The following is a 57,671-nucleotide window of genomic DNA, read 5'->3' as shown; positions in this document are numbered from 1 at the left end:
GGGGTCCTGGGTGCGGGCGGCGGGGCCCCGGGCCCCGGTCCCGCCCTGGGCCCGGGCGGAGGGGTGGCTGGAGGGGGCGGAGGCGGCGGCGCGGGTGGCTTCGGGGCGGCGGGGGCTCATGGGGACCTCGGAGAAGGGTGGGGGGAAAAGGAAAAAGCCCCGCGACCTGGAGGGGTGCGGGGCGGGTGGGTTCCTGTCGGATCCGGCTAGGAGGCCCCCGCCCCGGTGCCAATCAGCAGCACGCCGAGGAACAGGCTCGCGCATACGAGGGCCGCCGCGGCCGCCCAGAGCGCCGCCTCGCCGGGGTTGCCGGCGGCGGAGGCGGAGGTGGCGGCCAGGGTTCTCATGTCTGGCCATGGTCGGCCCCGCCTCCGCGCCCGTCAATGGATCCGGCCGCGATGTTCAGGATCCTAATGGACCTATTCGCCGGGGTTCAGGATCGCGCGGGCCGCGGCCTCGCCCGCGAGCCACCCGGTGGAGAAGGCGATCTGCAGGTTGTAGCCGCCGGTGTTGGCGTCCAGGTCCAGCACCTCGCCGGCGAAATGGAGCCCGGCCACCCGGCGCGAGGCCAGCGTGCGCGGATCCACGTCCTTCAGGGAGACGCCGCCGGCGGTCACGATGGCCTCCTCCCAGCCGCCGTGGCCCACCACCTCCAGGCGGAAGTCCTTGAGGAGGGCCAGGAGGCGCCGGCGGAGGCCCTCCTGGAGCCGCGCGGCGGGCGCGGCCGCGTCGAGCCCGAGGCGCGCCAGGAAGACGGGCACCAGGAGCGGCGGCAGCAGCGACCGCAGGAGGTCCCCGCAGGTGCGGCGGGCCTCCAGTTCCCGGGCGAGGCGGGCCTCCAGGGTGGGCGGATCGAGGGCGGGCTTGAGGTCCAGCGCCGCCTCCACGCGCCGGCCGGCGGCGAGGGCCTCCACGATGCGCCGGCTCTGGCGGAGGACGATCGGTCCCCCCAGGCCCCGGGCCGTGACGTCGGCCTCGCCGAACTCGGTGTCCTGCTTGCGGCCGTCGATCCAGACCGTGAGGGCCACGTTGCGCAGGTCCAGCCCCTGGACCTCCTCGAGGGCCGGCCGGGTCCGGAGGCCCACGAGGGAGGGGAAAGGCGCCGTGAGCCGGTGGCCCGTGGCCTCGGCGAAGGCCAGGCCGTCCCCCGTCGAGCCGGTGCCCGGGTAGGACAGCCCGCCCGTGGCGAGGACGCACCGCGGCGCCTCCACGCGCTGCCGGAGGCCGGACCCGGTGCGGACCACCTCGAGGCCGGCGAAGACCCCGTCGTGGACGACAAGCGCCTCGACCCGGGCCCGGGGCACCAGGACCGCGCCCTGGCGGACCGCCCACGCGGCCAGGGCTTCGGCCACGTCCCAGGCGCGGCCGCTGGCGGGAAAGACCCGATCCCCCCGCTCCACCCGGACCTCGACGCCCTCCGCCGCGAGGAGGTCCACCAGATCGCGGTTGAAGAAGGCCCCGAAGGCGCCCCGGAGGAAGCGGGGCTCGGGCCGGATCTCGCGCAGATGCTCCTCCAGGGGCCGCATGTTCGTGATGTTGGCCCGGCCCTTCCCCGTGATCCGCAGCTTGCGCGCGGGCTTCTCCATCTTCTCCAGCAGCAGGACCCGCGCGCCCAGCATGGCGGCGCGCCCCGCGGCGAGGAGCCCCGCGGGCCCGCCGCCCACGACGGCCACGTCCCAGGGGCCCGGCGGCAGGGGCCCGGTGCCGGGGTCCCCCTTCAAGCCCGGGCCTCCCCTTCCAGGATGAGTTCCATGCGGCAGCGGGCGCAGTCGAAGCGGCAGCGGAGGCGGGTGGGGCCGTTCTCCAGGAACAGGGGCCCCTCGGGTTCGTCCAGCCGGCGCCAGGGCTCGGGGTTGGGATGGACGGAGCACCAGCCCAGCTCGTACTTCACGCAGTGGCGCGTGGTCATCACCACCCGCCCGCGCAGGTCGGCCTGGAGCTCCGCGGCGGGCTCCAGCACGCGGGCCCCGGCCCGCTCATAGAAGGCGCGGGCGGCGGCGTTGGCCACGTTCCAGGTGAGGTCCAGCTCGCCGGCGGGGAGGGGCGCCGGGGCGGGCGCGCGGCGCCCCTCCCGGGGCCGCGGGGCCCGGCGCAGGGCCTCCAGGGCTCCGGCCGCCTCGCGCCGAAGGGCATTGAGGGCGCTGACGGGCACGAAGCGCGGCTCGGCCAGGTCGAAGGCCGCCAGCGCGAAGGGGGTGCCGCCCAGGCGGCCGACGGCCTCCCGCGCGGCCTCCTGGACCCGCGCCGGATCCTGGGCGGGCGGGAAGGTTCCGGCGGCGCGGGCCTCCACGGCGAGCCCGCTGGGGTCCTCCAGCCGCAGGCGGGCCTCCCCGTCCGGGAAGTCCAGGCGGGCCGCCACCGGGATCCGGCGGTCCACCTTCGCGGCGCGCAGGGCGCGGAGCCAGTGGAGGTCCAGGTTCCGGTGGAGGCGCGCGCCGGGGCGGATCCGGGATGGGTCCTGCACGAAGACCTGGCGGCCCTCGACGGCGTTGACCACGGTTCCCGCCACCTCGGCCCCGTCCACGAAGGCGAGGCCGTCGCCGGGGTGCAGGTCGGCGGGGACGTCGAGCACGACCCGGTCGCCCTGGACCGATTTCGCCACGCCGACGGGCTCGCCCAGGTGGCGCGCCGCGTGGGGCGTCCCCATGGACCGGCGCGCGCCGTCGATGCGGTACGAGGACAGCCCGCGCTGGAAGGTCTTGGCCGGGTCGGGCGCGAAGGCGGCGGCGACGGTGCCCAGGGAGGCCCGCCCCAGCTCCGGACGACGCGCCAGGACGGCGTCGAGCTTGCCGCGCAGGTGGCTGACCACGTTCTTCACGTAGTCGGCGTCCTTGAGGCGGCCCTCGATCTTGAAGCTGGTGACGCCCGCGTCGGCCATGGCCTCGATATGGCCGGACAGGTCCAGGTCCCGGATGCTGAGGAGGTGCTTCTCCCGCACGAGGACGCGGCCCGTCCCGTCCAGCAGGTTCCAGGGGGCGCGGCAGGGCTGGGCGCACTCGCCCCGGTTCCCGCTGCGGCCGCAGATGGAGCCGCTCAGGTAGCAGTGCCCGCTCTCGCCCACGCAGAGGGCCCCGAAGACGAAGGCCTCCAGCTCGATGTCGGCGGCGGCGCGGATGGCCGCCATGTCCGCCAGCCCCAGTTCCCGGGCCAGGATCGCCCGGGTGAAGCCCGCCCCGGCCAGGAAGGCCACCTTGGCCGGGCTGTCGCAGGCGGCCTGGGTGCTGGCGTGGAGCGGCAGGGGCGGCAGGTCCAGTTCCAGGTAGGCCATGTCCTGGATGATCAGGGCGTCCACGCCCGCCTCGTACAGGGCCCAGGCCTGGCGGCGCGCGTCCTCCAGCTCCCCGTCGTAGAGGATCGTGTTGAGGGTGGCGAAGACCTTGGCGCCCCAGAGGCGGGCCTCCCGGGTCAGCACCTCGAAATCCGCCAGGCCGTTGCCCGCGGCCGCCCGTGCCCCGAAGCGGGGGCCTCCCATGTAGAGGGCGTCCGCCCCGCACCGGAGCGCGAGGAGACCCTGTTCCGCGTTCTTGGCCGGCGCCAGCAGTTCGAGACCCATGCCTCCAGGGTATCAGCCGGCGCCCGCCCGGACTGGGGCACCGGGGGGCCATGGTCGGTCGGTCGCTAACCGCCGCCTCGCCGCCCCCGGTGTACCCTGGGCCCGGGAGGTGCCCATGCGCCCGCGCGCCATCACGCTGCTCGTCCCCGCCGTCCTGGCCGCCCAGGCTCCGGCCGCCTTTGGCCCCGAGCTGGAGGGCTTCGACTACCCCTTCCCAGTGCATCGGTACGCCTTCCGGTCCCAGGGCCTCGACCTGGCCATGGCCTACCTGGACGTGGCCCCGGAAAAGCCCAATGGCCGAACTGCCGTCCTGCTCCACGGCAAGAACTTCACCGCCGCCACCTGGGAGGGCACGATCCGCGCCCTGGCGCAGGCGGGCTTCCGGGTGATCGCGCCCGACCAGATCGGGTTCGGGAAATCCACCAAGCCGGCCCGTTACCAGTTCAGCTTCCGCCAACTGGCCCACAACACCCGGGCCCTCCTGACCTCCCTGGGGATCCGGAAGGCCGTCCTGGTCGGGCATTCCACCGGAGGCATGCTCGCGGTCCGCTACGCCCTCATGTTCCCCGCGGAGGTGGAGCACCTGGTCCTGGCCAACCCCATCGGCCTGGAGGATTGGCAGGCCGAGGGGGTCCCCGCCCTCACGGTGGACCAGTGGTACCAGCGGGAACTGGCCTTCAGCGCCGAACGCCTCCGCGCCTACGAGCGGGCCACGTACTACGCGGGCCAATGGCGGCCCGAGTTCGAGGCCCCGGTGCGCATGCTCGCGGGCCTGTTCCAGGGACCCGGACGGGAGCGGGTGGCGTGGAATTCGGCCCTCATCTACGACATGATCTGCACCCAGCCCGTGGTGTACGAACTCGGTCAGCTGAAGGTCCCCACCCTCCTCCTGATCGGCCAGAAGGACACCACGGCCATCGCCAAGGATGCGGCCCCCCCCGCCGTGGCGGCGCGCCTGGGCCACTACCCGGAGCTGGGCCGCCGGGCCGCCAAGACCATCCCCGGCGCCGTGCTGGTGCCCTTCCCCGACTTGGGCCACGCCCCCCAGATCCAGGACCCGGCGACCTTCCACGCGGCGCTGCTGGCAGGCCTGAGGCCGGATCCAGCCGTTGAGGACCTGAAATAGAGGTTGCACCCTTCGCAAAATCTGATTTTCCTATTGTTGTCGAGCCAGATCTGTCCTCCGCCTGTCACCATCTCCCCCCGGGTGGGAGCCCTTCCGCCGAGTCCTGGCGCGGTTCCTGCCCGAGTCGGGCCAACTGCAGAGCGGCACCCTGGCCAAGGGCATTCGGGCCGGGACAGCCAGCCTTGGCTTTCGAATGAACCAGCCTGCTGAAGCCAGATCCCCGTTCACCCCGCCCATCTGCGTTCATCCGCGTTTCCGCAGGGCCAGGGAAGGCGTGGGTCGGCGCGTGCAGGTCAGGCGTGCGCCTACCCGACCATTGGCTGGCCCTGCGGAAACGCGGATGAACGCAGATGGGCAGGATGACGGGGATGGCCCTGATCCAACCTTCAACCTGGCCTCAGCCGGGATGCCTGGTTGAGTCGAGCCCTATCATCTGCAGGATCCGGCACGGGCCTTGACATCCGTCCGGACCGGGGCACAATTGATCTTGCGGTATCGATATCAATTGAACGATATCCGAACCGCCAGGAGGCACCCATGGTCTTCGGGTACCGGATCGGAGGGCTCCCCCTCACGACCGTCCAGAGGCTGCCGAACTACCTGCGGGTGGTGCGGGAGATGCACCGCGCGGGCCGGGAGGTGGTCTCCAGCGCCCGCCTGGGCGAGCTCCTCCGCCTGGACCCGGTCCAGGTCCGCAAGGATTTCGGCCTGATCGGCATCGTGGGCCGCCCCAAGATCGGCTTCCGCACCTCCGAGCTGGTGGAGGCCATCGAGGGCCACCTCAACTGGAACCGGGTCTCCGCCGCGATCCTCGTGGGGGCCGGGCACCTGGGCCAGGCCCTCCTGGGCTACCGGGGCTTCGCCAACCACGGGCTGGAGATCCGCGCCGCCTTCGACCTCGATCCCCGGAGCGGGGAGGTCCACGGCATCCCCGTGCACCCCATGCACGAGCTGGAAGCCCGCCTCCCCGAACTGGGCGCCCGGATGGCCATTCTCACCGTCTCCCCCGAGGCGGCCCAGGAGGCCGCGCGCCGCCTGGCGGCCGCCGGCATCGAGGGCATCTGGAACTTCACCGGCGCGACCCTCGACCTGCCCCCGGCCGTCATCGTCCAGAACCAGGACATCGCCGTCGGCCTCGCCGTCCTTTCCGCACGTTTGTCCGCCCAGGGGCGGGTCGTGCCGGCCCCCATCGGGGAGGTCCCGGTCTGAACCGCCTCCCCCTTCCCTGAGGAGTCCCCATGCCAGCCAACGAACCGCACCCGGGCCCCGGCCCGGGTCCGGCGGAAGCTTCGCCCGCCGCCCCCAAGCCGGTCCTCACCGTCTGCCTCGGCAGCTCCTGCTTCACCCGGGGCAATGACGACCATCTGCCCCACATCCAGGAATGGCTTCGCGCGCGGGGCCTGGAGGACCGGGTCACCCTCAAGGGGAGCCGCTGCGAGGGCATGTGCCAGCAGGGCCCCAACCTCCGCCTGGACGGCGAGCTCGTCCACGGGGTGTCTCCCGAGGCCCTGGAGGCCCTGCTGGAGCGGGTGCTGTGAGGAGCGGCCCCGTCCGCTCCGAAGCGGCCCAGTGCCAGGACTGCTACAAGTGCCTGCGCCAGTGCCCGGTCAAGGCGATCCGGGTGGCCCAGGGCCACGCGGCCATCGATCCGGAGCGCTGCGTCGCCTGCGGCGCCTGCGTCGAGGCCTGCCCCGCGGGCGCGAAGCGGGTGCGGGACGACCTGCCCCGGGTGAAGGGCCTGGTGGCCGGAAGCGGCCCCGTGGTGGCGTCCCTGGCGCCCTCCTGGATCTCCGAGTTCCCCGGGCTGGCCCCGGCCCGCATGGCGGCCGCCCTGCGCCGCCTCGGGTTCGCCGGGGCCGGCGAGACGGCCCTGGGCGCCCAGGAGGTGAGCGCCCGCATCGCCCGCGACCTGGACCGGGAGAAGGGCCGCCTCTGGCTGTCCACCGCCTGTCCCGTGGCGGTGAGCCTCGTGCGCGGCACCCGCCCCGACCTGGCCGCCCACCTCACCCCGGTGGCCTCGCCGGCCCAGGCCCACGCGGCGATGCTCCAGCGCGCCTTCGGCGCGGAGGCCAAGGTGGTCTTCATCGGCCCCTGCATCGGCAAGAAGCTGGAGGCGGAGAGCCACCCCGGCCTCCTCGCCGCGGCCCTCACCTTCGAGGACCTGCGGACCTGGCTGGACGACGCGGGCCTGGCGCCCGCCGACCTGGAGCCGGGGCCGGACGACGCCTTCGCCGGAGGCCCCGCGGCCGAGGGCGCCTTCTATCCCGTGGAGGGCGGCATGGCCCGGGCCACCCGCCTGAACATGGCCACGGACCGGACGCGCTTCCTCACCCTCGCGGGCGTCACCGCCATCCGGGAGGCCCTCGAAGGCCTCCGCCCCCCGGCGGAGGGCAACCTGTTCCTGGAGCTCCTGGCCTGCGAAGGCGGCTGCGTGCGGGGGCCCAAGGCCACCCGGCGCTCCCCCGTGGAGGCCTACATGCGCATCCTGGACGCGGCCCGGACGGAGCCCGGCGCCTACCCCCGCTCCTGGGGCCCCGGGCTGGGGCGGACCTACGACCCGCGTCCGCAGGCGGGCCCGGTCTTCCGGGACGACCAGCTGGAGGCAGCCCTGCACCAGATCGGGAAGCGCTGCGCCGGGGACGAGCTCAACTGCGGCGCCTGCGGGTACGACACCTGCAGGGCCCTGGCCTCCGCCATCCTGGCCGGCGACGCGGAAGGGCTCATGTGCGTCTCCAACCTGCGGCGCCTGGCCGAGAAGAAGGCCAACGCCCTGCTCCGCACCCTGCCCCTGGGGGTGGTGATCGTCGACCAGGACCTCCGCATCATCGAGAGCAACGAGGAGTTCGCCCGCATCATGGGCGAGGACGCCCTGACCGCCTACCAGGCCATCCCCGGCCTCGCCGACGCCCGGCTCGAGAAGTTCGTGCCCTTCGGCGACCGGTTCCGGGAGGTCCTGGCCGGCGGGGACGAGATCATCCGCCAGAACCTGCAGTGCGGCGAGAAGGTCCTCAGCGCCACGATCTTCGCCGTGGAGCCCCACCAGGTCGCGGGCGCCCTCCTCCTGGACGTCACGGGCGAGGAGGAGCGCCGCCGCCAGGTCATCGGGAAGGCCGAGCTGGTGATCCAGAACATGCTCGGCAACGTCCAGGAGATCGCCTTCAGCCTGGGCCGCAACGCGGCCCGCTCCGAGGGCATCCTCAACTCCATCATCGCCGAGTTCTCCGGACAGGAGCGGACCGGGGGAGGTGCCCATGAGCCCCGCCCCTGAGGCCCTCTTCGTGGAGGTGGACCACCACGCCCTGGCCTGCGACCGCGAGCGGCTCGCCGGCGACGTCTTCCTCAGCCGCAAGATCGAGGAGGGGCGCGTGGTCTCCGTCCTCGCCGACGGCCTCAGCTCGGGCCCGGAGGCGGCGGTGCTGGGATCGGTCACCGCCGCCATGGCCCAGGAATACGTGGCCTGGAACATCGACACCGAGCGCGCCGCCACCATCCTCATGGACTCCCTGCCCGTGGATGCGGTCCGCCGGGTCAGCTACTCCACCTTCACCATCGTGGACGCGCGCGTGGACGGCCGGACGCGCATCTTCGAGCACGGGAATCCCCCCTTCCTGCTCGTCCGCGACGGCGAGGCCGCCGAGGTGGAGCGCCGCTGCCACACGCATCCCCGCTGGGGGAACCGGCGCCTCCACGTGAGCGAATTCGAGAGCCGGATCGGCGACCGCATCGTGCTCTGCTCCGACGGCGTGACCCAGTCGGGCATGGGCAGCGACGCCCATCCCCTGGGCTGGGGGGAGGGACCCATGCGCGACTTCCTGCTGGGCAAGGTGCGGCGCAACCCGGACATCGGGGCGCGCCGGCTCAGCGAGCTCCTCGTCGACCGGGCCCTCTGGAACGACGGGGGCACCGCGGGGGACGACATCACCTGCGGCATCATCCAGTTCCGTCACCCCCGAACCCTCTACGTCCTCACGGGTCCTCCCTACGACGAGGCCCGGGACCGGGAATTCGCGGAGCTGGCCCGGACCCCGGGCGTGCGGAAGGTGGTCTCGGGCGGCACCACGTCCACCATCGTGGCCCGCGAGCTGGGCCTGGAAGTGGAGATGGACCTCGGCCAGTACGACCGGGAGGTCCCGGTGCCCTCCACCATGCCGGGCGTGGAGCTCGTCACCGAAGGCTGCCTCACCCTCGGCAAGGTCGCCGAGTACCTGGAGGCCGGGGCCGCCCCCCGCCGCAACGCCGCGAGCCGGATGATGGACCTCCTCCTGGAGAGCGACGTCATCCATTTCATGGTGGGCACCCGCGTGAACGAGGCCCACCAGGATCCGGCCCTCCCCGTGGAGCTGGACATCCGCCGCAACGTCGTCAAGCGCATCGCGGCGCTGCTCGAGCAGCGCCACCTCAAGACCACCGCCACCTCGTACTTCTGAGCAGGATCGCCATGGAACCCCTCACCGTCACCATCTGCGCCGGAACCGCCTGCACCGTCATGGACGGGACCGGCCTCCTCCTGCTGGAGGACCAGCTGCCCGAGGGCCTGCGGGGGCGCGTCCGCGTCCGCGGCGCCCGCTGCCTGGACCACTGCCGGGAAGGCCGGGGCCTGGAGGCCCCCTACGTCCTCATCGGGGACGAACTGATGGGGCGCGCCACCGTCGCCAAGGTGGTGGCCCGCCTGGAAGAACGCCTGGGCTGACCCCCATCGGCCCCACGTCCGCCGCCTCGCTAGAGGCGAGGCGGCAGCCTGCCGGCGCCCCCGGGCGCCCACGAGGAACCCATGCCCAACGAAACCCAGACCAGCCGCCTGCGCCGCGAACTCATGGTCCACCTGGCCCGGGGGATCCAGGAGGGCACCCTGGCCGAGCGGGTGGACCGCCTCCCCCTGGAGCTCCGCCCCCGCCACCCCCGCCCCGATCCCCTCCGGTGCTGCGTGCACAGCGAGCGGGCCATCCTCCGCTACCGGATCATGGCCCTGCTGGGCTTCGGCGCCGAGGACGAGACCGACGAGCTCAAGCCCCTGGCCGCCTATGCCCGGGAGGCCCTGGCCCGCCGCCGCAGGGACGACCGCCTTCTCACCGTCATCGACGAGGCCTGCAGCGCCTGCGAACGGGGCCGCCACACGGTCACCGACGCCTGCCGGGGCTGCGCTGCCCGCCCCTGCACCCTGGCCTGCCCCAAGCACGCTATCCGCCTGGAGTACGGCCGGGCCGTCATCGATCCCGCCGCCTGCGTGAACTGCGGCAAATGCCGCGACCTCTGCGCCTTCCAGGCCATCCACAAGCTGTCCGCCCCCTGCGAGCGGGCCTGCCCGGCCGGAGCCATCGCCCGGGGCGAGGACGGCAAGCAGGTCATCGACAGGGCCCGCTGCGTGGCCTGCGGCCAGTGCCTGGCCAAGTGCCCCTTCGGCGCCGTGGCCGAGGTGTCCGAGCTGGTGGACGTGGCCGGGGCCCTCGCCCGGGGGGAGGCCCTGGTCGCCCTCCTCGCCCCGGCCCTGGCGACCCAGTTCGACGTGTCCCTGCCCCACCTCGCCGGGGCGCTGCGGGAAGCCGGCTTCCAGGGCGTGGTGGAGGTGGCCGCCGGCGCCGACGCCGTGGCCCGGCAGGAGGCCGCCGAGCTCGTCGAGCGCCTGGAGGCCGGCGAGCCCGTCCTGACCACCAGCTGCTGCCCCGCCTTCACCGGGCTGGTGCGGGCCAAATTCCCCGCCCTCGCCCCCCGGATCTCCGCCACCCCCACCCCCCTGGCCGTGGCCGCGGGCCTGGCCGAGGCGCGCTTTCCCGGGGCCAGGCGGGTCTTCATCAGCCCCTGCGTCGCCAAGCGCCGGGAGGTCCTGGAGGGGGACGGGGCCCACCACGTGCTCACCGTTGAGGAACTGGGCTCCCTCTTCCTCGCCCGCGGCCTGGAGATCGCCGCCTGCGCCCCCGTCGACCCCGACCTGCAGGCCAGCCCCGCCGGCCGCGGCTTCGCCGCCGCAGGCGGCGTCCGGGCCGCCGTGCTCGCCCACCTCGCCGGCGAAGCCCCGGCCTCGGAGGCCCTGGCGGGCCTGGGCCCCGACACCCAGAAGGCCCTGCGCGCCTATGCGTCGGGCAAGGGCCCCGCGCGCTTCCTGGAGGGCATGGGCTGCGAGGGCGGGTGCGTCTCCGGTCCCTGCACCCTCGCCGACCCCCGCCTCGCCAAGCGCCGCCTGGGCCCGTAGGCGCCCATCGCCGGGTATGCTGTCCCAGCGCCCCCGGACCATCGATCCCCGCGGGGCCCTGGATCCCCCATGCCTCCGACGCCCCCGGAACCCCGCGACCTGGACCTCGTCCGGCTCTACCACCAGGCCCTGGGCGATGCGCCCGGGACGGTGGACGGCGACACCTGGGCCGACCTGGCGCTGGACGAGGTCTTCCGGCGCTTTGACCGGACCGCGAGCTGGATGGGGAGCCAGATGCTCTACCGGCGCCTGCGCGTCCTGGCCGCGGACGACGCCGACCTGGAGGCCCGGACCCGCGCCTACGCGGCCCTGCGCGCGGACCCGGCCTGGGCCGCCAGGGCCCGGCGGGTCCTGGCGCCCCTGGGCGGCCCCGGAACCCCCTTCCTGGCCCCCTTCCTCATCCACGGCCTGCCCGACCAGCTGCCCAGCCCCGGGCTTTACATCGCCTGCGCCCTGGCCCCCCTCGCCTGCATCCTGGGGGGTCTGGTCGCACCCTGGCTCCTGATCGCGTCGCTGGCCTTCCTCTTCGTCAACATCGTCCTCAACGAGACCGTGGGGCGCCGGCTCTCCGTGCATGGCCCGGCCTTCTCCCGGCTCCACGCCCTCCTCGCCGCGGCCGACGCCCTGGCCACGCTCCCCGGCGGCCCCCCCCTTCCCGCGCGGGCGCGGCTCCTGGCCCTCCGGCCGGCCCTGGCCCGCGTCCAGGCGCGCCTGAGCACCCTGGCCGTGGACCGCAGCCAGCTGCCGGAGCTGGCGGCCGTCGTCTTCGGCTACCTGAACATCCTCTTCCTCCTGGACGTGGTGGCCTTCCTCTGGGCCGTCCCAGCCCTCCTGCGCCACCGCGGCGACCTGCTGGCCGCCCTGGAGGCCCTCGGCGAGCTGGACGCGGACCTGGCCATCGCCGCCGTCCTGGACGCCGCGCCCGGAGCCTTCATCACCCCGGCCTTCGGGACCGGCCGGGACCTGGACGTGCGGGACCTGACCCACCCCCTCCTGGCGGACCCGGTGGGCAACGACCTGGCCGTGCGCGGGCGCTCGGTCCTCATCACCGGCTCCAACATGGCTGGCAAGACCACCTTCATCAAGACCGTGGGCGTCAACCTGGTCCTGGCCCAGACCCTGCATCTGGTCCGGGCGGCCCAGGCCACCCTCCCCCGCCTGCCGGTGGCCTCCTCCATCCGCCGGGAGGACCGCCTCGAGGCGGGCCAGAGCTACTACCTCGTGGAGATCCAGCGCCTGAAGGCCTTCGCGGACACCCCCCGGCCCCACCTCCTCCTCATCGACGAGATCCTCCGCGGCACCAACACCGTCGAGCGGGTCGCCGCCTCCACCGCCCTGCTCCGCCACCTGGGCGCCACCCACCTCGTCCTCGTCACCACCCACGACTTGGAGGTGGGCCAGGCCCTGGCCGACGGATTCGACGTCCACCATTTCGCGGAGCAGGTGACCGGTGACGCCTTCGGCTTCGATTACCGGCTGCGGCCGGGTCCCGTCTACACCCGCAACGCCATCCGGCTTCTGGAGCTGTCGGGCTTCCCCGCCCCCGTCACCGAGGAGGCCCGTCGATTGGCGGGCTCCGTCTCCGCCCCGGCCTGAAAACCAAACGTGGGATCCGATTCCAGGTGGAATCCCCCGCGCGCCAGGACAGCCCCTGTCGCGCGGTCGGCCCTATCCTGCAGGGGCCGGCCGCACCTGGGCCTGCACGGTTAACCTTTCCGTGCCAAAGGTTAGCGAACCCATCATACTGAGGCGTTCATCCCCCCGACAGCAGGACCGTTCCCCGGTCTTCTTTCCCCCGGCCCCGGAAGGCCCCGCGAGTTCCCCATGGATGCTGCCCGATCCCTCGATTCGATCCGAACCGCCGCCCTGGCCCTGGGTCTGGACCCCTGCGCCGAGGTGACCCTGCCTGGCTGCCCCGCCCGGGTGCGGCCCCTCCCCGAAGGCCTCCACCCCAGGCTCCGGGCCCTCCTCGCCCAGCAGGTCCCCCAGGGGCTGTATGCCCACCAGGCCGAGGGCATCGCCGCCGGCCTCGCCGGGGAGAACCTGTGCCTCGCCACCCCGACGGCCTCAGGCAAGAGCCTCGTCTTCATGGCCACCGCCCTCCACGCGGTGCTCAGCCGCCCCGGCACCCGGGTCCTGGCGCTCTACCCGGTCAAGGCCCTCATCCAGGACCAGCTCGACAAATGGAGGCGGCTGCTCGATCCCCTGGGCCTCTCCTGCGCCTTCATCGATGGGAGCGTCCCCCCCGCGAGCCGGGCTGCCCTCCTCGAGCAGCACCCGGTGATCCTCATGACGCCCGACGTGCTCCACGCCTGGATGCTGAGCCACCTGGAGCACGCCGCCGTCCGGCGGTTCCTTGCCGAGCTCCGCCTGCTGGTCCTGGACGAGGCCCACGTCTACGAGGGCGTCTTCGGCACCAACATGGCCTACCTCCTCCACCGCCTCCAGGCCGTGAGCGCACTCCGCCAGATCATCGCCAGCACCGCCACCGTCGGCGATCCGGGCACCTTCCTGGAAAAGCTCACGGGCCGGACCATGACCGTCTTCGACCAGGATTCGGACGGCACGGGGCGCCCGGGCCGGACCCTCCTCCTGCTCCGCCCCGCCGGGAAGGGCGCCTTCGAGCAGCACGTGGGCCTCCTGCGGGCCCTCCTCAAGCAGGGCGCGGGACGCTTCCTGGCCTTCGCCGACTCCAGGAAGATGGTCGAACAGATCGTCTCCGCCCTTTCCCGGTCCGAAGGCGCCCCCGAAGGCTCCGAGGACGAGCCTGCCCCCGAGGGCCTGGAGCGGGCCGCAGTCCTCCCCTACCGCGCAGGCTACGAGGATGATGACCGGAAGATGATCCAGTCGGCCATGGAGAAGGGGGAGCTCCTGGGCGTGGTGTCCACCAGCGCCCTTGAGCTGGGGCTCGACATCGGCGACCTCCACATCGTGGTCATGCTCGGGATCCCGGCCTCCATGAAGGCCTTCTGGCAGCGAGCGGGGCGCGTCGGGCGGCGGGCCTACGGCATCTGCCTGGTGGTCGACGACCGGGGCCTCGCGACCGCGGGGGGGCAGTCCTTCGAGGATTTCCTGGCCCGCCCCGTCGAGGAGAGCTGGCTCTACCTGGAGAACCGCTACGTCCAGTACGCCAACGCCCTGTGCGCCGCCTTCGAGCTCTCCGCCGCCGACCCCCGGGCCGTGGACCGGAGCGTCTTCTCCAACCTGCCGGAGCTGTTCAGCAGCCTCCTGGACAACGAGCTGAACCCGTCGCTGGCCGTCCCCGAGGACCTCTACCCCTTGAAGCAGCGCGCCCAGGGCGGCCCGCACCTGGAGTTTCCGGTCCGCTCCGGCATCGAGAAGAGCCTCGCCATCCGCCTCCAGCGCGGGCCCCACCTCCAGCCCCTCGGCAGCGTCTCCTTCTCCCAGTCCCTGCGCGAGGCCTTCCCGGGGGCGGTCTACTACTACATGGGGCGGCCCTACCGGGTCTTCCAATACAAGCTGCGCAACGGCGAGATCAGCGTCAAGCCCGAGAGGCGCGTCACGACGAAAGCCACGCTCCAGAGCAAGGTCTTCCCCAAGTTCACGGGCGGCACCCTGAACCTGACCGCAAGCGAGGAGGGTTTCATCGCCGAGGCCGAGGTCCAGGTCAGCGAGCGCATCGTGGGCTTCACGGAGCAGCGGGGCAGCGCCCGGCTCCAGGTCCAGTACGGGCCCGACTGCGCCTGGGCCCAGCGCCCCCTGACCCGGTTCTTCGAGACCACCGGCGTCTGCTGGTACTTCGACGACCGCGCCGTGCTCACCGAGGAGCTCGGGCAGGCCCTCCTCTTGGCCTTCTGCGCCAAGTTCGGCATCGCGGCCCGCGACCTGGGACTCGGCCAGTTCTATACCCAGGAAGGGCCCAACGGACTGGGCGTCTGCAGCGGCCTCTGCGTCTACGACGCGGCCCACGGGAGCCTCCGGCTCACCCAGCAGCTCATCGAGGCCTTCCCCGACGTGATCGAGACCGCGCTGGCCTTCGCCGAGGACGACCCCGACGCGAGCCAGGAACTCACCGATGGGCTGCAGGCCCTCCTGGACCTGACCCTGGCCACGAAGCAGAAGGCCTGCCGCCAGGCTGCGGTCGTCCCCGCCGGCGACGAGGACTGGGCCACCCTCCCCGCCCCCGGCTCCCGGGCCCTCCTGCGCGAGGACGTCGGCAGCGCGGACGAAGTCACCGTGAAGGGCTGGCGGTTCACCCCCAAGGGCCTGATGGTGGACCTCGTCCCCACCGACCCCAAGGTGTCCAGCTGGCTCGTCCGCGCGGCCTCCGTGGTCCCCATCCATGGCGAGACCCGGCTCCTGCGCGTCAACCTCACCACCGGCGAGGAGACCCCCCTCGAGGCGGCCCTGGCCGCGGCGCGCTAGCCAGCCGCGCCTCCAGTTCCCGGATGGCCCCCGCCAGGGAGCGGGGGCGGTCCAGCATGATCCAATGCCCGGCGCCCGCGAAAACCGCCACGGCGACCCGAGGTATCCGGTCCAGGCCCTGGGCCGCCATCCAGGCGCGGAAGGCCCGGGACCCCGGTTCGGGCGCCTGCCGGACGCAGACCAGGACGGGCACGGTCAGGCCGGCGGCGAGCTCCGCCCCCTCCCCGCGCCCCAGGCTCGCCAGGTAGCCCAGCAGCACTTCGGGGCCCACCGCCAGCGCCTCGGCGACCCGCGCCCGCCCCTGGGCGGGGGAAGCGGCCCTGCTGCCGAGCATCACCCGCAGGACCGGCTCCGGGTCCCGGGCGACGGCGGCCAGGGCCGCCGGCGGGAGGGGGGCCTCGAGGCGGAACGTCTGGTCGATCAGCACGAGGGCCCGGGCGCAGGCGGGGTGCCGCCGCACGGCCAGGGCCGCGATGTACCCGCCCAGGGAATGGCCGACGAGCACCGGATCCGGGAGGTCCAACCGGTCCACCGCCGCCGCCGTCGCGTCCGCCAGGTCCTCCAGGTCCACGCGGGGCTGCCGCAGGGGCGTCCCCCCATGCCCCGGCAAATCCAGGCAAACGACCTGATGGTCCCGGGCCAGGTCGGAGCGGAGCGGTTCCCACACCTTCCCGCTCCCGCCGAGCCCATGGAGGCACACCAGCCCTCGCCCCGTCCCCTCGCTCCTGATCCGATCCCGGAACATGCCCTCCCCTCACGGCCCTTTCCAGGCGTGCGCCGGCGGGGCAGGAGGTTCGGGCCGTCTAGAAAGCGAAGCGGAACCCCACGCCGGTGAGGCCGTTGGTGGTGTAGCAGCCCGGGATCGCCATGCCGCCCGAGGCCTCGTTGCCCATGTGGCCGGCGTAGACCTCGAACCGCCGGGTGATGCGGTAGTCCACGAGCACCGACACGTACCTGGACGTCCCGTGCTTGGCGGAGGCGATGGGGTTCCCGCCGGAATGATCGTTCTGGTCGACGTGGTAGACGGCGGCCTGGACCACGAGCCTGGACGTCGCGTCCCAGGACCCGCCCAGCCACGTGACGTTCAGCTTGCGGGCGCCGTTGGCGTACCGGGTGACGTTGACCGGCTTGGCGATGAGCACGGAGAACAGGCTGTCCAGGGCCTGGTCCTCCACGGGATGGCTGGGGTTCGTGTACGTGAGGCGCTGGTACCCGGCCTTCAGGGTGACGGGACCGAAGCCGTACTTGAGGTTCGCCATCCAGGAGGCCGTGTCGAAGGCCGTGGCCACCACCGTGCCCAGCGGCTGGGTGGTGCCGTTGGGGCTGCCCAGGGCGAAGGCGTCCTGGGAGGCCTGGTAGCTGACCTGGAGGCCCAGGGGGCCCCGCTCGTAGCCCGCATTGGCCTGGATCCCGCTCTGCGCCCCCGGCGCGCCGGCCACGTTGCCGAACTTGTACAGGGCCCCCAGGTTGAAGGCGCCGAGCCTGACCTTGTACTTCAGGCTGCTGTCCACCCGCGACTGCTCCGTGGAGCCGCCGCCCCCGTACGTGCCCGAGAAGCCCAGGGGCGAGAACAGCTGGGCCGCGCCGAGGGGATCGTAGGCCACCGCGTTCTCCATCATCAGGCTGATGTTGCGCCCGAAGGTGAGGGTGCCGTAGCGCTCCGAACTGACGCCCGCATAGCAGGCGCGGGCGAAGAGCTGGTTGTTCACGGCGGAATCCCCCGCCCAGCCGGGACCCAGGGCCGTGTTGCTGGCCAGGCCGACGGCGGAGTTGCCCACCACCCCGGAGGTGCCCACGAGGCAGGCTTCCAGGTGGGCGATGGCCTTCCAGCCGCCGCCCAGGTCCGCGGAGGCCCGGATGCCCCACCGGGACTGGGAGACGCCGCCGGCGAACATGCCGAAGACCGCCTTGCGGCCCGTCAGGGCCACCGGCGCGGTGCTCGGCGGCAAGGTGCCATCCCAGTTGAGGCTGTGGGGCATGTAGCCCACCCCGGCGTCCAGGAGCCCGTAGAGGGTGGCGGAGAACGCGTCGGTGGCGATCGACAGGGGGTTCGCGGGGGCCTGGGCCAGGGCGGGCAGGCCGGCGCAGAGCAGGAGGGCGGGAAGGCGCTTCATGGGGACTCCTCGGGGAAGGGAACTCACGCGGCGTGGGTGGGGGTGAGGAAGCTGGGGACGAGGCAGGCCAGGACCGCGGCCACCAGGCCGAAGGCGATGCTGGTCCGGGCCGCCGCGTGGAGGCTGCCGGTGCTCTGCAGGACCGCGCCGAAAATGGCCAGGTGGATGGCGATGCCGAAGGCGCCGCCCAGGGAGCTGCCCATCTTGAAGATCCCGCCGGCGAGGGCCGCCTTGTCCGCGGGCGCCTCGTTGATGGCCAGGGTCGTTGCCGGGGTCATGAAGAGGCCCAGCCCCACGCCCAGGAAGGCGAGGCCGATGAAGACCCAGGTGAAATAGAGCACATTGCTCTGAACGAACGTACAGGCGAGGGGAACCACCAGGCCGATGAGGCTGAGGCCGCCCAGCATCATGGGCAGGCGGGGGCCGGTGATCCGGGCCACCTTCTCGCCGACCCGCAGCAGGGCCAGCACCGCCAAGGCGTAGCCCAAGGTCAGGAGGCTCGCCTGCATGGCGGACAGGCCCCGGCCCTTCTGCAGGTAGATCATGATCACGACCAGCACCCCCAGGAGGGAATTGACGAACAGGTTGGCGACCACCGCCCCGGTGAAGGCCCGGCTGCGGAACAGGGAGAGATCGGCGATGGGAGCGGCCTGGCGCCGTTCGTTCGGGATGAAGATCGCCAGCATCAGGGCGAAGAGGCCGAGGCTGCCCAGGGTGGGCAGGCTCGTCCAGCCCCAGGCCTTGCCCTTGCTGATGAAGAGGTTCAGCGCCAGGAGGCCGAGAATGAGGGCCGAGAACCCGACCCCATCGAAGGGCCGCCGGCCCGTGGCCGGGGCCTTCCGCTCCGGCGCGGACCGGAGCAGGAAGAAGGCCCCCAGGATGCAGGGGACGGCCAGGAGGAAGGCCCAGCGCCAGCCCGCGTGGGTGGCCAGGATGCCCCCGAAGAGGCTCGAGAAACTGGCGCAGCCGGCCGTGGCCAGGGACCAGTACGTGATGGCCCGGGGCCGCTCGGCATCGCCGTAATAAACCTTCACCAGGCCGAGGGTGGCGGGCATGACGATGGCCGCCGACAGCCCCAGGAAGAACCGCCCGGCCACCAGCGGCCCGATGCTGGGTGCCAGGCCGCAAAGCAACGCGCCGACCAGGCCCACGCCCAGGCCGATCCGGGTCAGGCGGATGCGCCCGAACTGGTCGGCCAGCCCCCCCATGGGCATGATGCAGATGCCCGCCGTCAATCCAGCCAAGCTGACCGCCAGGGCCAGGTTGGGGTCCGCCACGCCCAGGGGCAGGTGGAGGTCCCGGGCGATGCTCGGCACCAGCGGATTCATGGACAGGGCGAAGAGCCAATAGATGGAAACGGCGATGCACATCCCGAACAGCACGCTGGGGGGGCAAACGTATCCCTTCCCGGTGCCCCCGGCCGGCATTGCGGCAGCTTGCGGCAGGTGAGACATGGATCGCTCCTGGGTTGGATCAGGTGGAGGCCAAGGCCCATGCGCACCCCCCAGGTCAGGGGGTGGGGCCCCTACGTTGGGGCGTCCGTGCGCCCATGCTTGTCCGGTTCGATGGGGAAGTATGGGCTCCGCCCCCGGACCCCAAAAGGCATAATTTTGGGTAGAATGACCACCAAAAGTGTTCACCAGGAGGGGGCCCCATGAAGCTCCACCAACTCGAGGCCTTCCGCGCGGCCGTGGAAACGGGAAGCATCCGGGCCGCCGCCCGCCGCATGTCCCTGTCCCAGTCCGCCCTCACCAAGGCCCTCAAGGAACTGGAACAGGACCTGGACACCGCCCTGATCCACCGCAGCGTGCGAGGGATCCAGCTCACGGTGGACGGCAGGCGCCTGCTGGCCCGGGCTGACCTGATGCTCCGCCAGGCGGCCCTCGCCCGGGCCGAGATCCAGCAGGCCAAGGGCGCCGATGAAGGGAGCGTGGCGGTGGGCGTCACCCCCCTGGTGGCCCTGACCGTCCTGCCCCACGCCGTGGCCGCCTTTCGGCGCACCTTCAAGCACGTGAAACTGCACGTGGTGGAGGGCCTGGAGGGGATCGCCCTTCCGGGCGTCCGCCAGGGCCACCTGGATTTCGGCGTGCTCGTCATCGCCGGGGAGGCCGTGGGTGAGGACCTGGCCTTCGAACACTGGTTCAGGGCCTCCAACGCCGTGGTCCTGCGGGAGGGCCACCCCTGCGCCGGCGCCCGCCGCCTCAAGGACCTCCAGGACCAGGAGTGGCTCGCCACCAGCTTCGGCACCCACGGCCTGGGCACGCGCCTCCTCGGGTACTTCAGCGAGGCCGGCCTGCCTGCCCCCGCCCGCATCCTCAAGTGCGAATCCGTCCTTTCGGCCCTGAGCCTCGTGCGCAACACGGATGTCATCACCTTCATGCCCATGGGTCTGCTCGACTGCCCGGAAACCCAGGGGATCCGGGCGGTGGCCCTGCAGGACCCCCCGCCCCCCAGCGACATCGGCCTCATCACACGGGTGGACGTGCCCCTCACCCCCGTGGCCAGGGCCTTCGCCGACCTCATGAAGCACCAGGTCGCACGCTGGTGCGCCTCTCCTGCCGGCCGCAAGGGCTGCGGCAAGCGCGGCGCATGACCACTTTTGGTGTTCACCTTTGAATAAATAATGCCTTTTGGTGAGCTTACGGGGAACCGATCCTGGATGCGTCCAGATCCGGGAGGTCCCCCCCATGAACCCCTTCGTCGACCCTCTGCGGCCCCTCATCGCGCGGGTCCTGCCCCGCGTCGAAGCCCTGTACAAGGACTTCCACCAGCACCCTGAGCTGTCCCACCAGGAGGCGCGCACCGGCGCCGTCGCCGCCGCGTGCCTGCGCGACGCGGGTTACCGGGTGGTTGAGCAGGTGGGGGGCACCGGGGTGGTGGGCCTCCTGGAGAACGGCGCCGGCCCCACCGTCATGGTGCGGGCGGACATGGACGCCCTGCCCATCCGGGAGCAGACCGGCCTGGCCTACGCCGCCGCCTGCGAAGGCCTCAACGCCAAGGGCGAGCCCGTGCCCGTGTCCCATGCCTGTGGCCATGACATGCACCTGGCCTGGGCCCTGGGCGCGGCCCAGGTCCTGGCCGGGGCCAGGGATGCCTGGCGGGGCACCGTGCTGGTGGTCCTCCAGCCGGCGGAGGAGACCGGCACCGGCTCCCAGGCCATGCTCGACGACGGCCTGGTGGCGCGGTTTCCCCGTCCCGACGTGATCTTCGGGCAGCACCTGCTGCAGTACCGGGCCGGGACCGTCGCGTGCAAGGCCGGGCAGCTCCTGACCGCGGGCGACAGCCTCCAGGTCCGGTTCTTCGGGGCCGGCGGCCACGGCGGCATGCCCCAGAACGCCATCGACCCGATCGTGATGGCCTCCGCCGCCGTCCTCCGCCTCCAGGCCCTGGTGGCCCGGGAGGTCGCGCCCCAGGCCCAGGCCGTGGTGACGGTGGGCGAGTTCCACGCGGGGCACGCCGAGAACATCATCCCCGCCGAGGCCGTGATCAAGCTGAACGTCCGCACCACGGACCTCGCGGTCAGGGAGCACCTGCTCGCGGCCATCCGCCGCGTCTGCATCGCCGAGGCGAGGGCCTCCAACGCGCCCCGGGACCCCGAGTTCGAGCCGATCAACAACTTTCCCCTGACCCTCAACGACGCCGAGGTCACCCGGCGCGTGGCCGAGGCCTTCCGGGCCCAGTTCGGCGACCTCCTCTCGGAGGCCCGCCCCGTGGGCGCCAGCGAGGACTTCGGACGCTTCGGCCAGGCCTGGGGCACGCCCTACTGCTACTGGTTCGTGGGCGGCACCTCCCCCGAGGCCTACGACGCGGCGGCGCGGGAGGGCACCCTGGACGCCCTGCCCGGACCCCATTCCCCGTACTGGGCCCCGGCCCTGGACCCGACCCTGCGAACCGGCATCGAGACCCTCCTGGCCGCCGCCGGGACCTGGCTCGCCGCCTGACCTCCCGAAAGGCACCCCATGACCACCGAAACCCGTTCCTCCCAGGACCTCGGCACCGAGCGGCTGCTCTGGGGCATCGTCCTCGGCGTCGTCACCTTCTGGCTTTTCGCCGGTACCACCGGGACCATCGCCCCGGCCATCCTCCAGGACCTCAACGGCCCCCTTCCCCCCGGCGCCAAGGCCTGGCCCCATCCCGCCCTGGACCCGGTCTTCATGAACCTGGCCGTGTCCGTGACGGCCCTCTTCTCCGGCATCTTCATCGTCCTCTTCGGGGGCATGGCCGACCGCGTCGGCCGGGTGAAGGTCGCGCTCATCGGCAACGGCCTGGGCATCCTGGGCTCCCTCCTGATCGTGTGCGCCTCGGGCGCCCTGGCCCTGCCGCTGATGCTGGCGGGCCGCGCCATCCAGGGGCTGTCCGCCGCCTGCATCATGCCCGCCACCATGGCCCTGGTGAAGACCTGCTGGGACGGCAAGGCCCGCCAGCGCGCCGTCTCCATGTGGTCCATCGGATCCTGGGGCGGTTCGGGCCTGGCCTCCATCTTCGGCGGCTACATGGCCACCCTCGTGGGCTGGCGCTCCATCTTCCTGATCTCCATCGTCATCTCCGCCGTCTCCTACCTGCTGATCCGCGCCACCCCCGAACTCAAGGCCCAGGCCTCCGGCAGGCACCACCGCTTCGACGTCCCGGGGGTGGCGACCTTCCTGGTGGCCATGGTCGCCCTGATGGTGGTCCTGATCTTCGGGAGCCGGCTGGGCTGGACCCGCCCCGCCACCCTGGGCCTGGCGGCGGTGGGGGCCCTGGGCCTCTGGGCCTTCGTCCAGGTCGAGCGCAAGGCCCTGAACGCCTTCGTGGACTTCCGCCTGTTCCGGAACATGACCTTCACGGGCGCCACCCTGTCCAACTTCCTCCTGAACGGCACCATCGGCCTGCTCATCGTCAGCCAGCAGCTCCTCCAGGTGGGGGGGAGCCTGAAGGCCTCCGAGGCCGGCCTGCTGACCCTCGGGTACGCCCTGACGATCATCGCCTTCATCCGCCTGGGCGAGAAGCTCCTGCAGCGCTTCGGCCCCCGCAGGCCCATGATCTGGGGCTCGCTGATCGTGGCCGCCTCCTGCGTCCTGCTCCTGCCCACCCACCTCATGCTGGCCCAGTACCGCGTCCTCGCCGCCGTGGCCTACGCGCTGTTCGGCCTCGGCCTCGCCTTCTACGCCACCCCCTCCACGGACGCCGCCCTGGCGAACCTCCCCCCCGACCAGGCCGGGTCCGGCGCGGGCATCTACAAGATGGCCTCGTCCCTCGGCGGGGCCATCGGGGCGGCCGTGTCCCTCGCCATCTTCACCGCCTTCAGCGGCGCGAAGACCGGGGCGGGCTTCATGGGCGAGTTCCTGGCGATGCAGGGGCGCCAGGACAACACCGCCGTCCGGGCCGCGGCCTTCGCCGCGCTCCTCTTCAACCTCGTCATGGTGCTGGTGGCCATCGGCTCCATCATGCTGACCGTGCCCCGGCAGCCCAGGCTCCGCGACGAGGCCTGAGCCCCGGCCCCGCCCCGCGCCCCCGGTCCCGGCGGAACGCCGGGGCCGGGGGTGCGGCTACCATGTCAGCACAGGTCCAACCAGGACAGGGCGGCAGGGGGAGGCGGGATGGCATTGAACGTGGTGTGGCTCGGGCTCTTCTTCCTCGCCGGCGCCCTCGGTGCCTGGCGCTGGCTCACCGGCGCCGACCCCCACGTGTTCGCCGCCATGGCCCAGGCCTCCTTCGACGCCGCCAGGACGGGCTTCGAGGTGGCCCTGGGCCTCACGGGCGCTCTCACCCTCTGGCTGGGGATCCTGAAGGTGGGCGAGGCGGCGGGTGCCGTCCGCCTTCTCTCCCGCGCCCTTTCCCCCCTCCTGAAGCGGGTCTTCCCGGGCCTGCCCCCCGGCCATCCGGCGGCGGACGCCATGGTGCTGAACGTGGCCGCCAACCTCCTGGGCCTGGACAACGCCGCCACCCCCGCCGGCCTCAAGGCCATGAAGGAGCTGGAGACCCTCAACCCCCATCCCGGCACCGCCACCGACCACCAGGTCATGTTCATGGTGCTCCACGCGGCCAGCCTCACCCTCTTCCCCATCAGCATCATGGCCATCCGCGCAGCCTCCGGCGCCCGGAACCCCGCGGACATCTTCCTGCCCATCCTCGTGGCCAGCGCCTGTTCCGTCGCCGGCGGCTTCCTGACCGTGGCCCTGGTCCAGCGGCTGAAGCTGGCCGACCCCGTCCTGCTCGGGTGGCTCCTGGGCCTGGCCGCCGTGCTCGGGGGCGGGGTCGCCCTGCTCCTCCGCCTGCCCCACGACCGCGTCGAGGCCGCCTCCACCACCCTCGGAACCGCCCTCATGCTGGGCGCCATCCTCTGGTTCCTGGCCCTGGCCACCCTGCGCAAGGTCAACGCCTGGGAGGTCTTCATCGACGGCGCCAAGGAGGGCTTCCAGACCGCCCTTTCCCTGATCCCCTTCCTCGTGGGCATCCTCGTGGCCGTCGGTGTCTTCCGGGCCTCGGGCGGCATGGATCTCCTCGTGAAGGGCATCTGGGCCTGCGTCCGGTGGACCGGACTCCCCGAGGGCGCCGTCGGCGCCTTCCCCACCATGCTCATGAAGCCCCTGTCCGGCGGCGCCGCCCGCGGCCTGACCCTGGACGCCATGCGCACCTTCGGCGCCGATTCCTTCACGGGCCGCCTCTCCTGCCTCCTCCAGGGCAGCACCGACACCACCCTCTACGTCATCGCCCTGTATTCCGGCGCCATCGGCCTCAAGAAGACCCGCGCCGTCCTTCCCTGCGCCCTCGTCGCCGACGTCTGCGGCTTCCTTGGCGCCTTCGCCATGGCCATGATCTTCTTCCGGTAGGCCCCTTCCGCGCCCAGGCTTCCGCGGAAGCCGGATCAGGAACGCGACGGAGGCGGGCTCGCGCGCTGGAACGCGTACATGGCGCGCCACACCTCCAGGTAGGCGTCGTGCCGGGCGCTGTCCTGAACGGAATCCTTGAAGTTGCCGTACGCGATGCCGCGGACGGCGGCGGCCAGGGCCTGGGCCACCGCCTCCCGGTCGACGCGGGCCCGGTAGCGGTAGTCATTGCGGGGCGTCCGCTCCACCTGGGCCCCGGGGAAGACCCGCTCCAGGTCACCCTCGCGGCGGGCCCGCACCAGGAGGGTGGTGCCGTCGCCGCCCTTGTCCACGATCGAGAGGAAGGCGTCGTTGAGGAAGATCCACATGGTCTGCTCCTAGGAAAGGGGATGGGCCTTCTGGAGGGCTTCCAGGATGGGCGCGTCGTTGGGGTGGTGGAGGAGGCCCTTCAGGCTGGACGGGGGCGCCAGGTGCACCGCCTGGCTCTCCCACCCCATGGCCGCGGGCGTCCCGCCCTTCCGCCGCGCCAGGTAGTAGCGCGTCCGGGAGGTGCTGCGGGGGACGTCCACCAGGTGCGCGACGAGTTCCACCTGGAGCCCCGCTTCCTCGAAGACCTCCTTGAGGGCCGTCGCGCGCAGGCCCATGCCGTCGGCCTTGCCCTTGGGGAAGGTGGCCTGGTAGCCCCCGAAGGCATTGCTGGGCGCCACCACCCACACCCGGCCGTCGGGCTCCACCACCACCGCGCCCGCGGCGGCTTTCATGCCCTTCGCCTCGAAGGGCGGCTCCGGGAAGGCGCAGGGCTCCGCCAGGTCCTGCCAGCCGGCGTTCCCGGCCGGGGCCCCGCTCCAGGGCGAGAAGGGCACGCCGTTCAGCTGCTCCGGCAGGGGCCCGTCGGGGATGACCGTGGCGAGCGCGGCGGGATCCGGCCACGTCCCGGGAGGCGTGGGGGTGTGGGGCCTGGCGATCCTCACAGGCTGCTGGTGGTGATCGAGGCGGGGGTGGAGGGTCATCGGAAGCTCCTTTCGGGCGGGAAGTGGAAATAGGTCGCGCAGTAGGCCTCGAGCCGCTCCTGGATCCGGCGGAGGCCGCCCCATCCCTTCGGTAGATCGCACCACCAGCAGAACTCCGCCGTGTCGACCCCATGCTGGATCCGGAGAGAGAAGGTCACCCCATCCAGCCCGTCCTTGGACGGGGCGAAGGGCGCGATACGGAGGCGCCGCAGGCCGGAGACGAGGAGGTGGACCTCCTCCGGAGGAAGGAGCACGCTGGGCGGCCTCAGGGCCGGTTTCCGCGCGCCTGGGTCCGCGGCGAGGTGGAAGCGGAGGTGGGTCTGGCCCTGGTCGTGGTCCACGGTGAGCCCGTAGGCGGGCGCGAAGGACGGAGCGACCTGGTAGGCCAGCCGGAACCCCCCCCAGGGGTGCTCCTGCCCCTCGCGCAGGGGCGAATCCTCCCATGCGTCCCCCTCCCGGCCGCCGGGATCGCCATCCAGGACGGGCGCGCCGAGGGCGGCCTCGCGATCCGCGTCCCCCTCCCAGGTGAGGAGCCCCAGGCCCTCCAGGTAGGCCGTCTCGCCCTGGGTGACGCGCAGGACCGTCTCCTCGTCGAGGTCCGTGGCCAGCACCACGTAATCGGTCTCCCGGTCATCCACCACGCCGGGCGTTTCCGGAAGGAGGTGGCGCACCGCCTCCCGCTCCCGGATCAGGCCATCGTCCTCCTCGCAGCCGCCGAGGCCCGCCAGCATCAGGTAGCGGGCCTTGGCCTCCAGCACGCGCCGGACCACCTCCGCGTCGACGCCGGACCAGGCACTGGCGAAGCGCACCGCCTCCTCGGCCTCGTACACCTGACCCAAGAGGGGAGGATCGCCCGGCACCGCATCCATGGACCACCGCGCGAAGGGCCCCGCGAAGGCCTCGATCAGCTCCGGGTCGGGCGGGGCCGGCCTGGGCAGGGTCTCCAGCAGGCGCGCCTCATAGGCCGCCTCCAGGTCCCCGCCCCCGGCAGCGTCCTGCTCCAGGAAGCAGCAGAGCCGGTTGTCCGTCATGACGTCCACCCGCACCACCCGGAACGCGGCGTCCGGCTCGAAGACGACGGTCCCGGTGTCCCCGATGCGGGCACAGCGTTCCCAGGCGTGAATCCAGAAGATCATCGGGAAGTCGCGGGGCGCCCCGGTCCGCGCTGCGGCGGGGCCGAGGTGCCTGAGGACCGCCCCCGGCACATACGCGGCCATCTCCCGGGGCGCGAGGTCCGCCCCGCGCCAGCACCATCCCTGGAACGGCGTCCGGGGGGCGGTGGAAGAGACCAGGTGGGCAGGATGCATGGGAACTCCAGGGGCGAGGGGTTCGAGGAAGGGCGTCGCGGCCACCAGGGCCCGCCCCGGGCCTCGAATCGCGTGGGGGCCGGGTCCGGAAGCCGCCCCGGAAGCGCGCCGAAGCCCTGAAGACGCGCCCACGGGCCGAATGCCCAGGAACGGTCCGGGCATCAAGCCGCCTTGCGGGGTTGAACCCGGGCGATGCGCAAGGAGGGTTCCGACCACAGGCCCACCGGTGTCCCTCCCATCGGGAAAGGGGATCCGGCGGCCCGGCACGGACCGGGCCCCCTCGGGGGCCACGGAAGACCTGCCCCCAGGCTAAGGCCCCTGGCGCGTCAGTGGCTGTCCACTTCCCCCGGGCGGGGCGGAGGGCCTGAACCGCCCATCCGGCTCAGGGTCCTCCGGAACCCGCCCCTGCCCGGGGCGGCCGGCCTCCAGGCCCGGCCCCTGGCCTTCACCCTTCCAGTTTGCTCGTGCAGAACTTGCAGCGGGTGGCGGCGGCGGGGATGGTCTCCAGACACTCGGGACAGGTCTTGGTGGGCGGGGCGTCCGGGGCGGGTGCCTCCTCCTTCTTCCTCATGATGATGGCGAGGGCCTTGACCAGCACCAGGAAGACGACGCCCGCGATGATCAGGAAGTTCAGCGTGGCGCCCAGCACCAGGCCGATGCGGAGCTTGCCCAGCGTCCACTGCTCCCACACCATGTTCGCCGGCATGACGTAGCTCACGAGGGGCATGACGATGCCATTGACGAACGCCTTGACGATCTCCCCGAAAGCGCCGCCCACGACCACGGCGATGGCGAGGTCGACCACGTTTCCCTTCGCGACGAAGGCCTTGAACTCCTGGACAAGGGACATGGGGTTCTCCGATCAAGAGGCGCCGCGGGAGGCATTCCTGGGGCGCGGGGTCTGGACGGGCTTGGGGGCCGACCTGGCCTTCCCGGAGGGCGAACCGGCAGCAACCAATCCACCGGCCTCATGGGCCGCGCTTCGCAGGGGGCCCCCTTCGGGTTGTTGATAAATGCCACCTGCAAGCTATTCCCATGCACCCCCTTGCGTCAATGTTGAAAACCACTTGATACTCCAGCCAGCGGCCGCGAAGCGGCACCCCTGCCGTCCAGCACCCGGATCCACAGCATCTTCAAGAACACGGCGTTGGAACGCGGGCGCCCGGCGCCACCCCCCTTCCGGATCCCAGGACCTTGACCATGGAACCGTCCCCCGACACCCCTGAACCCCCTCGCGCACCCACTCCAGGGCCCGGGGCCTCCCAGATCCCTGCGACCTCTCCAGCGAGGCTGGCGGAATCCCTGACGGAGACATGGTCCCCCCGCGTCATCGGCGTCCTCGACGACTGCTATGTGAAGGTCGCGAAACTGCATGGCCAGCTCCTGTGGCACAGCCACGCCGACGAGGACGAGCTCTTCTACGTCCTCGAGGGGCACTTGAAGATCGAACTGGAATCCGGCGTCGTCCAGGTCGCCCCCGGGGAGCTCTTCATCGTGCCCAAAGGCGTGCGGCACAACCCCATCGCCGAGGACCCCTGCCTGGTCATGCTGCTGGAGCGGAAGAGCACGAAGCACACGGGGGATGCCCTGGACGCCCGGACCCGGTCCATCCAGGAACAGCTTCGCCCCCTCTGAGGCCCGCCCCTGCATCAGCGGGTTTTCACCCGTCGAGACCCGCCTTCAGTCGCCCTCCCCAGGTCCATGGAAATCCCGCCGGAGCGACCTTACAGAAAGGACTGGACGCAACTCCATGTCGTTCTAAACGAAGGGTAGAGCAGGCCCTCCCTGCCTGTCGTAGACTCCTGACCTCATGATTCGGTGCGGAGTCCTGGGACCGCAGTTCGTGGTCCCGCCGCGTTTTGGGGCATTTCTTGGCGCACGCCGCCCCCCACGAACAGGGGTGCCGGAAATAACAAGAACTCGCCCTCCCGCTCCTTCCTGGCCTGCCCCAGGCCGTAGACGCATCAGTCCCGCCGGGCTTCTAGGCGGGTGATTCATATATTGACGTCCGGGGACACCTCCGCCAGAGGTTCGCCCGGGAGGACTCTCAGCACGCCCTCAATCGTCCGGCGCTTGCTCCAGCGCTGGGCTTCACGGGCCATTGCCTCCTCCCTGCCCGCCACAAGGAGGCCAGGGGTTCATTGGATGGCTCGTTCCCTCCTTTCGAGTGGGATCCGGCACTTAATCTCAGACAGTGCGATGAACAAGCAGTATGCCAATCATGGAGGGCCCACCCTCTTGCTTGCCACAGGCGAAAGATCGCACGACAAGAGGGCAGGTATGAGGAATCTGCGAGGGGAACCTTTCCCCGGGTGGTGGACACCAAGAATTGCACATTTCCTATCCCGAGAGCATCCGGGAAGCCGTGCAATATGAATCAAATTCCACTTATCGATGGAAACCCATAGACGCCAAAGGCTACGCCCGCTTGCGCCGAATGACCAGAGGGACAATTGTTTTCGCCGAAAGGATCCACTCCTACAACCGACAATGCTTCAGCCATGAGTCCCAAAGCAACCTCGTATACAGTGCAACCCGTCGTCCGTTTCGTCTGCGCGCTGCTGCATGAACGCAAACCTCCCAAGCATGGGAGCGTCACTCCTTCCATGGATAACAAAGACTCGAATGGCCAATTTATCTGTCGCGCCCGACAGGGGCACCAAGGTTGCGATCTGGCGGGTGGACCTCCGGGAAGCGGACAAATTCCAGTGTCCCGTCGCGAATGGACTTGATCCGCTCGAACGATCCCGTGCGGCCAGAATAGTGGATCCGGTGGATGCGCGGCGCTGGCAGTGGGCGCATTGGGCCATGCGGAGGATCCTTGCCTACCATCTGAACCTAGCGCCGGGGGACATAGGGTACCGGCTGGAAGGGGGCAAGCCCCACCTGCGCGGGGGGCCGGGGATTCCTCCCGAACTGGATTTCAGCCTCACACATAGTGGCGATTGGGCCTGGCTCGCCCTTGCCAGCAAGTGCTCCATCGGCCTCGACCTTGAGCAAGTCAGGGGAACCCGGGATTGGCGACCCCTTGTTGATCTAGTCTGCTCTCCTGCTGAGGCAGGCCATCTGGTGGAACTTCCGGAAGAAATGCGCTCCTGTTTCTTCCACAGGACCTGGGTCCGAAAGGAGGCTTTGCTGAAGGCCGACGGGGTGGGCCTGTGCGTCCCATGCGGTCTCCAGGTGATCACGACGCTCCGGGACGTTGCCTGCCTGCCGGACCCCCGAGGCGGGACCCGCACATGGCGTCTGCTGAACCTGGATGCTCCTCCAGGGTACGTTGCCTCATTGGCCTGTTCCGGACCATGCACGGACCTGCAGTGGTTCGACTTCGTTGACAGACCCTCTTGCCAGCGCAGGTCCTCAATACCAGGAAAGGTTCTCGAGGCCTGATGGACGGAACGTGGAATCGTATTGTCCCAATTGACGTGGGAGGAATCCAGCATGCCAGAAACACTCAATCAAATGAAATCCAACTCCTACGTCTCAATGATCCCCAGATGGGAGAAGCAGGCTTCGGTGCGATCGCGGCCACGACGAGTTTTATCCGAGGAATCCAGCCCCGGATGGATCTTCCCACCAGCCAGACAACCAATTCTTTCCCATCCGGGCCTGACGGATATCAGCGACGAAGCGAAGAACTTTATTTTAGCACAGTCCCTGTTTAAATACATGAATGACATAGCAAGAATTGAAACAGAGATAATTAATAATATTGCCTTGAGAATCTTTAGGAAAACGTATGCTGTCGATTTCGGGGAGGCCATGGCTCTGGACGCGTTGTCCGTGGTCATCGATGAAAGCTACCATGCGTACGTTGCCATGGACTTCATGCGGCAGGTAAAGGAACTGACCGGAATAGAGGCCCTGCCGCTTCCCTCCGAGACTGCGTTATCTGCGGCGATCAAGGAGATTGGCTCCTCGCTGCCCAATGGCGAGGTGGCAAATTTCGAACTTATCGCCGTCACCCTAGCCGAGCACGCGCTCACCAACGATCTCATCGCGGTTGCCAAGGCCAGGGATGTCTGCCGGACTTTCTACAACATCATGCATGACCATGTGATGGACGAAGGACGCCATTCCCTGCTTTTCGAATCGATCCTTAAGCTTTTCTGGGGAAGGCTGGAGGAAGACCAGAAATGCCTCATCGGCGCCCTGTTGCCGAAACTGATCAATCGATACCTGGCGCCTTGGCTGCAGATGGAATTCGACCGGTCCGTGCTGGAGAGCCTCGGGCATGAAGGGATGGCAATCGATCGCATCCTGCAGGATACGCATTGCAACTGGACTGAAGGGCGAATCGACAAAACGAATATCATCGCGCGGCAGATGATCGACCTTCTGCGGAGGACCGAGGTGATGTTGCACCCGGTGGTCCGGAAGGCATTTGCTGATTACGGAATCATCTAAAAACGCGGGCATGGATGGCCTGCCGGTCAGCCCATGGCTGAAGGAGTCTTTGTTGGACAAACTGTGCATCAATTTTTTTTGCGAGCAGACCTTGTTTCATGAATGGGTCGAAAAGATCTCCATGCTGGGGCATGAGGTCAGAGTCCTATCTGATTCCACGGCCCTAGCTGAACTTTGCTCGGAATCCGGGATTGCCTGCTTCGGAGCAAGCGTCTATCCATCCATTGCCGCCCAGGAGGATATCGATGTCCTCCTGGGCGGTCCTGCGCCTGGATTGCGGGGGCGGACCCGCCTGATCCTGGCCTCATCCATGCCCGGATGGTTTGAAGGGGATGAATGCGCTTCGGAAGGCAGCGTTTCGATGGGCTGGCAGTACCTGCACGGCGGCGTAACGGGCCATCTGGCCCCTGTTGCGGCGGCGGCGCGAGACGAGGCCCAAGGGGTACTCGCGGCCCTACAGGAGCAGCTTGTGGACTGCATCATCCGCCTGTCGCGGGAGCACGCGCTCGAAACCCTGGTCGGAACGGATATGGGCAGCGGGTCATGTTTCTCTCGCGCGAGCTTCGACGAACTGGACTGCCTGGACATGGAGGAACTGGCCTGCCGGATCTATGACCTTCTCGGCAGCTACCGGATCGCGGATTGCGGCCAGATCCCCATCGCGCTGGACCCCCATTTTCCGCCTGCGGATGGAGCCCGGTGCAGGGTTCGATGGATGGCCCAGGAGGACCTTGAAGACCGGCTAGGGGAGCGTATTCGGGTCATCCTGCCCAGGGACGGAGCGATCTTCGAGTGCATCGAGATGTGTGGATGCCTGGACGTGGATCCCCAAGGGAAGGAACTCCAGCTGCACTGCTTCAAGGAGGCTCACCGGAACGCTCTGGATCACCTGAAGGCCATCATTACCGACCCTTCATGCCCCTATCTGGCCGAAGATGAGCTGCGGCGGGTCCTCGTGGACTTCAACCGGACCCCGAAGGATTGCGAAGGCCCCCAGACGATAGACCGACGATTCGACGGAATCGTTGGGCTTCAGCCGGACCATCCTGCCGTGGTCGACGCCGCTGGGACCCATAGTTACCGCGAAGTCGCATGGTTGTCTGAACGTATGGCCGGCTATATGTCGTTCTGCCATCCAAGGTTAAGGGGTGCCCGGGTCGGAATCTGCATCGGCAAATCGGTGGACCTCGTCGCCGCCCTTCTTGCCATCATCCGGGTCGGGGCCTGCTACGTCCCCGTCGATCCCGCCTACCCCCCCATGCGCATCCAAGAAATCATCCAGGAGGCGGCACCCGAGATCATGCTTTGCGATGGCGCCTTCCTCGCCCGGCACGCAGAGCTTTTGAAGGGCCGGAGCGTGCTTCTCCTGGAGGAGATGCTCGTCGCGATGCAGGATTTGCAGCGGCAGGCAGCGACACAGGGCACGAACCAGCCTGGGGACCTTGCCTACATCGTCTTCACCTCGGGTTCCACCGGCAGGCCCAAGGGGGTGATGATCGAACACCGGAACGTGGTCAACCTCGTCCAGGGGGCCCTGGAGGTATGCAGCCTGGGACCGGGCCAACGCGTTCTCTGCGTCGCGTCCATCGGCTTCGACGCCGCCGGCTGGGACATCTACGGTGCACTCCTGACGGGCGCCACTCTTTACCTGGCGCCCGAAGGGATCCAGACTCGAGCGGATGAGATGGTGGAATACCTTTCTGAACACGCCATCAGTTTGGCGACCCTGACCCCCAGCGTTCTTGGTCTGTTGCCCGAAAGAGACCTACCGGCGCTCAGGACCCTCGTCGTCATGGGCGATCGCCCCCAACGCAGAATGATGGACGAATGGTCCAGGGGGCGAACCTTGATCAACGGCTATGGCCCGACCGAGACGACAATCGGTGCAAGCCTGGCGATTTATGCCCCTGGAACCTCCGAAAGCTGCATCGGCAGGCCCTTGCTGAATTACCAGTTCTACATCATCGATGAAATGTTAAGGCCCGTTCCGATCGGCATACCTGGCGAGATCTGCATCGGTGGTGCGGGGCTTGCGCGCGGTTACCTCAACGCGGACGAATTGACGGCCGCGAAATTCATCACCCTGAACCTGGACGGAAGGGCACGTCGCGTCTACCGCACTGGGGACCTGGGCATGTGGACACCGGATGGCCAGGTCGAGTTCCTCGGCCGGGTCGACCATCAGGTGAAAGTCCGGGGAATCCGCATCGAGACCCAGGAAATCGAGACATTGATGAACCAGTATCAGGGCGTCACCGGGTCGGTGGTGGTCGCCTACGGGACCGATGCGAACAAGCGACTGGCCGGATACTTCACCTGTGCCCAACCTGGTGATCCTGTCCAGTTCATGGACGGATTGTCTCAGCATCTGAAGCAATATCTGCATCCAGGCGTCGTGCCTGACAGCCTCATGCGCGTGGACGCGTTCAGACTCAACGCCCACGGGAAAATCGATCGCAGCTGCCTGCCTGCGCCGGCCAGCGGGCCCGAGACTACCGGCCATGTTCCCCCGCGCAACCGGGAGGAAGCGGAAATCCGGAAGGTCTTCATGTCCGTCCTGGATCGCGGTGATGTCGGTATTTTCGACGACTTCTTCAACCTCGGCGGCCATTCCCTGACTGCGACCCAGATCGCCGCGCGCATGACGGAGCTCTACAAGGGGAAGGCCCGGATTAGCACGAAGGATGTCTTCGAGAATCCGACGGTGGCGGCCTTGGCCGAGCGGGTTCAAGGGGCCGGATTCGCCGGGGCGGGGCGGCCGGAGATCGTGGTCTCGCCGAGCAGGCGCGGACGCCTGACCCATTCCCAGGAACGGCTCTGGTACCTGGAGCAGTTCGACAGCACCGATGTCAGCTACAACCTGCCGCTCGCGCTCCATCTCCAGGGCGTGGTGGACCTTGACCGGATGGAGGAAGCGCTTGATCTCATGGTCCAGCGCCATGAGACCTTCCGCACCCTGTTCACGTCCGTCGATGGAGTCCCTTTCCAGCAGGTTCTCGACCGGCACGCCTGCGGCCTTGGACAGCTTGATTACTGCCGGATGACCGCGGAGACCGACGAACTCGACACCCTTTTGACGGAACTATGCCGACATCCCTTCAATCTGGGAGCCCGTCCCCCGGTGCGGATTCGCCTGATCGCCCTCCGGGGGGAGAATCCGTCCCTGCCCCTCGGTGCCGGTTGCGTCCTTGCATTTGCAAAGCACAACATAATTACAGATGCTTGGTCCGAGGGCCTTATCCTGAAAGAACTCTTCAGGGCCTACAACTGCCTCGGTGATGAGGGGCAACCCGTCGTCCTGCCCCATCTGACCTATCAGCTTCTGGATATTGCCAATCATCAGAAGGAATACCAGGCCGCGAGCGGCCTGGAAAACCAGCTGACGTATTGGAAGGGGGCGCTCCAGGGTTACGAGGAATTCAATTACCCGACCGATTTCCCTCGCCAGGCGGTAGCCACCCATGCGGGTCAGCGGATTTCCCATGCATTCCCAGGGCTCGACTGGCATGGGAGGCTCAAGGCCTACTGCAGGCAGGCCGGGGTCACCCCCTTCATGCTCGTGATGGCCTGCCTGAACGGGTTGATCCATCGCTACACCGGGTCGACGGATATGGTCCTCGGCACAGCCCTCGCCGGGCGCAACAGGCGCGAGCTCGAGAACGTGACCGGATTTTTCGTCAACACCCTTCCCATCCGGACTCGCCTGCAATCCAGCACCTCCTTCCAGGAGCTCCTGCAGGGGGTCAAGGGCGGATGTCTGGATGCCTATGCGAACCAGGATGTTCCGTTCGATTGGATTGTCGAGCAGGCCCATGCCGACCGGTCTCTGAACCGGAACCCCCTGTTCCAGATCATGGTCATTCTTCAGAATGCCGACGAGGAGCTGCTCCCTCCCTTACCGGGGATTGCCGTAAGCCGCATGCAAGTCCAGACCGGAACATCGATGTTCGACATGGTCTGGAATTTCGGAGAGAACGCGGATGGCCTCTTCGTCCAGCTCGATTACGCCTGCGAGCTGTTCGACCAAGGAACGATCCTCCGGCTGATCGCGAACTTCGAGCGCTTCCTCTCGGCGTGCGTAGAAAATGACAGCGTACCGCTGGCAAACCTTGGCTTCCTCTCGGAGGGTGAGCTCGCGATGATTGCGAGGCTTGCCGAAGGGCCCCAGCGGCCTCTCCTGCGTGAGACCCTGCAGGAATGGATCCAGGAGGCCCTCCAGAGGGGCCGGGAGGAGGCTGGGCCGGCCCTTGTCGCAGGCACCCTGCCGTTGACGTATCCCGAACTGGCGGAGCGCGTCGCCCACATCTGCGCGCGCCTCCCACGGGACGGGGGCCGGCAGGAGCGGATCGGCATCCTGCTCAATCGCTCGGTGGGCTTGGTGACATCCATCCTGGCCATCATCTCCGAAGGCCAATGTTACGTTCCGCTTGACCCGGATTATCCGGCAGAGCGCCTTGCTTACATGGTTGCCGATGCCGACCTGGATGCCCTGGTCACCGAAACAGCGCTCCTTCCTCTGGCCCATCAACTGGCCGAAGCCAGGAACCCCGGGCAGGGGAGGAGGGAGGACCTCAAGGTCCTCTGCCTGGATGGCCCGGACGGCGCCGGCCCGGACCGCCGGGGAATCGAAGGTGGGCAGGCGAGGTGCGCCGCGGCAGACGACCTTGCCTATATCCTCTATACGTCGGGAACGACCGGAAATCCCAAAGGGGTGATGATCACCCAGGCCAACCTGGTCAACTTCTGCGAGGACATGATCGAACGGCTGGGCTTCCACCGGAAGCAGCGGATGTTGAGCATCACCACCGTCAGCTTCGACATCTTCGGTCTGGAGATCTTCTGCACCCTGCTTGCCGGTGCGGAAATAACCCTCTGCGACCAGGAGACTGCTCGCAACCCCGTCGCCCTGGCCAATCTCTTCAACCGCGAGCAGCCGACGCTGATGCAGGCGACGCCTACGATCTGGATGCACATCATCGACCACATCTTTCCCCGCCAGGAAACATCGGCGCTTTGCGGCGGTGAGGCGCTCCCTCCTGCTCTGCTCGGGAAGATGCAGGCGAAGGGGTTTCGCGTCTGGAACCTGTATGGACCCACCGAAACGACCATCTGGTCCACGGCCGCCGACCTGAGCCGGAGCTCCCATGTGCACATCGGGCGCCCCATCGCCAACACCCAGTGCCATATCCTGGATGCTGCCCGGAATCCCGTACCGGTCGGGGTCATCGGAAAGCTACACCTGACCGGCCAGGGCGTGGCCTTGGGGTACTGGCGCAAGCCCGAGCTCACTGGGCGTGCTTTCCACCCATGGGAAGGGGGCGCCTGCTACGAGACCGGGGACCTGGCCAGATGGAATCACGAGGGCAACCTAGTCTTCTGCGGGCGGTCCGATTACCAGGTAAAAATCCGGGGAAACCGCATCGAACTGGGCGATATCGAATATCACCTCACCCGGCATCCCTGGGTGGAGGCGGCCGTCTGCCATCTGACCGGCGACCGCCACCAGCCGCAGATCGCCGCGTACCTGGTCCTCCGTTCCGGCGCTGCTGGTGGAGAGGCCGAATTGGATGCCGAGGCGTTCCGCAGCTTCCTGAAGAGCAAACTGCCTTCCGCCGCGATTCCCACCGCCTTCGTCGTGCTGGACTCCTTTCCCCTCACCCAAAACAGGAAGGTCGATCGCAAGCGCCTCCCTGCGCCCGATCAGCGTTTCGGCATGGCCACCGCCTGTCACGAGACGCCGGGAAACCGGGTCGAGGCCGAAATCCAGGCCATTTGGGAAGAGGTGCTCACGGTGAAGGGAATCAGCGTGACCGAGAACTTCTTCAATCTCGGCGGCCATTCCCTCCACATTCCCCAGATCGTATCCAGGATCAACAAGCGCTTCGGAGCCGGAATGACCATCCGGGATTTCATCCTGAACGCAAGCATCCGGGAAGTCTCTCTCCTGGCCGGCGCCACGACTGCGGACCTCCCCTCTGAATTGAAAATTCCCTGACTGGATGGATGAATTGACAGCCAAACGCCTCACGGTTTCCCTTTTCGTGCTGACCTTGATTGTCGCCTTGCCACAGCTGAGCGAGACGATCTACGCCCCTTCCCTGCCCCAGCTGGCCATCGATTTCGCCACCAGCGAAAGCCTTTCCGAATACACGCTCACCATCTACCTCATCGGATTCGCCCTCGGGGTGCTGGTCTGGGGTACCATCTCCGACCGGTACGGACGCAAGCCTTGCCTCGTGGCCGGATTCTCCGTGTACATCCTGGCCTGCATCGGCTGCTACCTCACACGGAGCATCCACATGCTCCTGTTCACGCGTCTCATCCAGGCATTTGGGGCGAGCGTGGGTTCGGTCCTGGGCCAGGCGGTGGCGCGGGACGCGATTCGTCCCGAGGACCGCGGTCGGGTCTTCTCGACGATCAGCATGGCCATGGCCTTCGCACCCGGCATCGGCCCTGTCATCGGCGGCCTGACGACCCAATTCTTCCATTGGAACCGTGTCTTCCTGGTATTGGTCATGCTCGGCCTGTTCACGACCCTCGCCATCGTTTTCCGTCTTCCCGAGACGCACCCCGCCATCGACCGTAACGTAAACGGAATTGCGATCTACAGGAAATGCCTAAGTGCCATGGTCCGGAATCCGGTCACGCTGGGGTACGCTTTCATGGTCGGTGCGGTCAACGGAATCATCTTCGGCTACTACGCGGAGGCACCCTTCTTCTTCATCAACGGGTTGTCTTTGCCGGCGGCCTCCTTCGGCCTGATGGCCTTCTTCATCTGCCTGCCCTTGGCCCTGGGCGGATGGATTTCCCGCCGCTTGCACGAGAAGAAATTGGCGGGCCGCCGGATCATCCAGTGGGGCATCGGGCTGATGCTTTTCGGATCACTGGCCTTCCTTCTCGGAACGCGTTTCGCCTGGATCTCGCCGGTCGCGTCCCGGCTGGCAGTCGCCCAAAGCCTGCTCTGGGTGACCGTGGTGATGACAGGTATAACGATGGTCATACCCAACTGCCTGAGCCAGGCCCTGGAGCCGTACGGTCGCTTCGCCGGGACCGCAGCATCCTTGTTCGGGTTCGGGTACTACCTCGTCATCGCGGCTTTCACCGGCATGATGGGGCACATGCATGACGGGACGCTGCTCCAGCTGCCCCTGTTCATCTTCCTGGTCTCGGCGCTCATGCTGCTGGTCTTCAGGTTGACGTTGTCCCGCAGGGGGCAACATGCTTGAAGGGATTCCAGGCAACGTGATCGCGCTGGTGGTCGCCAATGGCGCGGTCCTGATCGTCCCAGGGCTCAATTTCGCCTTGGTATCCAGGACATCCTTGGAATGCGGCCTGAGATTCGGTCTGATGACCGCCCTGGGCATTACTTCGGGAATCATGGTCCACGTCGCCCTGGCCATGTACGGATCCTACCGGATCTTTGCCAAGCATCCCTTCCTGTTCGGGGTCGTCAAGTGGATGGGGGTCGCCTATATCCTCTGGATGGCCCTCAAGCTCACACGAGGCCTTCTATCCGCCCCCGCCTCCGGAAAGCCGGGATCGAGCCGGCCGCCATCCGGCGGTTGCTTCCGGAACGGGTTTCTGGTCGACTTGTTCAACCCCTACGTGACACTGTTCTATGTCTCCGTCTTCTCCCAGATCATGGCGACCGAAGCCGGCCTGGCCACGCTTTCAGCATACGGAGTAGTGATCTTCGTGTTGACCCTGGGTTGGTTTGCCCTGGTCGCGCTTGTGTTCGCACATCCCGCCTCGCGCAAGGTTTATGAAGACCACTGGAAGGCCATCGAGGCCCTGAGCGCGAGTCTCCTGGTCTTTTTCGCCGTGAAGCTGGCCTTGACCTAGGGGAAGCATGCTGCATGAAGATGAACCCCCGAAGCACCCGGATGGCCCGCGCTGGATTGAGATCAGGGCTGCGTGCGGAACCGGCCCCGTCATCCACCTTCCCCATGCTGGAAGCTTTGCCCTGGCTTCCAGGTCCATGCTCGGAATGCTGCCTGCCGGTTGTGGGCTGGTGGCCGCCGATTACCCCGACAGCCACGGGTCTTCCCCTCGCGAATTCGATCGCCTTTGCATGGGCTTCGCCCAGGACCTGAAACCGCACCTGATGGACGGTGCGGTTCTCCTGGGGGCGAGCTTCGGAGGCTATATCGCCTTCCAGATCGCCCGAATCTGCGAAGCCCTGCTGGGCCACTCCTTCCGCCGCGTCGTTCTGGTCGCGGTTCCGGATCCACGGACCCTGCGGAACAGCCTGGATGACGCTCCGTCCTGGATTGCCACCCTCCTCGCCAGGGAGGCCGCCCACGCGGGTTCCGGCGTGGATCCCTGGGTTTTCGAAGAGATGCGGTCAAGAATCGAAAAGGATCTCCATTGCCTGCGAACCCTCGACCCTCATCGGCCAGAAGGAATCCAAGGCCCCCTCACCATCTTCAACGGGGAGGATGACCCCTGGTGCGACCACCGGGCCGCGGAGGATTATTGGAAGCAGAGGAGTTCGTGCCCTGTGGAATACCTTGGCTTCCGCGGCCGGCACCTGCCCGGCGTCAGGGGCTGGAGCCGGATTCTCGGCCACGCGATCCGCGCCGGGAACGCGCCCCGGGAGGCGGATCAATCGGCGCTGGCGCCGCCGTCGCACGCCAGCACCGCCCCGGTGGTCCACCGCGCTTCATCGGTGAGCAGGTAGAGCGCCGCGCGCGCCATGTCGTCGGGGTGGGCTATGTAATTCATCGGCATGGCGGCTGCCAGCCTCTCCCGGGCCGCTTCTGTCGCCATCCAGCCGTCGAACATCTCGGAGCGGGTCGGCCCCGGCGCAATCGCATTCACGCGGATCCCCTTGCGGGCATAATCCAAGGCTGCACATTTGGTCATTCCCACCAGCCCCCACTTGCTTGCCCCGTAGAAGGAGCTGTCAGGAGCGCCCACGAGACCCCCGATGGAGGCATTGTTCACGATCGCGCCGCCCCCGGATGCCAGCATGGCCGGGATTTCGTGCTTCATGCAGAGGAACGCTCCCTTGAGGTTGGTCGCGAGGACCCGATCGAAATCCGCAGCGACCAGTTCGTGGAGGGGACGCATCGCGCCGGGAATCCCGGCATTATTGAAGGCCGCGTCCAACCTGCCAAAATGCTCCATCGTGGATTTGACCGCCTTGGCTACGGAATCCTCGTCGGTCACGTCGCAAACAACGCCCCATACGCGCAACCCTTCCTCCCGCAGCTCCTCCGTTATCGACTCGATGCGATCCATGCGCCGCGCCGCAGCAACGACGCTGGCGCCTTCCTTCGCGAACAATCGAGCAGCGGCCTCGCCGATCCCGCTCGATGCACCCGTCACGAGAACGACCTTGCCCCGCAGGCGGCCATGGACCGCGGTGAGGGCGGGGTGGGTTGTGTAAGTCATGGAGGCTCCTGGAAAAGGGCCTTTCGAGAGCCCGGGTAGCGGCAGCCGCTGCGGACCCTGCTCCGGGCAGCCCGATGCACGCCTACACCGGATGCTTCCATGCGAGGACCGATTCCCCGGTTTCTCTCTTCCCGACCAGAAACAGAACGCCTGGCGCCTCTCCCTGGAGTTTGGTCGCAGCCAGGGCGATGGCCCTCGCGAACCGTGGCGGGGATCCTTCCCACCCGTTCCCTCCTTCACCCTGCCGGCAATCCGCAACCGGTTCGTATTGAAGGTTCCGTTCCATGCCCGCTCGGAGGTCTTGGGTCAATCGAGCGGGGGTACGCCCCTCCGGATCCCCATCAGTACCCCGCCCAGGAGGAAAGCAACGCCCGCCAGGGCGGCCGGACCAGGGGAAGTGCGGGTGGCGATCAACACGTAGCCCTGCCCGGAGAGCCTCTCGCATACGATCAACTGCCCCGCGAGGGAGATAGGCAGGAGCAAGCTTGCCCGATTCCAAAGGAGGGTCCCGCCCCAGGACACGGCGAAGCCCAGGACCAGGCTCCCCGCCAGCAGTGGCCCGATGGGCCTGCCCAATCCCCCTCCGGCGGGCGAGGCCGCCCGCCCCCACACCATCAGGGCTGGCGCCGCGACGAGAATCAGCGCCAGGGTCGCGACCCCGACCACGGAAGCCCACCGGAGGGGAGTTATCGCCGGATGGCGCTTCAGGAAGCCGACGTTCGCCACGCCGTACCACGTCCACAGGGCCAGCGCGCCTAGCGCACATCCAAGGCCGGCGACCCGGCCGCCAGGGCTCGAGGTTCCCTCCCCCACGGTCCCGCTGCCGGCCCTATGGACCAGCGCCAGACCGATCAGGATGAGCCCGAACGGCAGGGCCAGCCTTCCAAATGAGAACTCCCGGTGGCGCCAATTCCCGGCGATGGAGATTGTCAGGGGAAGGGCCCCGTGATGAGGGCGACCAGGGGCGCGCCCACCTGGCGGATGCCCTGGACCAGAACCACGTCGTATCCGATGTTGCCCAGGAGGGCGAAAGCAGCGGCGGCCTTCCAGGCCTCGCGCCCCAGGGCGCGCAGACCGGGGCCGGCCTGGCTCAGAATGCAGGAGAGCAGGCCGTGGGCGGCGAATCGGCCAAAGGTGATCAAGAGCGGGCTGTATCCTTCCAAAACGGTGGGGACCAGGAAGGTCAATCCCCAGACCATGGTCGCGCCTATGCCCGCGGCCAAACCCGAGGCGGGACGCGCCCTACCGCCGTGCGCCATCCCTGCTTCTCCCCCATGCCCACATCTACGGGGCCGCGAAGGAATTGGTTGCCGGCCGGAATCCCCAGGTTGGACATCCAAAAGGACGATCCCATGGGCCTGATCCTCCTGGCCTTGCGACCCATGGTATTCCGCGCCCTGGAGGAAGCAGCGGCACGCGCCGGAGCTTTCCTCAGCCGGACAGCCCGGGCTCCTTTTCAGCGGCCGGGGACTTCAAGCAAGGTGCGGTCTCGATCCTTCGGCTGCCCACGTTGTCACGCCTGGGATGCTGAGGATGCCAACCCCCATCTTCACCCCCCTAGAGGAGGCACGGGCTCAACGTAAATTTGGCCGCGCGATCTCTTGCCCTGCCCTGCGGAATCCCGTCCTGCCATTTAGGAAGGAAATAGTTAGTAAATCGGGGTGGCGGAACTCGGCAGTCGGCGTGGGTCGGCGAGGCCGTGCCCACCCCGATTTACGGTCTTGGACAAGCCCGTTGGAGGGCCGAAATCCCAATACGGAAAAAACGAAGAAACGGAGCCCGAAATCTCTCAGACCACCCCCTTTCCCCCGAAGGAGAATGGCGATCCGAGATTTCTATCCGAGACCTCGGGGTGGAGCGGCCAACGGAGCCGGTGGACCTCGCGAGGGTTTCCTTCCTTGGTGGCGCCGTAGCCCACTGGATGAAACCTGTCCAAGACGCTACCCCGAACTGACACCGGAGTAGGCCAGATTGGCTGCGTTGCCGCAACCTGGCCAGCGTCACAATGCTACACCCTACCGGGGAGGACGGCCCACCCTGCCGCGCAGCGGCTTCGTCCAATACCAGACTTGACGAAAAAAAGCAGAAGCCGGAGGGCCACTTCGGCTTCTAAGTCAAACACTTGCTTTGGCAGGGCTAACGGGATTCGAACCCGTGTTGCCGCCGTGAAAGGGGCTGGTTCCGGTCGCTCGACGCACAAGTGCCATTTGGCCGAAATGGATATTGACAATCAGCCGATCCAATCTTATCCATTTAGCCGACCCCAAGGGTGACACTTAGCCGATGCCCCTCCTTGCAATCAGCCGAAACGGAGGCAGCCCCGTGTACCCACGCTTTGCAGAATCGCGCCTTGAGGAGGCGCTGGAAGATTCACCGGTCGTTCTCCTTCACGGCCCCCGTCAATCCGGCAAGACGACTCTCGCCCGGTCCGTGGGTGACCGCAGGGACTACGCCTACCTGTCTTTCGACGACCCGGCCATTCTCTCCGCAGCCACCTCGGATCCGGTGGGTTTCCTGGGGGACCTGCCCGACCGGGTCATCCTGGACGAGGTGCAACGGGTGCCGAATCTATTCACGCCCATCAAGATGACCGTCGACCGGGACCGCCGCCCGGGACGTTTCCTGCTTACCGGCTCCGCCAACGTGCTTCTGGTCCCCACCTTGGCGGATTCCCTTGCAGGAAGGATGGACATCCTGCGCCTGCACCCGTTGGCCCAAAGTGAAATCCATGGCCAGGACAATCGGTTTCTTGACCGGCTTTTCCAGGCGGATTTCCACGTCCGGACCCTCCCGAGGCTCGGTCCGGCGCTCGCGGACATCCTCTGCGCGGGGGGCTATCCCTCTGCGCTCACCCGGACAACTCCCCGCAGGCGGGCAGCCTGGTATCGCGATTTCCTGGAGACCATCGTGCAACGGGACGTCCGCGACCTGTCAAGAATCGGCTCCTTGGAAATGCTTCCAAGGCTCCTGGAGGTCGCCGCGGGGCAAAGCGCCCGCCTCATGAACCTCAGCGATCTCGCCTCGCCCTTCCAGAAGGCGAGGGCGACCATCAGGGCCTACATCACCCTCCTGGAACGGGTCTTCCTCCTGGAAGAGTTGCCCCCATGGCACAGCAACCGTCTGAGCCGCCTGGTCAAGACTCCCAAGGTCCACCTCTGCGATTCCGGCCTTGCCTGCGCTCTGCTGGATGTGGATGGGGTTTCGCTCTGGAAGGACAAGCCCCTGCTCGGGCAGGTGCTCGAGACCTTCGTCTTCCAGGAGCTGAGGCGCCAGGGCGATTGGAATGAGCGCCCCCCGCGGCTCTTTCATTTCCGTGACCGGGACAACTACGAAGTGGACATGGTGGTGGAGCGGGGTACCCAGGAGCTCGCCGGAGTCGAGGTCAAGGCTTCCGCCACAGTGACCGCCGCGGACTTCCGGGGCCTTCGGAAACTCAGGGATGCGGCCGGTGATCGGTTCCGGTGCGGAGTCGTGCTCTACGATGGCGAAGCATGCGTGGGATTCGGGGATGGTCTGTTCGCGGTGCCGATCCGCATGCTCTGGGAGGCATGAGCGTCAGGGCTGTCAATGCCTTCTCGGTACGAATGGGAGCATTACGTGGAGCACGCCTGATCACAGGACCCTCCTTTTGGAGGCCGAGAATGCTCACCGCCATCCGGACCCGCGATTCCAGCCAGGTGATCCACTTGAGGGAAGATGGTCCATCCAGGGCCAACCAAATGCGCAGGGAGGCCCTCGAAGGACAGATCGTCTGCGAAGACTGCCGACAGTCCGTGACCGTGCGGGCCGGGGAGGAACGGATCTGGCATTTTGCCCACCGTGCCGGCGGCGATTGCCCCCGGGCGAAGGATTCCCTTGATGTCCTCGAATGCCGCGCCCTGCTCTATGGATGGCTTCGGGTCCGGTTCCCCGACGCCATCCAGCCGGAAAAGTCATCCCCCGTCCTCCGAGGCCCCTGGACTGCTGGGTCGAAAGGCCTGGCGAACCGACCCTGGCCTGGTGGGTGGTTCCGCCTCGGTCAAGCCGGATGTGAGGGAAGCCATGCTGAAGGGATGCGGGAAGCTCGGGGCGATCCTGCATCCGGTGTTCCATGCGAGGCTGCTCGTGAAGGAACCGGGCCAGGGCGGCATCACCCTTTCGGCGCCCCTCAGGTAATTGACGAAGCACTCGGCCAATGACTGTCTGTAAGCGTTCAGGCCCCCTAGCGGGGGCCTGACGCTTCCTAATGCGGAAACCCTCTCACCTTCCGCCCAGGAGTTGCTGGCCGCCGGGGGCCGTTCTGGCTTCCGCAGGCAATGTCGGCGATACTTCATTCAACCCCATGAAGATCGCCCCCTATGCCATCCCTTTGGCCTGCCTTGTCCTCCAAGGCCAGGAGACCCGCACGACCGCCAAGGACCGGCTGAACCTGGGCGCGACCTTCTACCAGAACGGGATTGCGGTCATCCGCGACACCCGGCGCATCGACCTTCCCTCGGGGCGGTCCCGCCTTGCCTTCGGAGACCTCCTCCCCACGATCAGAGCCAAGAGCGCGACCCTGGTGGACGTGGCGAACGAAGTCCAGATCCTCGAGCGGAACTACATCTTCGACTTGTTGAGCCCCCGGGCATTGTTGGAGAAGAGCCTTGGATCACCGGCCTGGGTGATGGGGAAGGATGGGAGCAGGGACGCGACGGGAAGCCTGGCCTCCCTGCCCCTCCTCCGGCCTGCCCTGCGGCGTGATGCCGACCCCCTGGCGCGCATCGCCCGGCTTCCGCGAGCCTTTGTTCAGGCCCCTGACCCGAATGTCGTCATCGCCACGCAGCAGGGTTTCCGCCCCGCCTCCCCTGGAGAGGTTGCCTTCGCCCAGGTCCCGGGCAGCCTCCGCCCCTCCCCGACCCTCCTCCAGGACGTCCTGGCTCCGTCTCCGGGCCCCAGGAACCTGACTTTGATCTACTCGGCGACTGACCTGAAATGGTCTGCCAACTACGTGGCCAACCTGGACCCGGATGGGTCCCATTTGGACCTGACGGTCTTTGCTACGGTGGAAAACGAGGGCGATGCCGCGCTTCCGGACACCACCCTCCAATTGGTCGCAGGATTGCCGACCCTCGTGGACGATGACCCTCCACCCGACCCCGATGCGCCGAGGCTCGACACAGCCACCGTCGAATGTGTTGCCGCCACCGCCGCAGGTCCTCCGGCCTTCAAGGAAGAAAAGGTGTCGGAGTACCCGGTCTTCACCTTGGACAGGCCCGTCTCAATCCCAGCAAGGTCCAAAAAACAGCTCCTTCTGCTACAGGGGAGGCGGATCCCCCTCGAGCAGACTTTGCTCGCCGAATCTCCGTACCCGGATTACGCGATGGACAGTGCCTCGGCCTTCATGGATTCCGAGACGTTTCAGCCCGAACCCGGCCAAGTGTCCTTCTCCCCCCTCCCCATCCTCCCCAGAGGCCCGGAGGACGGGGCTGCCGCCTATGGACAGGCATGGGAGCAGATCAATGAGGGGGAGAGGCAAATGGCCCAATGGACCGCACGACATCACCCCCGCGTCCAGCGAGTCGGCCGACTTATCAACAGCCCCAAGTCCCACCTGGGTCGAGCCCTACCGGCAGGAGACCTGGAGATCCGTTACCGGGATCCTTCCGGCTTCGAATTTCCCATCCCTGAATCAGTGGGAGCGGCCACCACATTTCCGATGACGCCATCCGGGGAGACCCTTGAGTTGCCGTTGGGGCCAGCCAGGGGTTTCAAGGTCGATCGCCGCCCGATTGAGAAGCGGGCCATCCATTCGAACCAGGGCAAAGGTCACGGGGAGCGCCAAATCGCCTGGACTTACACCATCGAAGTCGAAGTATCCTCCGCCCTCGCCACCCCTTCCCTCGTGACCGTGCGGGAGCCCGTCCATGCCCAGGCCACCCTGCTCCGTTCGAGCCGCCGGGGAATGCGGTCAGGGACCAACGCCTTCGACTTCCCCTTGAAGGTCCCGGCCCACGGGAAAGCCCTTCTCCGATACACCGTCCGGACCGCACCTGAGCCGGTTGCCAACGATGAATCCCACGACTGACCAGCACTGGGAGCCCTGATGCGCCCTCTCCTCATCATCCCCGCCCTCCCCGCTCTCCTTGTGGCCCAGGAGCCCGCCACAACCCTGAGGGACAACACTTCCCTCGCAGTGACCATCTACAACGACAACCTGGCCCTCGTGAAGGACCAGCGCAAGGTGGCCCTTGCCAAGGGCGACCAGAAACTCGCCTTCCAGGAGGTCTCGGCAAAGATCCGGCCGGAGACGGCCCTGCTGAGGAACCTAACCGCGCCCACAGGATTCTGGGTGGCCGAGCAGAACTTCGATTTCGACCTCCTCACCCCCCAAAAATTGCTCGAGAAATACGTCGGGGACAAGGTCACCGTAGTACGGACCCTCCCCAACCCGGACAATGCGGGGACACGCGAACTCCGCGAAGAGGCCACGGTCCTGGCCACCAACAACGGCGTGGTCCTCCAGTTCCCTGACCGCATCGAAACATCCATCCCTGGGCGCCTGGTCTTCCCCAAAGTCCCCGGGACCCTCAGGGCCAAGCCCACGCTGGTCGTGAGCCTTCACAGCGGCTCCCTGGGCCCCCAGCAGGTCGAACTCAGCTACCTGACCACGGGGCTATCCTGGCGGGCCGACTACGTGGCCAATCTGACGGCGGACGAGAGCGCCCTGGACCTCAATGCGTGGGTGACCCTCACCAACCAGAGCGGGGCGGCCTACCCGGAGGCGAAGCTGCAGCTGGTGGCTGGCGACGTTCATACCGTCAAGGATCAACGATCTAGAGGGAACAATTTCTCCGTGGATGGCCTTGCCGTTTCGAACTTGGCTCCCCCACGGATGAAGGAGGAGGGGCTGTTCGAGTACCACCTCTATACTCTTGAACACCCAACCACCATCGCGGACAACCAGACCAAGCAGGTCGCCCTCCTCTCGGCCCAGGGGGTTCCGATCCGGAAGGAATACCAGTTGGACGGGGACAGTTTCTACTACTTCAACCCCTACCCCGATCAGGGCGACAAACTGAAGGTCGCCGTCTACGTCCTTTTCGACAACCGCGAAGCTGCGCACCTGGGCATGCCGCTCCCCAAGGGAATCCTCCGCATGTACAAGCGGGACGCCGAGGGCCGGGCCCAGTTCATCGGCGAGGACCGCATCGACCACACGCCCAAGTGGGAAGTGGTGAAGGCCAAAATGGGCGAAGCCTTCGACCTCACTGCCCGCCGCAAGCAGACCGACTACAAGCGGCTTGAACGCCAAGGCAAATTCGGGAACATCCACGAAAGCGCTTTCGAAGTCGAACTGAGGAACGCCAAGAAGGAGCCTGTGACGGTCAAGGTCATCGAGCCCATGCCCGGTGACTGGGAGGTCATCCAGAGCACCCATCCCTGCCAGAAAATCGAAGCCGGGAAAGGTCAATTCATGGTCACGGTGCCTCCGGAAGGGGCGGCCAAACTGACCTATCGCGTCCGCGTCAAATGGTAGTCGCCCCTTGAGACCTGCGTTTCACCCCTGGGTTTGGTCCGTTGGACTGCCCCTGCTGCTCCAGGGAACACCCGGGTGGCCCAGGGCCCCGCGCCCAGAGACGTTGGTCCGGGGCCTCTCACCTGAGGCCGCCGCCCAGCGGGTCATCGCACAGGTGATCAAAGACAAGGTCTGGCCCACCATTCACGGGCGGTGCCTTTTCGCGGACCTGGAGGAGTCGACGAAAGGCTATTTCATGTTCGCTGTTCGCTTTGACCCGGACTGCGTTGGCGAGGCTTCGACCTCCACCCTTCTGGATCGTCTGGTGGTCCTTCGGCACAACGGTCAGATCCTTTGGTGGGACACCGCCGACAGCGACTGCTTCAAACCCTATGGGGCTTTCCGGGCCGCATGGAAATCCGCAACCCGGCATGCCCCACACCCGCCCAAGGCCCAGGTTCGGGTATCTCCGGCCCCCGCCCGGGACCGATGAAGGTCTGGCGCCCGGGCAACGGCGGGGCAATGGCGCAGACCAAAGACCCCTTCCCTTCCGGGTCGGTCGCCCTCGTTCCGGAGCGTCCATGCCCGCCATATGCCCGATGGCAAGCAAAAGGCCCGGTTTCCCGAGCCTAAGTGCTTGGAGCATTTCGTGGAGCACGCCGCCCTTCCTCCAGGAGGCATGCCGATATAAAACAAGGACACCCTTGATTTCTCAAGGGTGTTTGCTGGTAGGGCTAACGGTATTCGAACCCGTGTTGCCGCCGTGAAAGACTGAGTTTGAGTTTGACCATGGCTCAAGCATTGCAAGGATTTATGTTGAATAGCCAAAGAGCCAAATGGGCTCGAATGCCCGTCTGCAAGGGGTTCCAGCCAAGTCCTGAGCAGCAAGGTGAAAAGACATAGTTGACAATGAGCATCAAAAGCCCTAATTTTTTTAGGACTTTCAGATATTGGATTCAACCATGTCCCTCTCCGATTTTTTCGCGCTCCACCCGGTGTTCACTCGGACGGAAATGGTGCGCCACCTCGCAGAGGAGTCGGGACGGGCTCAAAGTCCAAAGACCGTCAATGCCCTTCTGCAATATCACCAGGAAACGGGCAGGATCCTGGCCATCCGGAGAGGCCTGTTCGCTACTGTCAGGCCGGGAAGCACACCTGAACGATCGCCGCTGGATGGATACCTTGTCGCCCATCGGGCCTTCCCCGAAGGGATCCTCGCCTACCATTCGGCCCTGGAGATGCACGGCCTGGCCCATTCTTCGTTCGAGACCATTCAGGTGCTCGTGCCACGAAACCTGCGGCGGTGGCAATTCCGGGGTTTGGATTTCCACCCGGTGCAGCCAAGGAGGGCCCTCGGCAGGAGCGCCTTCCAGATGGGAGTGGAGAAGATGGATTGGCACGGCGTCGATCTGGTTGTCACCACCCAGGCCCGCACCCTCGTCGACTGCCTGGATCGCCCGGATCTTTCCGGAGGCTGGGAGGAAGCCTGGCGATCCCTGGAGAAGATGCGATGGGTGGACGTGGGGGAAGTCCACGCCTACCTTTGCCTGCTTGGAAACGCCACCACATCGGCGCTCACGGGATTTTTCCTTGAGCAGCACCAGGACCACTTCGCGTTCGAGGGAGGCAGCCTGCAGCAACTCGAGGACCTCCGCCCGCAGGGCAGGCACTACCTGGACCGGCAGAAGGGCGGCCGGCTTTCCGCACGATGGAATTTGATCGTGCCGGATGCACTATGGAACCGGGCCTGGGAGGAGCCGTCGTGAGACTGTCCGTGGAACGCCTGATGAAGGAGGCCGAAGCCACAGGCTTCAGGCCCGAATCCCTGGAGAAGGTCATCCGTCTCATCAGCCTTCTCAACCATATCTTCCAGGATCCGTTCCTGAGGGATCGCCTCGCCCTGAAGGGTGGCACGGCCTTGAACCTTTTCCTTTTCGATATCCCTCGCCTCTCCGTGGACATCGACCTGAACTACATCGGCGCGGAGGATAAGGAGGACATGCAGGCCGAGCGCCCAGGCCTCGAGGCAAGGCTCAGGTCCATCTTCGAAAAGGACGACTTCACCATCCGCAAGGCCCCGTCCGATCACGCCGGAGGGAAGTGGCAGCTGCGTTACGCCGGCGCCCAAGGGCAGGGGGGAAGCCTTGAGGTTGACCTCAATTTCCTCCATCGGGTGCCTTTGGAATCGCCACAATGGCTGGATTCCAGGGACCTGGGTTCATTCCAGGCAAAGAACGTCCGGGTGATGGGCCTTCACGACTTGGCGGCCGGGAAGTTGATCGCGCTCCTTGACCGAACGGCGGCAAGGGACATCGTTGATGCCGCCCGCCTTTTCGATCAGCCCGGGCTGGACCTGGAACGGCTCAGGCTACCCTTCGTCATCGTTGGGGCTGCAAGCCGAGCGTTGGACCTCAGGACGGCCACGCCGGAATCAGCCGATCCAGCCGGCGATGAGTTCGACCGCATGGTTCGCCCCCTATTGCGGGCCTCCGATGTGCAACCTGACCCGGCAACCCAATTGGAAAAAGCCCGTTCAGGCCTGCGCCGACTGCTTCCCGTGCGCGGGCACGAATCGGAATTCATCCGGGCCATCTGGGAGGAGGGGGAGATCCATCCCGAATGGCTGACCTCGGATCCCGACCTGCAGCGCAGGATCGCAAGCTCCCCCCTGCTGCGTTGGAAGACCTTGAATGTGAAGCGCCACCGGGACCTGAAAGGCTGATTCCTCCAGGAGGCCGAGAATGCTCACCGCCATGCAGACGAGCGATTCCAGCCAGGTGATCCTCCTGAAGGAGGACGGTCTGTCCAGGGCAGACCATCTGCGGCGGGAGGCCCTGGAGGGTCGGATTGTCTGCGAAGGCTGCCGGCAGCCCGTGACCGTCCGGGCCGGTGAGGAGAGAATCTGGCATTTTGCTCACCGGGCCGGCGGTGATTGCCCCAGGGCCAAGGATTCTCTGGATGTCCTCGAATGTCGGGCCCTGCTGTATGGCTGGCTCAGGGTCCGGTTCCCCGATTCCATCCAGTTGGAGAAGACGGCCCCCCGCCTTCCGCGGCCCCTGGACTGCTGGGTGGAAAGGGCTGGCAAACCGACCTTTGCCTGGTGGGTGGTTCCCGCCGCAGTCAAGCCGGACGTACGAGAGGCCATGCTGAAAGCCTGCAGGAAACTGGGAGTGCTCCTGCATCCGGTGTTCCATGCGCGATTGCTCGTGAAGGAGCCGGGCCAGGGCCGCATCACCCTGTCGGCGACCCTCCGGGAATTGACGGAACACTCCGCCTATGACGGCCTGTATGGGTTCGGCGACGAGTCCCTCCATTTCCTGGACCCCGCCAAGCGCCATCTCACAACCTGCCGCGGCATCTGGATGCGGCACCCGCCCCAGGGCCACCAGGCCACCCTCCTGGAGCATCCCCTGGAGGCGATCCTGCTCCACCCTCGGACCGGAGAGTTTGTGCATCCGGGCGAACATGAGGCATGGATGAGCCACCAGGAGGCCCTCGCCGCGAAGAAGCGGGAGGAGGATGAGCGCAAGCGCCGCCAGGCGGCCATCAGGGCGGAAAAGGACCACATTCCACGATGGGACCGGTGGGACGACGAGGATGATGACGACATTGAACCCGAAGAAGAGGATGCCCAGGAGGCAAGGACCCCAGAGGAGGCCGACGTTGCAGCCCAGGCCGCGGGCCCGGCCACCTCGTGTCCGGACCACAGGGACGGCCCCTCCCGCATGGGCCCGGAGACTGAGGGTCTCCTGACCTGCAAGGACTGCGGTCACCGGACCCGGGATTGGGTGGTGCGCTACGGGAACACTGGGCTTTGCCGATGCAGGGCATGCATGCGCTGACGGAGCCCTAAAGGCCGGCCTTGTCCAGGCGTCTCGTGAGGGAGGGCTGTTGGGCGTGCCTGGTCCGGAAGGCCTCGAGCCGACTTGCGAAATCACCGGCCCTCGAGCGGAACCCCATGTCCCGCAGGTCCACCAGGAGGGCAACGGCGCGATCGTAGTTCCTGGGAACCTTGGTCGCGGAGAGGGCCTCGACCTGGCCCCAGAGTCCATGTTCCTGCCCCTTCAACCGGTCGAGATGCGCCTCCCGGGCGATGGCTGCCTCCTGTTCGCGGATCCGGAGCTTCCTCGAACGTTCTTCTTGCTCCAGCCTCCTTCGATCGGCGCCGCGGGCCTGGGCGAGTGCCTGGAGTTCGGCCACCGTCCGGGTTCCACGCAGGCCCGGCGGGGCCTCCGGGACGTTTCCCCTGGTCACGCAGGCCTGGAGCGTAAAGATAGGGCCCAGGTCCGGCTTCAGTAGCAGGTCGGTAAGCAATCGATCCTTCTCCTCCGCCGGCATGCCTTGGATCCATGCGCGCACCTGTTTCCTTTCCAGGTCCGGGGCTTGGAGCGGAGCGCTGCCGGCGGCCGCAGCCGCGATCAGGTCGGGGTCGATGCGAAGGAAGGAAGCCATGCCTTCGAGGGCGCCGCTCAATCCGGCAAGGCCCGGCGGAACGGGAGGCTCCACCTCGCCCTCGTCGAGTTCCTCCCCCTGCACCATCAGCAGCCACCCCAGGTAGAGGGCCCGCAGGTCCCCCTTCATCAACCCATCCCTGGCCCCGATCAGGGAAGCCAGATGGCCTGCACCTTCGGGGTCGTCATCCCCCTGGTCATCTTCCGATACGAATCGCAGGATGGTCTTCCCGCCCTTCTTCCTTACGCTGGCGCCCTCTCCGAAGCAGTAAGCCCCCGCCTTGACAGGATCCAGGACCTCCGCAGGGAGACGGAACTGAAGGATCCGCGTGCCCCAGTTGGCAAGATAGAGGAATGCGTCGAAGTATCTTTCCATCCACGCGTCCTCGTCTCCCTTGAAGCTCCCCCACTCGTAGTGGTTCGTGAAGCAGGTGGGCGTGATTCGGGCCCTTGCGGAATGGCGGCGCAGCTCCTCCATCTCCTTCGCCGTCAAGGCCCTGTCGATGGCCTGGAACTCGTAGTACTGGTATTCGCTCATGCCCCCGCCGCATCCTGGCCAGATGCTAGATTGAACCTGGAAGGAGCAGCATGGATCAAGTCGCCCTGTCGTTGCGCCTGCAGGACCTGGAACGCCTGCTTGCGGAAAACCTCGAGGAGGCGGATCGGTTGCGGGCCGAAATCCTGGCGTTGCGGCGGATCCAGGTTCCCCATGCCTCTTCCGAAAGGGCCGGAGAGGCCCTCGGCCCTTCAACCCCCGCATCCAAGGTCGCCCTGTTCAGGAGCCTGTTCCGTGGCCGGGAGGATGTCTACCCCCGCCAATGGTTCTCCAGGAAACCGGAAAGGGCGGGAAAACCAGGGTATTCCCCCGTTTGCCTGGTTCAGGGCCCTGAACCGGAGTACGCGCCCCTGACCGACCAGGTGGTTCTTGATCATCTCCAGGGAAGGCATGTCATCGGACTGTATCCGCTCCTTCGGGACGAGACCTGCTGGCTCCTGGCGGTGGACTTCGACAAGGAAGGCTGGCGCGAGGACCTGCAGGCCTTCGCCCGAACGTGCCGGTCCTGGGGCGTCCCCGTCTCCCTCGAACGGTCCCGGTCCGGGAGTGGCGGGCACGCGTGGATCTTCTTCCGGGAGCCGGTTCCGGCCATCCTCGCCCGCAAACTCGGCAGCTTCCTCCTGACCGAAACCATGGACAGCCGTCATCAATTGGCCATGAGCTCCTATGACCGTCTGTTCCCCAACCAGGACACCTTGCCCAAGGGGGGCTTCGGAAACCTGATCGTCCTGCCCCTCCAGTTCGAGGCCCGCAAGACCGGCAACACCCTGTTCCTGGACGAGGCCCTGGAACCCCATGCGGATCCCTGGACCTACCTCGCCACGGTGGAACGTATGGCGCCCGGGGAAGTGGAAACCCTCGTCGAGAAGGCCTCGAGCCGGGGCCGGATCCTGGGAGTGCGTTTCGACGCCATCCAGGATGGTTACGAATTGACGCCCTGGGAGCGCCCACCTTCGGGCAAGGCCAGGAATGCGGTCCTGGGCCCCATGCCGGAAAGGGTCGGAGCAACGCTTTCCAGCCAGATCTTCCTGGAGAAGGCGGGGCTGCCCCAGGCTTTCCTGGCCGAGGCCAAGCGGCTGGCCTCCTTCCAGAACCCGGAGTTCTACCAGAAACAGGGCATGCGGTTTTCCACCAACGGCACTCCGAGAATCATCTGTGCCGCCGAAGACCACCCGGCCCATCTCGCCCTGCCGCGAGGCTGCAGGAAGGAACTGGAGAACCTACTCACGGTCCACGGTTCACGTCTTGAGGTGGAAGATCTGCGCTTCGGAGGGCAGCCAATCCAGGTGGAGTTCCAGGGAACCCTGACCGCCCTCCAGGAGGCGGGATCGCGTGCGCTGATGGAGGAGGATATCGGGATCTTCGTCGGGCCGCCCGGAACGGGCAAGACAGTCCTGGGAGCCTTCATGACCGCCGCCAGGGGCGTGAACACGCTCATCCTGGTCCACCGGAAGCCGCTCATGGAGCAATGGCGCGCGCAACTCCAGGCATTCCTGGGGCTGGACGCCAAGGAGATCGGTCAGATCGGCGGCGGCAGGCACAAGGCCACCGGCAGGATCGATGTGGCCATGATCCAGAGCCTGGCCACCCGGGAAGGCGTGCTTGACCTCGTGGGCGAGTATGGCCACGTGATCGTCGATGAATGCCACCACGCCCCCGCCGTCTCCTTCGAACGGGTCATGCGGGCCGTCCGGGCCAGGTTCGTTCTGGGGCTCACCGCGACCCCCTTCCGCCGGGACGGCCTGCAGCGTCTCCTTCACTTCCAGTGTGGGGAGATCCGCTTCCAGGGGTCCGCTTCACACGGCCACCCCTTTGCCAACCGCCTTGTCCTGCGGGAGACCCGGTTCTTCGGTGAAGGCGCGATCCAGGACCTCTACGCCGCGCTGGTGTACGACCCCATGAGGAACGCCCAGATCGCCAAGGACGTCCGGGACGCGCTGGGCGAAGGCCGCTCTCCGATCGTCCTGACGGAGCGGAAGGACCACTTGGAGCGCCTCAAGGAGGCCCTGCAGGATGCCGCCCAGCATGTCGTCATCCTCCACGGAGGCATCCCCGCCAAGCAGCGCAGGCTCGCCCTTGAGAGGCTGGCCGAAGTCCCGGAACGGGAATCCCGGCTGATCCTCGGGATCGGGCGGTACATCGGCGAAGGGTTCGATGACCCCCGGCTGGACACCCTGGTCCTCGCCATGCCCATCGCCTGGAAGGGAACCCTCGTCCAGTACGCGGGGCGCCTCCACCGCCTCCGAGAAGGCAAGGAGGAAGTCAGGATTTACGACTACCAGGACGCCTCCGTGCCCGTCTTCCGGAAGATGTTCGAAAAGCGCCTCAGGACTTACCGGTCCATGGGGTACCAGCCTGGAGAGACTTCTGGTCAGGGCGCCCTGTTCACCGACACCTTGGACGAGCCATGACCACCGAAAAGGAATTGCGCGAGAAGTTGCGGAAGATCGAGGCCCTGTTCGCAGGCGCCTCCACCCATGGGGAGCGCGCGGCGGCCATGGCCGCCCGGGACCGCATCCTGGAGAAACTGCGAGAGTTCGAATCCACGGAGCGCCCCATCGAGATGCGCTTCACCCTGGCCGACGGGTGGCAGGTGAGGCTGTTCCTGGCCCTCTGCCGCAGGTACGGATTGAAGCCCTACCGCCGGCATGGCCAGCGGAGGACGACGGTCATGCTGTCGGTGGTCCCCCGGTTCGTGAACGACATCCTCTGGCCGGAATTCAGCCAGTTGGCCGAGGCCCTGGGGGATTATCTGGAAGAGGCGACGGAGCGGATCATCCGGGAAGAGGTCTTCAGGAATACAGACGCGGATGTCATGGCGGATTGACGTCCATAGTCATCCAGAGCGTCCGCCTTGCCGGCGACCGTGGGCGAGGATCAGCATCGGGTTCTACAGGCGCAAACAACCAGATGCCCGGCCAACCATGGGACCTGGTAGCCTGGTCCATCATGTCCAATGCAGTCTTCACCGCGTCGGTGGGCTCGATCTACGACGACCTGCCGGAATTCCGGTACCACTTCCCCCAGACCTATTTGAATCAGGTCAAGGCGGCGGTGGGGGACTGGATCGTCTACTACGAACCCAGGCGAAGCCTGCGGGGCGGAAGGCAAGCCTATTTCGCCATGGCCAGGGTGCTCCGTGTAGAGTCCGACCCACGCTCCCCAGAGCATCACTATGCCTACCTGGACGGGTACCAGGAGTTTGACCGGGCGGTGGGATTCCAAGGGCATGGAACCTACTGGGAATCCGCCCTCCAGAAATCGGACGGGAGCACAAGCAAGGGCGCCTTCGGGCGTGCCGTTCGAACCCTCCCGGCCTCCGAATTCGAAGCGATCGTCCGGGAGGGATTCCATCGCCAGTTGGCCCCCTGGGAGGCCAAGGACGCGGCCCTGGCCCAGGGCATTCCGGAAGAGGCCGTAACCTGGGACGCCCGACCCCTTGTGGCCCAGTGCATCACCCGTCCCTTCAGGGATGAGGCCTTCAGGCGCAAGGTCCGCGAAGCCTACCGGGAAACCTGCGCATTCTCCGGCCTGCGACTCATCAATGGGGGAGGGAGGCCGGAAGTCCAGGCCGCCCATATCCGTCCCGTGGCCTCGGATGGCCCGGATTCGGTAAGGAATGGCCTCGCGCTCACCGGGACCCTCCACTGGCTCTTCGACCGTGGGTTGCTGACCATCGAGGATGACCTGCGTATCCTGGTCTCCCCCCGAGGCCTGCCGGACGACCTGGGCAGGCTACTCCGTCCCGACCGCCTGTTGATGCCTCCTGAGCATCCCGACCACCGCCCCCATCCGGTCTTTCTCGCCTGGCACCGGGAGCATGTCTTCAAGACCTGAACCGTAGTGGCCGCCCTTCAGGCCCCACTAACAATTCATCATTCTGGACGTCCACCGGAAAACGCCCCGGAAGACCGACCACGCACCGCGGCGCCCGGCCTCGCCAGTCCTCGCCCCACCCCGGGGTACCCCGAATGAGGAAGTAGTGAGGAAAACGGCCAAAAACGAAGGAGCCGGAGGGTCTCTCCGGCTCCTATGTCCTGCACTTGCTTTGGTAGGGCTAACGGGATTCGAACCCGTGTTGCCGCCGTGAAAGGGTCAAGCCTGGCCATTCAAATGGGCAAGCTTATTATTTGCTTTAATAAAAAACAAATCCAATCAAACAGGATGCGCGTGTCCCATGCTGTATTCGGAATCTTGTCCATGATACATGAACAATGTAAAATATTGGACAATCGGCTTGACGGATGGCAAACGAGCTTTATCCTTAAATGCAAATCGTCCAAGAAACATGAACACTGCAAAATATTGGACATCCATGATAGCCGGACCTGCCCCGAACTGGACCCCCACCCTGGAAGCAGCCCAGGAGACATTGCCTGCCGCGCTGGGTCTAACCTTGGCTGCCATCCAGGTTCCCGGTGAAGAGGCCTGGAGACTCGAGGTCCGCTGGCAGGCTGGAGGGGCCGCCTTGCAGGTCATCGACCGGCGCATCCAGCGGACGGAAGAGTTGGCGCTCCTGAAGGGCAGGATGGAGCAGACGGCAGGAACGGTGCTGGTGACCCCCTACCTCACGGCCCATCTGGCCCGAAGGTGCGTGGAGTTGGGCCTACAGTTCATCGATGGCGCCGGCAACATTCACCTCAGGCTCCCAGGGCTGCACCTCTGCATCATCGGCAACAGGGCCCCGGAGGACCAGGATCGCTTTGCGCGGAATCACACCTTCAAGGGGTTCAACCGCAAGGGGCTCCAGGTGGTGTTCGGCCTCCTGGCGGATCCAGCCCTGCTGCAAGCCCCCTACAGGGAACTCGCAAGGGCGACGGGTGTCGCGGTCGGCACCGTCGGGGAGGTTCTCAAGGACCTGGCGGAGGCGGGTCTCCTCCTGAACCAGGGAC

46 protein-coding genes (2 of these 46 only partly in view) are annotated in these 57,671 nt (G+C 67.5%); 31 read left to right on the top strand and 15 right to left on the bottom strand.

The window, feature by feature from the left end:
• The 4 genes from R2J75_RS05090 to R2J75_RS05075 form a co-directional block, all read right to left on the bottom strand.
• On the bottom strand, window positions 1-120 hold the 5' portion of the coding sequence (locus R2J75_RS05090; protein ID WP_243331672.1) for a hypothetical protein. 54 nt of this gene lie to the left of the window's left edge; the window shows 120 of its 174 coding nt (coding positions 1-120); the start codon lies at window positions 118-120; the stop codon falls past the left edge of the window.
• An 86-nt stretch (window positions 121-206) separates the two neighbouring features.
• Window positions 207-347 carry a hypothetical protein gene (locus R2J75_RS05085; protein ID WP_243331669.1) on the bottom strand — a complete coding sequence of 47 codons (141 nt, stop codon included), beginning with the start codon at window positions 345-347 and terminating at the stop codon, window positions 207-209.
• Window positions 348-419: 72 nt separating this feature from the next.
• Complete coding sequence (locus R2J75_RS05080) at window positions 420-1,721, bottom strand: BaiN/RdsA family NAD(P)/FAD-dependent oxidoreductase (RefSeq protein ID WP_243331667.1); 1,302 nt, start codon at window positions 1,719-1,721, stop codon at window positions 420-422.
• On the bottom strand, window positions 1,718-3,553 hold the full coding sequence (locus R2J75_RS05075) for a peptidase U32 family protein (RefSeq protein WP_316411200.1): 1,836 nt from the start codon (window positions 3,551-3,553) through the stop codon (window positions 1,718-1,720). The genes R2J75_RS05080 and R2J75_RS05075 overlap by 4 nt, the downstream gene beginning before the upstream one ends.
• Here R2J75_RS05075 and R2J75_RS05070 point away from each other — a divergent pair.
• The 9 genes from R2J75_RS05070 to R2J75_RS05030 all read left to right on the top strand — a co-directional run bounded on the left by R2J75_RS05070 (window position 3,552) and on the right by R2J75_RS05030 (window position 15,252).
• Window positions 3,552-4,679, top strand: coding sequence for an alpha/beta fold hydrolase (locus R2J75_RS05070; protein WP_394365880.1), 1,128 nt, complete (start codon window positions 3,552-3,554; stop codon window positions 4,677-4,679). The genes R2J75_RS05075 and R2J75_RS05070 overlap by 2 nt on opposite strands.
• A 537-nt stretch (window positions 4,680-5,216) precedes the next feature.
• Window positions 5,217-5,888: a redox-sensing transcriptional repressor Rex gene (locus R2J75_RS05065; RefSeq protein WP_243346212.1), complete on the top strand. Its 672-nt coding sequence runs from the start codon at window positions 5,217-5,219 to the stop codon at window positions 5,886-5,888.
• Between the two features lie 29 nt (window positions 5,889-5,917).
• Entirely contained in the window at window positions 5,918-6,217 is a 300-nt protein-coding gene (locus R2J75_RS05060) for a (2Fe-2S) ferredoxin domain-containing protein (protein WP_243331656.1), read from the top strand.
• On the top strand, window positions 6,214-7,947 hold the full coding sequence (locus R2J75_RS05055; protein WP_316411199.1) for a [Fe-Fe] hydrogenase large subunit C-terminal domain-containing protein: 1,734 nt from the start codon (window positions 6,214-6,216) through the stop codon (window positions 7,945-7,947). Before R2J75_RS05060 ends, R2J75_RS05055 begins: the two co-directional genes overlap by 4 nt.
• The gene (locus R2J75_RS05050; RefSeq protein WP_243331651.1) at window positions 7,931-9,106 is read left to right on the top strand and encodes a SpoIIE family protein phosphatase; all 1,176 of its coding nucleotides are present in this window, start codon (window positions 7,931-7,933) and stop codon (window positions 9,104-9,106) included. The genes R2J75_RS05055 and R2J75_RS05050 overlap by 17 nt, the downstream gene beginning before the upstream one ends.
• Before the next feature lie 11 nt (window positions 9,107-9,117).
• Window positions 9,118-9,369 (top strand): hypothetical protein, encoded by a 252-nt coding sequence (locus tag R2J75_RS05045; protein ID WP_243331650.1) that lies wholly within the window; start codon window positions 9,118-9,120, stop codon window positions 9,367-9,369.
• 81 nt (window positions 9,370-9,450) lie between these two features.
• On the top strand, window positions 9,451-10,866 hold the full coding sequence (locus R2J75_RS05040) for a monomeric [FeFe] hydrogenase (protein WP_316411198.1): 1,416 nt from the start codon (window positions 9,451-9,453) through the stop codon (window positions 10,864-10,866).
• A 69-nt stretch (window positions 10,867-10,935) separates the two neighbouring features.
• Window positions 10,936-12,462 (top strand): MutS-related protein, encoded by a 1,527-nt coding sequence (locus R2J75_RS05035; RefSeq protein WP_316411197.1) that lies wholly within the window; start codon window positions 10,936-10,938, stop codon window positions 12,460-12,462.
• 228 nt (window positions 12,463-12,690) lie between these two features.
• A complete protein-coding gene (locus R2J75_RS05030; RefSeq protein WP_243331635.1) occupies window positions 12,691-15,252 on the top strand; it encodes a DEAD/DEAH box helicase in 2,562 nt (853 codons plus the stop codon).
• Here R2J75_RS05030 and R2J75_RS05025 read toward each other — a convergent pair.
• The 3 genes from R2J75_RS05025 to R2J75_RS05015 are packed head-to-tail and all read right to left on the bottom strand — an operon-like array spanning window position 15,200 to window position 18,793.
• Window positions 15,200-15,997 carry an alpha/beta fold hydrolase gene (locus tag R2J75_RS05025; protein ID WP_316411196.1) on the bottom strand — a complete coding sequence of 266 codons (798 nt, stop codon included), beginning with the start codon at window positions 15,995-15,997 and terminating at the stop codon, window positions 15,200-15,202. The two genes, R2J75_RS05030 and R2J75_RS05025, sit on opposite strands and share 53 nt — an antisense overlap.
• 58 nt (window positions 15,998-16,055) lie before the next feature.
• Window positions 16,056-17,366 carry a porin gene (locus R2J75_RS05020; protein WP_316411195.1) on the bottom strand — a complete coding sequence of 437 codons (1,311 nt, stop codon included), beginning with the start codon at window positions 17,364-17,366 and terminating at the stop codon, window positions 16,056-16,058.
• Between the two features lie 23 nt (window positions 17,367-17,389).
• Entirely contained in the window at window positions 17,390-18,793 is a 1,404-nt protein-coding gene (locus R2J75_RS05015; protein ID WP_316411600.1) for an MFS transporter, read from the bottom strand.
• Between the two features lie 227 nt (window positions 18,794-19,020).
• On the opposite strand from R2J75_RS05015, the gene R2J75_RS05010 reads away from it, so the two are divergent.
• From R2J75_RS05010 to R2J75_RS04995, 4 genes are all read left to right on the top strand, one after another.
• Entirely contained in the window at window positions 19,021-19,959 is a 939-nt protein-coding gene (locus R2J75_RS05010) for a LysR substrate-binding domain-containing protein (RefSeq protein WP_243346221.1), read from the top strand.
• A gap of 94 nt (window positions 19,960-20,053) precedes the next feature.
• The gene (locus R2J75_RS05005) at window positions 20,054-21,307 is read left to right on the top strand and encodes an amidohydrolase (protein WP_243331624.1); all 1,254 of its coding nucleotides are present in this window, start codon (window positions 20,054-20,056) and stop codon (window positions 21,305-21,307) included.
• 18 nt (window positions 21,308-21,325) lie between these two features.
• Window positions 21,326-22,837: an MFS transporter gene (locus tag R2J75_RS05000; protein WP_316411194.1), complete on the top strand. Its 1,512-nt coding sequence runs from the start codon at window positions 21,326-21,328 to the stop codon at window positions 22,835-22,837.
• 108 nt (window positions 22,838-22,945) lie between these two features.
• Window positions 22,946-24,178: a hypothetical protein gene (locus R2J75_RS04995; protein ID WP_243331619.1), complete on the top strand. Its 1,233-nt coding sequence runs from the start codon at window positions 22,946-22,948 to the stop codon at window positions 24,176-24,178.
• A 35-nt stretch (window positions 24,179-24,213) separates the two neighbouring features.
• On the opposite strand, the gene R2J75_RS04990 is transcribed toward R2J75_RS04995, so the two are convergent.
• The 4 genes from R2J75_RS04990 to mscL all read right to left on the bottom strand — a co-directional run bounded on the left by R2J75_RS04990 (window position 24,214) and on the right by mscL (window position 27,342).
• Complete coding sequence (locus R2J75_RS04990) at window positions 24,214-24,543, bottom strand: hypothetical protein (RefSeq protein ID WP_243331617.1); 330 nt, start codon at window positions 24,541-24,543, stop codon at window positions 24,214-24,216.
• 9 nt (window positions 24,544-24,552) lie between these two features.
• Window positions 24,553-25,185, bottom strand: coding sequence for an NUDIX hydrolase (locus tag R2J75_RS04985; protein WP_316411193.1), 633 nt, complete (start codon window positions 25,183-25,185; stop codon window positions 24,553-24,555).
• Window positions 25,182-26,492, bottom strand: a complete 1,311-nt coding sequence (locus tag R2J75_RS04980; RefSeq protein WP_316411192.1) for a hypothetical protein — start codon at window positions 26,490-26,492, stop codon at window positions 25,182-25,184. Before R2J75_RS04980 ends, R2J75_RS04985 begins: the two co-directional genes overlap by 4 nt.
• Before the next feature lie 445 nt (window positions 26,493-26,937).
• A complete protein-coding gene (gene mscL, locus R2J75_RS04975) occupies window positions 26,938-27,342 on the bottom strand; it encodes a large conductance mechanosensitive channel protein MscL (RefSeq protein WP_243331610.1) in 405 nt (134 codons plus the stop codon).
• Between the two features lie 503 nt (window positions 27,343-27,845).
• Here mscL and R2J75_RS04970 point away from each other — a divergent pair.
• From R2J75_RS04970 to R2J75_RS04945, 7 genes are all read left to right on the top strand, one after another.
• Window positions 27,846-28,127: a cupin domain-containing protein gene (locus tag R2J75_RS04970; protein ID WP_243331608.1), complete on the top strand. Its 282-nt coding sequence runs from the start codon at window positions 27,846-27,848 to the stop codon at window positions 28,125-28,127.
• A 930-nt stretch (window positions 28,128-29,057) separates the two neighbouring features.
• Window positions 29,058-29,882, top strand: coding sequence for a 4'-phosphopantetheinyl transferase family protein (locus R2J75_RS19795; RefSeq protein ID WP_394365879.1), 825 nt, complete (start codon window positions 29,058-29,060; stop codon window positions 29,880-29,882).
• Between the two features lie 51 nt (window positions 29,883-29,933).
• Window positions 29,934-30,899 carry a diiron oxygenase gene (locus R2J75_RS04965; protein ID WP_316411191.1) on the top strand — a complete coding sequence of 322 codons (966 nt, stop codon included), beginning with the start codon at window positions 29,934-29,936 and terminating at the stop codon, window positions 30,897-30,899.
• Complete coding sequence (locus R2J75_RS04960; protein ID WP_316411190.1) at window positions 30,877-36,894, top strand: non-ribosomal peptide synthetase; 6,018 nt, start codon at window positions 30,877-30,879, stop codon at window positions 36,892-36,894. Before R2J75_RS04965 ends, R2J75_RS04960 begins: the two co-directional genes overlap by 23 nt.
• A 13-nt stretch (window positions 36,895-36,907) precedes the next feature.
• The gene (locus R2J75_RS04955; protein ID WP_316411189.1) at window positions 36,908-38,125 is read left to right on the top strand and encodes a multidrug effflux MFS transporter; all 1,218 of its coding nucleotides are present in this window, start codon (window positions 36,908-36,910) and stop codon (window positions 38,123-38,125) included.
• Window positions 38,118-38,741, top strand: a complete 624-nt coding sequence (locus tag R2J75_RS04950; protein ID WP_316411188.1) for a LysE family transporter — start codon at window positions 38,118-38,120, stop codon at window positions 38,739-38,741. The genes R2J75_RS04955 and R2J75_RS04950 overlap by 8 nt, the downstream gene beginning before the upstream one ends.
• Before the next feature lie 7 nt (window positions 38,742-38,748).
• On the top strand, window positions 38,749-39,579 hold the full coding sequence (locus tag R2J75_RS04945; RefSeq protein WP_316411187.1) for a thioesterase II family protein: 831 nt from the start codon (window positions 38,749-38,751) through the stop codon (window positions 39,577-39,579).
• On the opposite strand, the gene R2J75_RS04940 is transcribed toward R2J75_RS04945, so the two are convergent.
• Together R2J75_RS04940 and R2J75_RS04935 are read right to left on the bottom strand one after the other, a co-directional pair.
• Window positions 39,504-40,295 carry an SDR family NAD(P)-dependent oxidoreductase gene (locus R2J75_RS04940; RefSeq protein ID WP_316411186.1) on the bottom strand — a complete coding sequence of 264 codons (792 nt, stop codon included), beginning with the start codon at window positions 40,293-40,295 and terminating at the stop codon, window positions 39,504-39,506. The genes R2J75_RS04945 and R2J75_RS04940 overlap by 76 nt on opposite strands.
• A 929-nt stretch (window positions 40,296-41,224) precedes the next feature.
• A complete protein-coding gene (locus R2J75_RS04935; RefSeq protein ID WP_316411185.1) occupies window positions 41,225-41,554 on the bottom strand; it encodes an EamA family transporter in 330 nt (109 codons plus the stop codon).
• A gap of 1,024 nt (window positions 41,555-42,578) precedes the next feature.
• Between R2J75_RS04935 and R2J75_RS04930 the strand changes: the two genes are divergently transcribed.
• The 7 genes from R2J75_RS04930 to R2J75_RS04905 all read left to right on the top strand — a co-directional run bounded on the left by R2J75_RS04930 (window position 42,579) and on the right by R2J75_RS04905 (window position 51,614).
• Window positions 42,579-43,847, top strand: coding sequence for an ATP-binding protein (locus R2J75_RS04930; RefSeq protein WP_394365878.1), 1,269 nt, complete (start codon window positions 42,579-42,581; stop codon window positions 43,845-43,847).
• A complete protein-coding gene (locus R2J75_RS19790; RefSeq protein ID WP_394365877.1) occupies window positions 43,787-44,473 on the top strand; it encodes a competence protein CoiA family protein in 687 nt (228 codons plus the stop codon). Before R2J75_RS04930 ends, R2J75_RS19790 begins: the two co-directional genes overlap by 61 nt.
• Before the next feature lie 143 nt (window positions 44,474-44,616).
• Complete coding sequence (locus tag R2J75_RS04925) at window positions 44,617-46,341, top strand: DUF4139 domain-containing protein (RefSeq protein ID WP_316411183.1); 1,725 nt, start codon at window positions 44,617-44,619, stop codon at window positions 46,339-46,341.
• Window positions 46,342-46,359: 18 nt separating this feature from the next.
• Window positions 46,360-47,793 (top strand): DUF4139 domain-containing protein, encoded by a 1,434-nt coding sequence (locus tag R2J75_RS04920; RefSeq protein ID WP_316411182.1) that lies wholly within the window; start codon window positions 46,360-46,362, stop codon window positions 47,791-47,793.
• Between the two features lie 941 nt (window positions 47,794-48,734).
• Window positions 48,735-49,538 (top strand): type IV toxin-antitoxin system AbiEi family antitoxin domain-containing protein, encoded by an 804-nt coding sequence (locus R2J75_RS04915; RefSeq protein WP_243331600.1) that lies wholly within the window; start codon window positions 48,735-48,737, stop codon window positions 49,536-49,538.
• Window positions 49,535-50,494: a nucleotidyl transferase AbiEii/AbiGii toxin family protein gene (locus R2J75_RS04910; protein WP_316411181.1), complete on the top strand. Its 960-nt coding sequence runs from the start codon at window positions 49,535-49,537 to the stop codon at window positions 50,492-50,494. Before R2J75_RS04915 ends, R2J75_RS04910 begins: the two co-directional genes overlap by 4 nt.
• 19 nt (window positions 50,495-50,513) lie before the next feature.
• Window positions 50,514-51,614 carry a competence protein CoiA family protein gene (locus R2J75_RS04905; protein ID WP_316411180.1) on the top strand — a complete coding sequence of 367 codons (1,101 nt, stop codon included), beginning with the start codon at window positions 50,514-50,516 and terminating at the stop codon, window positions 51,612-51,614.
• 7 nt (window positions 51,615-51,621) lie between these two features.
• Here R2J75_RS04905 and R2J75_RS04900 read toward each other — a convergent pair whose 3' ends face one another.
• Window positions 51,622-52,761 carry a hypothetical protein gene (locus R2J75_RS04900; protein ID WP_316411179.1) on the bottom strand — a complete coding sequence of 380 codons (1,140 nt, stop codon included), beginning with the start codon at window positions 52,759-52,761 and terminating at the stop codon, window positions 51,622-51,624.
• A gap of 50 nt (window positions 52,762-52,811) precedes the next feature.
• Here R2J75_RS04900 and R2J75_RS04895 point away from each other — a divergent pair, with 50 nt between their 5' ends.
• The 3 genes from R2J75_RS04895 to R2J75_RS04885 all read left to right on the top strand — a co-directional run bounded on the left by R2J75_RS04895 (window position 52,812) and on the right by R2J75_RS04885 (window position 56,616).
• Window positions 52,812-55,190 (top strand): TOTE conflict system archaeo-eukaryotic primase domain-containing protein, encoded by a 2,379-nt coding sequence (locus R2J75_RS04895; RefSeq protein ID WP_279341907.1) that lies wholly within the window; start codon window positions 52,812-52,814, stop codon window positions 55,188-55,190.
• Complete coding sequence (locus R2J75_RS04890; protein WP_243331591.1) at window positions 55,187-55,606, top strand: hypothetical protein; 420 nt, start codon at window positions 55,187-55,189, stop codon at window positions 55,604-55,606. Before R2J75_RS04895 ends, R2J75_RS04890 begins: the two co-directional genes overlap by 4 nt.
• A gap of 122 nt (window positions 55,607-55,728) precedes the next feature.
• Window positions 55,729-56,616 (top strand): HNH endonuclease, encoded by an 888-nt coding sequence (locus R2J75_RS04885; protein WP_316411178.1) that lies wholly within the window; start codon window positions 55,729-55,731, stop codon window positions 56,614-56,616.
• 318 nt (window positions 56,617-56,934) lie between these two features.
• On the opposite strand, the gene R2J75_RS04880 is transcribed toward R2J75_RS04885, so the two are convergent.
• Complete coding sequence (locus tag R2J75_RS04880) at window positions 56,935-57,186, bottom strand: hypothetical protein (protein WP_243331588.1); 252 nt, start codon at window positions 57,184-57,186, stop codon at window positions 56,935-56,937.
• Window positions 57,187-57,247: 61 nt separating this feature from the next.
• Between R2J75_RS04880 and R2J75_RS04875 the strand changes: the two genes are divergently transcribed.
• Window positions 57,248-57,671, top strand: the start of a protein-coding gene (locus R2J75_RS04875; RefSeq protein ID WP_243331585.1) for a type IV toxin-antitoxin system AbiEi family antitoxin. It continues 440 nt past the right edge of the window; the window shows 424 of its 864 coding nt (coding positions 1-424); it begins with the start codon at window positions 57,248-57,250; its stop codon lies beyond the right edge, outside the window.

The organism is Mesoterricola sediminis (assembly GCF_030295425.1).
Classification (GTDB): domain Bacteria; phylum Acidobacteriota; class Holophagae; order Holophagales; family Holophagaceae; genus Mesoterricola; species Mesoterricola sediminis.
This window is presented reverse-complemented; position numbering and strand designations above follow the sequence as displayed.

Coding starts and splice junctions, on each gene's coding strand:
- R2J75_RS04930 (WP_394365878.1), top strand. CDS start 42,579: ATGCCCCTCCTTGCAATCAGCCGAAACGGAGGCAGCCCCGTGTACCCA.
- R2J75_RS05025 (WP_316411196.1), bottom strand. CDS start 15,997: ATGTTCCGGGATCGGATCAGGAGCGAGGGGACGGGGCGAGGGCTGGTG.
- R2J75_RS04915 (WP_243331600.1), top strand. CDS start 48,735: ATGTCCCTCTCCGATTTTTTCGCGCTCCACCCGGTGTTCACTCGGACG.
- R2J75_RS04985 (WP_316411193.1), bottom strand. CDS start 25,185: ATGACCCTCCACCCCCGCCTCGATCACCACCAGCAGCCTGTGAGGATC.
- R2J75_RS04965 (WP_316411191.1), top strand. CDS start 29,934: ATGCCAGAAACACTCAATCAAATGAAATCCAACTCCTACGTCTCAATG.
- R2J75_RS05075 (WP_316411200.1), bottom strand. CDS start 3,553: ATGGGTCTCGAACTGCTGGCGCCGGCCAAGAACGCGGAACAGGGTCTC.
- R2J75_RS04900 (WP_316411179.1), bottom strand. CDS start 52,761: ATGAGCGAATACCAGTACTACGAGTTCCAGGCCATCGACAGGGCCTTG.
- R2J75_RS19790 (WP_394365877.1), top strand. CDS start 43,787: ATGCGTGGGATTCGGGGATGGTCTGTTCGCGGTGCCGATCCGCATGCT.
- R2J75_RS05085 (WP_243331669.1), bottom strand. CDS start 347: ATGAGAACCCTGGCCGCCACCTCCGCCTCCGCCGCCGGCAACCCCGGC.
- R2J75_RS04935 (WP_316411185.1), bottom strand. CDS start 41,554: ATGGCGCACGGCGGTAGGGCGCGTCCCGCCTCGGGTTTGGCCGCGGGC.
- R2J75_RS05070 (WP_394365880.1), top strand. CDS start 3,552: ATGCCTCCAGGGTATCAGCCGGCGCCCGCCCGGACTGGGGCACCGGGG.
- R2J75_RS04940 (WP_316411186.1), bottom strand. CDS start 40,295: ATGACTTACACAACCCACCCCGCCCTCACCGCGGTCCATGGCCGCCTG.
- R2J75_RS04895 (WP_279341907.1), top strand. CDS start 52,812: ATGGATCAAGTCGCCCTGTCGTTGCGCCTGCAGGACCTGGAACGCCTG.
- R2J75_RS05040 (WP_316411198.1), top strand. CDS start 9,451: ATGCCCAACGAAACCCAGACCAGCCGCCTGCGCCGCGAACTCATGGTC.
- R2J75_RS05005 (WP_243331624.1), top strand. CDS start 20,054: ATGAACCCCTTCGTCGACCCTCTGCGGCCCCTCATCGCGCGGGTCCTG.
- R2J75_RS05020 (WP_316411195.1), bottom strand. CDS start 17,366: ATGAAGCGCCTTCCCGCCCTCCTGCTCTGCGCCGGCCTGCCCGCCCTG.
- R2J75_RS04950 (WP_316411188.1), top strand. CDS start 38,118: ATGCTTGAAGGGATTCCAGGCAACGTGATCGCGCTGGTGGTCGCCAAT.
- R2J75_RS04880 (WP_243331588.1), bottom strand. CDS start 57,186: ATGGCAGCCAAGGTTAGACCCAGCGCGGCAGGCAATGTCTCCTGGGCT.
- R2J75_RS05045 (WP_243331650.1), top strand. CDS start 9,118: ATGGAACCCCTCACCGTCACCATCTGCGCCGGAACCGCCTGCACCGTC.
- R2J75_RS05035 (WP_316411197.1), top strand. CDS start 10,936: ATGCCTCCGACGCCCCCGGAACCCCGCGACCTGGACCTCGTCCGGCTC.
- R2J75_RS05015 (WP_316411600.1), bottom strand. CDS start 18,793: ATGCCGGCCGGGGGCACCGGGAAGGGATACGTTTGCCCCCCCAGCGTG.
- mscL (WP_243331610.1), bottom strand. CDS start 27,342: ATGTCCCTTGTCCAGGAGTTCAAGGCCTTCGTCGCGAAGGGAAACGTG.
- R2J75_RS05060 (WP_243331656.1), top strand. CDS start 5,918: ATGCCAGCCAACGAACCGCACCCGGGCCCCGGCCCGGGTCCGGCGGAA.
- R2J75_RS19795 (WP_394365879.1), top strand. CDS start 29,058: ATGAACGCAAACCTCCCAAGCATGGGAGCGTCACTCCTTCCATGGATA.
- R2J75_RS05030 (WP_243331635.1), top strand. CDS start 12,691: ATGGATGCTGCCCGATCCCTCGATTCGATCCGAACCGCCGCCCTGGCC.
- R2J75_RS04995 (WP_243331619.1), top strand. CDS start 22,946: ATGGCATTGAACGTGGTGTGGCTCGGGCTCTTCTTCCTCGCCGGCGCC.
- R2J75_RS04945 (WP_316411187.1), top strand. CDS start 38,749: ATGCTGCATGAAGATGAACCCCCGAAGCACCCGGATGGCCCGCGCTGG.
- R2J75_RS04920 (WP_316411182.1), top strand. CDS start 46,360: ATGCGCCCTCTCCTCATCATCCCCGCCCTCCCCGCTCTCCTTGTGGCC.
- R2J75_RS05050 (WP_243331651.1), top strand. CDS start 7,931: ATGAGCCCCGCCCCTGAGGCCCTCTTCGTGGAGGTGGACCACCACGCC.
- R2J75_RS04905 (WP_316411180.1), top strand. CDS start 50,514: ATGCTCACCGCCATGCAGACGAGCGATTCCAGCCAGGTGATCCTCCTG.
- R2J75_RS04990 (WP_243331617.1), bottom strand. CDS start 24,543: ATGTGGATCTTCCTCAACGACGCCTTCCTCTCGATCGTGGACAAGGGC.
- R2J75_RS04980 (WP_316411192.1), bottom strand. CDS start 26,492: ATGCATCCTGCCCACCTGGTCTCTTCCACCGCCCCCCGGACGCCGTTC.
- R2J75_RS05065 (WP_243346212.1), top strand. CDS start 5,217: ATGGTCTTCGGGTACCGGATCGGAGGGCTCCCCCTCACGACCGTCCAG.
- R2J75_RS04925 (WP_316411183.1), top strand. CDS start 44,617: ATGAAGATCGCCCCCTATGCCATCCCTTTGGCCTGCCTTGTCCTCCAA.
- R2J75_RS04885 (WP_316411178.1), top strand. CDS start 55,729: ATGTCCAATGCAGTCTTCACCGCGTCGGTGGGCTCGATCTACGACGAC.
- R2J75_RS04890 (WP_243331591.1), top strand. CDS start 55,187: ATGACCACCGAAAAGGAATTGCGCGAGAAGTTGCGGAAGATCGAGGCC.
- R2J75_RS05000 (WP_316411194.1), top strand. CDS start 21,326: ATGACCACCGAAACCCGTTCCTCCCAGGACCTCGGCACCGAGCGGCTG.
- R2J75_RS05010 (WP_243346221.1), top strand. CDS start 19,021: ATGAAGCTCCACCAACTCGAGGCCTTCCGCGCGGCCGTGGAAACGGGA.